The sequence below is a fragment of the Bradyrhizobium sp. P3_C3 genome, assembly GCF_056402655.1.
Genome location: NZ_JBFUGY010000019.1, coordinates 57,672 through 115,342, shown reverse-complemented (window position 1 = coordinate 115,342; position 57,671 = coordinate 57,672). Strand labels below are relative to the sequence as shown.

49 protein-coding genes (2 of these 49 cut by a window edge) are annotated in these 57,671 nt (G+C 64.2%); 22 read left to right on the top strand and 27 right to left on the bottom strand.

The window, feature by feature from the left end; genetic code table 11:
* Together AC1DW2_RS22390 and AC1DW2_RS22385 are read right to left on the bottom strand one after the other, a co-directional pair.
* Window positions 1–423, bottom strand: the 5' portion of a protein-coding gene (locus tag AC1DW2_RS22390) for a VOC family protein (protein WP_063981878.1). 279 nt of this gene lie to the left of the window's left edge; 423 of the gene's 702 nt are visible here — the first part of the coding sequence; it begins with the start codon at window positions 421–423; its stop codon lies off the left edge, out of view.
* A gap of 33 nt (window positions 424–456) precedes the next feature.
* Window positions 457–1,125, bottom strand: coding sequence for a sensor histidine kinase (locus AC1DW2_RS22385; RefSeq protein ID WP_063981877.1), 669 nt, complete (start codon window positions 1,123–1,125; stop codon window positions 457–459).
* A gap of 326 nt (window positions 1,126–1,451) precedes the next feature.
* Between AC1DW2_RS22385 and AC1DW2_RS22380 the strand changes: the two genes are divergently transcribed.
* The 6 genes from AC1DW2_RS22380 to AC1DW2_RS22355 all read left to right on the top strand — a co-directional run bounded on the left by AC1DW2_RS22380 (window position 1,452) and on the right by AC1DW2_RS22355 (window position 9,119).
* Window positions 1,452–4,295 (top strand): ATP-binding protein, encoded by a 2,844-nt coding sequence (locus tag AC1DW2_RS22380; protein ID WP_063981876.1) that lies wholly within the window; start codon window positions 1,452–1,454, stop codon window positions 4,293–4,295.
* 118 nt (window positions 4,296–4,413) lie between these two features.
* On the top strand, window positions 4,414–5,121 hold the full coding sequence (locus tag AC1DW2_RS22375; RefSeq protein ID WP_063981875.1) for a hypothetical protein: 708 nt from the start codon (window positions 4,414–4,416) through the stop codon (window positions 5,119–5,121).
* Window positions 5,122–5,318: 197 nt separating this feature from the next.
* The gene (locus AC1DW2_RS22370; protein WP_063981874.1) at window positions 5,319–6,017 is read left to right on the top strand and encodes a type 1 glutamine amidotransferase domain-containing protein; all 699 of its coding nucleotides are present in this window, start codon (window positions 5,319–5,321) and stop codon (window positions 6,015–6,017) included.
* Between the two features lie 238 nt (window positions 6,018–6,255).
* Window positions 6,256–7,212, top strand: coding sequence for an alpha/beta fold hydrolase (locus tag AC1DW2_RS22365; protein WP_063981873.1), 957 nt, complete (start codon window positions 6,256–6,258; stop codon window positions 7,210–7,212).
* Between the two features lie 38 nt (window positions 7,213–7,250).
* Window positions 7,251–8,294 (top strand): alpha/beta fold hydrolase, encoded by a 1,044-nt coding sequence (locus AC1DW2_RS22360; protein ID WP_063981872.1) that lies wholly within the window; start codon window positions 7,251–7,253, stop codon window positions 8,292–8,294.
* A 105-nt stretch (window positions 8,295–8,399) separates the two neighbouring features.
* A complete protein-coding gene (locus tag AC1DW2_RS22355; RefSeq protein ID WP_477007164.1) occupies window positions 8,400–9,119 on the top strand; it encodes a hypothetical protein in 720 nt (239 codons plus the stop codon).
* A 6-nt stretch (window positions 9,120–9,125) separates the two neighbouring features.
* On the opposite strand, the gene AC1DW2_RS22350 is transcribed toward AC1DW2_RS22355, so the two are convergent.
* Window positions 9,126–12,005 (bottom strand): ATP-binding protein, encoded by a 2,880-nt coding sequence (locus AC1DW2_RS22350; RefSeq protein WP_166100626.1) that lies wholly within the window; start codon window positions 12,003–12,005, stop codon window positions 9,126–9,128.
* Between the two features lie 348 nt (window positions 12,006–12,353).
* Here AC1DW2_RS22350 and AC1DW2_RS22345 point away from each other — a divergent pair, with 348 nt between their 5' ends.
* Window positions 12,354–13,331, top strand: coding sequence for an AraC family transcriptional regulator (locus AC1DW2_RS22345; RefSeq protein WP_063981869.1), 978 nt, complete (start codon window positions 12,354–12,356; stop codon window positions 13,329–13,331).
* A gap of 391 nt (window positions 13,332–13,722) precedes the next feature.
* Here AC1DW2_RS22345 and AC1DW2_RS22340 read toward each other — a convergent pair whose 3' ends face one another.
* Window positions 13,723–16,044 (bottom strand): molybdopterin guanine dinucleotide-containing S/N-oxide reductase, encoded by a 2,322-nt coding sequence (locus AC1DW2_RS22340; RefSeq protein WP_063986190.1) that lies wholly within the window; start codon window positions 16,042–16,044, stop codon window positions 13,723–13,725.
* Window positions 16,045–16,352: 308 nt separating this feature from the next.
* Here AC1DW2_RS22340 and AC1DW2_RS22335 point away from each other — a divergent pair, with 308 nt between their 5' ends.
* The gene (locus AC1DW2_RS22335; protein ID WP_038958155.1) at window positions 16,353–16,700 is read left to right on the top strand and encodes a RidA family protein; all 348 of its coding nucleotides are present in this window, start codon (window positions 16,353–16,355) and stop codon (window positions 16,698–16,700) included.
* 17 nt (window positions 16,701–16,717) lie between these two features.
* Here the strand turns inward: AC1DW2_RS22335 and AC1DW2_RS22330 are convergent, their stop codons facing one another.
* The 6 genes from AC1DW2_RS22330 to AC1DW2_RS22305 form a co-directional block, all read right to left on the bottom strand.
* Window positions 16,718–17,182: a lipid-binding SYLF domain-containing protein gene (locus tag AC1DW2_RS22330; RefSeq protein ID WP_063981868.1), complete on the bottom strand. Its 465-nt coding sequence runs from the start codon at window positions 17,180–17,182 to the stop codon at window positions 16,718–16,720.
* Window positions 17,166–18,086: a DUF2950 domain-containing protein gene (locus AC1DW2_RS22325; protein WP_063981867.1), complete on the bottom strand. Its 921-nt coding sequence runs from the start codon at window positions 18,084–18,086 to the stop codon at window positions 17,166–17,168. Before AC1DW2_RS22325 ends, AC1DW2_RS22330 begins: the two co-directional genes overlap by 17 nt.
* Window positions 18,083–19,813 carry a DUF3300 domain-containing protein gene (locus AC1DW2_RS22320; RefSeq protein ID WP_063986189.1) on the bottom strand — a complete coding sequence of 577 codons (1,731 nt, stop codon included), beginning with the start codon at window positions 19,811–19,813 and terminating at the stop codon, window positions 18,083–18,085. The genes AC1DW2_RS22325 and AC1DW2_RS22320 overlap by 4 nt, the downstream gene beginning before the upstream one ends.
* A gap of 141 nt (window positions 19,814–19,954) precedes the next feature.
* Entirely contained in the window at window positions 19,955–21,844 is a 1,890-nt protein-coding gene (locus tag AC1DW2_RS22315; RefSeq protein WP_085402453.1) for a sensor histidine kinase, read from the bottom strand.
* 143 nt (window positions 21,845–21,987) lie between these two features.
* Window positions 21,988–23,220, bottom strand: a complete 1,233-nt coding sequence (locus AC1DW2_RS22310) for an HlyD family secretion protein (RefSeq protein ID WP_063981865.1) — start codon at window positions 23,218–23,220, stop codon at window positions 21,988–21,990.
* Window positions 23,213–23,623 carry a hypothetical protein gene (locus tag AC1DW2_RS22305; protein WP_063981864.1) on the bottom strand — a complete coding sequence of 137 codons (411 nt, stop codon included), beginning with the start codon at window positions 23,621–23,623 and terminating at the stop codon, window positions 23,213–23,215. Before AC1DW2_RS22305 ends, AC1DW2_RS22310 begins: the two co-directional genes overlap by 8 nt.
* A 174-nt stretch (window positions 23,624–23,797) precedes the next feature.
* On the opposite strand from AC1DW2_RS22305, the gene AC1DW2_RS22300 reads away from it, so the two are divergent.
* Both AC1DW2_RS22300 and ppk2 read left to right on the top strand, forming a co-directional pair.
* Window positions 23,798–24,250: a hypothetical protein gene (locus tag AC1DW2_RS22300; RefSeq protein WP_028149181.1), complete on the top strand. Its 453-nt coding sequence runs from the start codon at window positions 23,798–23,800 to the stop codon at window positions 24,248–24,250.
* Between the two features lie 2 nt (window positions 24,251–24,252).
* Window positions 24,253–25,053: a polyphosphate kinase 2 gene (ppk2, locus tag AC1DW2_RS22295; protein ID WP_085402452.1), complete on the top strand. Its 801-nt coding sequence runs from the start codon at window positions 24,253–24,255 to the stop codon at window positions 25,051–25,053.
* A 55-nt stretch (window positions 25,054–25,108) separates the two neighbouring features.
* Here ppk2 and AC1DW2_RS22290 read toward each other — a convergent pair whose 3' ends face one another.
* The 5 genes from AC1DW2_RS22290 to AC1DW2_RS22270 form a co-directional block, all read right to left on the bottom strand.
* Window positions 25,109–25,543 carry a hypothetical protein gene (locus AC1DW2_RS22290; RefSeq protein WP_063981862.1) on the bottom strand — a complete coding sequence of 145 codons (435 nt, stop codon included), beginning with the start codon at window positions 25,541–25,543 and terminating at the stop codon, window positions 25,109–25,111.
* 35 nt (window positions 25,544–25,578) lie between these two features.
* Window positions 25,579–27,276: an aspartate:alanine exchanger family transporter gene (locus AC1DW2_RS22285; RefSeq protein ID WP_063981861.1), complete on the bottom strand. Its 1,698-nt coding sequence runs from the start codon at window positions 27,274–27,276 to the stop codon at window positions 25,579–25,581.
* Window positions 27,277–27,288: 12 nt separating this feature from the next.
* Complete coding sequence (locus AC1DW2_RS22280; protein ID WP_063981860.1) at window positions 27,289–30,042, bottom strand: beta-eliminating lyase-related protein; 2,754 nt, start codon at window positions 30,040–30,042, stop codon at window positions 27,289–27,291.
* Window positions 30,043–30,224: 182 nt separating this feature from the next.
* A complete protein-coding gene (locus AC1DW2_RS22275; RefSeq protein WP_063981859.1) occupies window positions 30,225–31,922 on the bottom strand; it encodes a SulP family inorganic anion transporter in 1,698 nt (565 codons plus the stop codon).
* Window positions 31,919–32,593 carry a YoaK family protein gene (locus AC1DW2_RS22270; protein ID WP_063981858.1) on the bottom strand — a complete coding sequence of 225 codons (675 nt, stop codon included), beginning with the start codon at window positions 32,591–32,593 and terminating at the stop codon, window positions 31,919–31,921. Before AC1DW2_RS22270 ends, AC1DW2_RS22275 begins: the two co-directional genes overlap by 4 nt.
* 134 nt (window positions 32,594–32,727) lie before the next feature.
* On the opposite strand from AC1DW2_RS22270, the gene AC1DW2_RS22265 reads away from it, so the two are divergent.
* The 3 genes from AC1DW2_RS22265 to AC1DW2_RS22255 are packed head-to-tail and all read left to right on the top strand — an operon-like array spanning window position 32,728 to window position 35,922.
* Window positions 32,728–34,416 carry an aspartate:alanine exchanger family transporter gene (locus AC1DW2_RS22265; RefSeq protein ID WP_063981857.1) on the top strand — a complete coding sequence of 563 codons (1,689 nt, stop codon included), beginning with the start codon at window positions 32,728–32,730 and terminating at the stop codon, window positions 34,414–34,416.
* 11 nt (window positions 34,417–34,427) lie between these two features.
* Entirely contained in the window at window positions 34,428–35,315 is an 888-nt protein-coding gene (locus tag AC1DW2_RS22260) for an alpha/beta hydrolase family protein (RefSeq protein WP_436855603.1), read from the top strand.
* A gap of 22 nt (window positions 35,316–35,337) precedes the next feature.
* Window positions 35,338–35,922, top strand: a complete 585-nt coding sequence (locus AC1DW2_RS22255; protein ID WP_063981855.1) for an invasion associated locus B family protein — start codon at window positions 35,338–35,340, stop codon at window positions 35,920–35,922.
* A gap of 14 nt (window positions 35,923–35,936) precedes the next feature.
* On the opposite strand, the gene AC1DW2_RS22250 is transcribed toward AC1DW2_RS22255, so the two are convergent.
* Entirely contained in the window at window positions 35,937–36,305 is a 369-nt protein-coding gene (locus tag AC1DW2_RS22250) for a response regulator transcription factor (protein ID WP_063981854.1), read from the bottom strand.
* Between the two features lie 183 nt (window positions 36,306–36,488).
* Window positions 36,489–37,112: a response regulator transcription factor gene (locus tag AC1DW2_RS22245; RefSeq protein WP_063981853.1), complete on the bottom strand. Its 624-nt coding sequence runs from the start codon at window positions 37,110–37,112 to the stop codon at window positions 36,489–36,491.
* Window positions 37,113–37,333: 221 nt separating this feature from the next.
* On the opposite strand from AC1DW2_RS22245, the gene AC1DW2_RS22240 reads away from it, so the two are divergent.
* Window positions 37,334–38,017: a helix-turn-helix domain-containing protein gene (locus AC1DW2_RS22240; RefSeq protein ID WP_063981852.1), complete on the top strand. Its 684-nt coding sequence runs from the start codon at window positions 37,334–37,336 to the stop codon at window positions 38,015–38,017.
* Between the two features lie 195 nt (window positions 38,018–38,212).
* On the opposite strand, the gene AC1DW2_RS22235 is transcribed toward AC1DW2_RS22240, so the two are convergent.
* The 6 genes from AC1DW2_RS22235 to AC1DW2_RS22210 all read right to left on the bottom strand — a co-directional run bounded on the left by AC1DW2_RS22235 (window position 38,213) and on the right by AC1DW2_RS22210 (window position 44,699).
* Window positions 38,213–38,656: a potassium channel family protein gene (locus AC1DW2_RS22235; RefSeq protein WP_063981851.1), complete on the bottom strand. Its 444-nt coding sequence runs from the start codon at window positions 38,654–38,656 to the stop codon at window positions 38,213–38,215.
* Window positions 38,657–38,696: 40 nt separating this feature from the next.
* Window positions 38,697–39,809, bottom strand: a complete 1,113-nt coding sequence (locus AC1DW2_RS22230) for an acetate kinase (protein WP_354102852.1) — start codon at window positions 39,807–39,809, stop codon at window positions 38,697–38,699.
* A gap of 170 nt (window positions 39,810–39,979) precedes the next feature.
* Entirely contained in the window at window positions 39,980–41,068 is a 1,089-nt protein-coding gene (locus tag AC1DW2_RS22225; RefSeq protein ID WP_063981849.1) for an AI-2E family transporter, read from the bottom strand.
* Window positions 41,069–41,319: 251 nt separating this feature from the next.
* Window positions 41,320–42,192, bottom strand: coding sequence for an ABC transporter permease (locus AC1DW2_RS22220; protein ID WP_063981848.1), 873 nt, complete (start codon window positions 42,190–42,192; stop codon window positions 41,320–41,322).
* Window positions 42,189–43,130: an ABC transporter permease gene (locus tag AC1DW2_RS22215; RefSeq protein WP_028149199.1), complete on the bottom strand. Its 942-nt coding sequence runs from the start codon at window positions 43,128–43,130 to the stop codon at window positions 42,189–42,191. The genes AC1DW2_RS22220 and AC1DW2_RS22215 overlap by 4 nt, the downstream gene beginning before the upstream one ends.
* A 57-nt stretch (window positions 43,131–43,187) precedes the next feature.
* Window positions 43,188–44,699, bottom strand: a complete 1,512-nt coding sequence (locus tag AC1DW2_RS22210; RefSeq protein WP_063981847.1) for an ABC transporter substrate-binding protein — start codon at window positions 44,697–44,699, stop codon at window positions 43,188–43,190.
* Between the two features lie 231 nt (window positions 44,700–44,930).
* On the opposite strand from AC1DW2_RS22210, the gene AC1DW2_RS22205 reads away from it, so the two are divergent.
* From AC1DW2_RS22205 to AC1DW2_RS22185, 5 genes are read left to right on the top strand one after another with little or no spacing between them, the layout of a single operon-like run.
* Window positions 44,931–46,139 (top strand): ROK family transcriptional regulator, encoded by a 1,209-nt coding sequence (locus AC1DW2_RS22205; protein ID WP_063981846.1) that lies wholly within the window; start codon window positions 44,931–44,933, stop codon window positions 46,137–46,139.
* Window positions 46,136–46,912 (top strand): glucosamine-6-phosphate deaminase, encoded by a 777-nt coding sequence (gene nagB, locus AC1DW2_RS22200; protein WP_063981845.1) that lies wholly within the window; start codon window positions 46,136–46,138, stop codon window positions 46,910–46,912. Before AC1DW2_RS22205 ends, nagB begins: the two co-directional genes overlap by 4 nt.
* Window positions 46,909–48,504 carry a gamma-glutamyltransferase gene (gene ggt / locus AC1DW2_RS22195; RefSeq protein ID WP_283017297.1) on the top strand — a complete coding sequence of 532 codons (1,596 nt, stop codon included), beginning with the start codon at window positions 46,909–46,911 and terminating at the stop codon, window positions 48,502–48,504. The genes nagB and ggt overlap by 4 nt, the downstream gene beginning before the upstream one ends.
* A 36-nt stretch (window positions 48,505–48,540) precedes the next feature.
* The gene (locus tag AC1DW2_RS22190; RefSeq protein ID WP_231142813.1) at window positions 48,541–50,166 is read left to right on the top strand and encodes a dipeptide ABC transporter ATP-binding protein; all 1,626 of its coding nucleotides are present in this window, start codon (window positions 48,541–48,543) and stop codon (window positions 50,164–50,166) included.
* Between the two features lie 33 nt (window positions 50,167–50,199).
* Window positions 50,200–51,429 carry a Gfo/Idh/MocA family protein gene (locus AC1DW2_RS22185; protein WP_477007163.1) on the top strand — a complete coding sequence of 410 codons (1,230 nt, stop codon included), beginning with the start codon at window positions 50,200–50,202 and terminating at the stop codon, window positions 51,427–51,429.
* A gap of 92 nt (window positions 51,430–51,521) precedes the next feature.
* Here AC1DW2_RS22185 and AC1DW2_RS22180 read toward each other — a convergent pair whose 3' ends face one another.
* The 4 genes from AC1DW2_RS22180 to madL form a co-directional block, all read right to left on the bottom strand.
* Entirely contained in the window at window positions 51,522–52,670 is a 1,149-nt protein-coding gene (locus tag AC1DW2_RS22180; protein ID WP_283017298.1) for an ABC transporter substrate-binding protein, read from the bottom strand.
* Window positions 52,671–53,136: 466 nt separating this feature from the next.
* On the bottom strand, window positions 53,137–53,823 hold the full coding sequence (locus AC1DW2_RS22175) for a GntR family transcriptional regulator (RefSeq protein ID WP_085402438.1): 687 nt from the start codon (window positions 53,821–53,823) through the stop codon (window positions 53,137–53,139).
* Window positions 53,824–54,588: a malonate transporter subunit MadM gene (gene madM, locus AC1DW2_RS22170; RefSeq protein WP_063981840.1), complete on the bottom strand. Its 765-nt coding sequence runs from the start codon at window positions 54,586–54,588 to the stop codon at window positions 53,824–53,826.
* Window positions 54,585–55,025, bottom strand: coding sequence for a malonate transporter subunit MadL (madL, locus tag AC1DW2_RS22165; protein WP_028149209.1), 441 nt, complete (start codon window positions 55,023–55,025; stop codon window positions 54,585–54,587). Before madL ends, madM begins: the two co-directional genes overlap by 4 nt.
* Window positions 55,026–55,218: 193 nt before the next feature.
* Between madL and mdcA the strand changes: the two genes are divergently transcribed.
* The 3 genes in view from mdcA to AC1DW2_RS22150 are tightly spaced (at most 10 nt apart) and all read left to right on the top strand, a layout consistent with a single transcriptional unit that may run on beyond the window.
* Complete coding sequence (gene mdcA / locus AC1DW2_RS22160) at window positions 55,219–56,865, top strand: malonate decarboxylase subunit alpha (RefSeq protein ID WP_477007162.1); 1,647 nt, start codon at window positions 55,219–55,221, stop codon at window positions 56,863–56,865.
* A gap of 10 nt (window positions 56,866–56,875) precedes the next feature.
* On the top strand, window positions 56,876–57,193 hold the full coding sequence (gene mdcC / locus AC1DW2_RS22155) for a malonate decarboxylase acyl carrier protein (protein ID WP_071911406.1): 318 nt from the start codon (window positions 56,876–56,878) through the stop codon (window positions 57,191–57,193).
* Window positions 57,190–57,671: the 5' portion of a biotin-independent malonate decarboxylase subunit beta gene (locus AC1DW2_RS22150; protein WP_283017300.1), read on the top strand. 433 nt of this gene lie beyond the right edge of the window; only the first 482 of its 915 coding nucleotides appear in the window; the start codon lies at window positions 57,190–57,192; the stop codon falls past the right edge of the window. Before mdcC ends, AC1DW2_RS22150 begins: the two co-directional genes overlap by 4 nt.

The window sequence follows — 57,671 nt, the reverse complement described above, 5'->3', positions numbered from 1 at the left end:
ACCGCTGACCCGGACGCTGCCGAACAGATACGGCTCGTCCGGACCGGCGTGAACGTCGCCCGCACCATGGAATGGTGCGCTCACCGCGATGCCACGGTCGAGCAGATCCTGTCGCGCCGCCGCCAGATCGGAGACGATCAGGTACAGCCCGCGCGCCGAACCGGGCGCTGCCGGTGTGACGTTCTTGCCGAAGATCACCGAACAGGCCGAACCCGGCGGCGTGAACTGGATCACGCGCCATTCGTCACCTGAGGCAAAATCGGCGTCCAATCGCCAGCCGAGGCGCGTGTAGAACGCCTTGGCGCGGTCGACATCCGACACGGGGATGACGACGATCTCGAGCTTCAGATCAACGCCACGCGATGTCGAAGACGTGTTCGGAGACCTCGCCGCGGCGTCGCGGTCGATTTCGGTGCCGGCCATGTCGAACTCCCTGAGTTGAAATTGAAGCGAGCTTCAAGCGGCAGTGGGCATCACGATCGTCACGCGTGTGCCGCCCTGGTTCGCCTCGCCCTGCAACCGCGCGTCGATACTGCGTGCGAGCCCTTCAAGGATGCGGCTGCCGGTGCCCTGAAGCGGACCGGTCGCGCCGATGCCGTTGTCAGCCACCGTGCAGAGCCAGGCGCCGTCGCGGTTGGCCATTTCGATCCGGATCAGCGCATCGTTCCTGTTCGGGAAGGCATGTTTGGCGGCATTCGTGACCAGCTCCGTCAGCATCAACGCCAGCCGATGACACTGCGATGCCGGCAGCGCCCCGCTCTCGATCGCTGCCTCGCAGCGGATGCCGGCCGGTTCCAGCACTGCCTCGGAGAGCGCCTCGCACAGGTTTTCGAAGAAGGCCTCGACGGAGACGGCGGTCAGACTGTCGCTGTCGGACAAAAGCTGATAGAGCCTGCCGAACGCGACGATGCGCTGCTCGAACCGGTCCACCGCGCCCGACATATCCCTGGTACCCGGCCGCGAGAAGTCGCGGCGGACTGACGCACCCAGCAGCGTCAGCGTGTTCTTCATCCGATGGTGGGATTCCCGCAGCACCAGTTCCCAGTCACGCGACTGATCATCAAGGCTGGCAATGTGCTGAGAACGAACGAAATGGTCGCTCGTCTCCAAGCCGATAGCGGACATGATAGCCTCCCCGTTGGATCTAGGACCTAATTCGAAGCGTATACTGGATGCACCGCGCGCGTTTTGCTCGTTAGACGTTGCAAGATTTTGTTATGATCGGCGGCACAAGTTGGCGGCCAGACCGTCCTCTCGACGGTCAAGCACGCTGACGGGTCGTCCCGATCGCTTCCCAAGCCGCTCGCGTTTAAGCGAAATTTGTCACGCATCATCCCGGTGCGGCCGAATGACTTGCCGCGCGATTTCGCCACTTTCGACCAGTTTACTCATAACCTCGTTCTGCTAGATCAGGATGCGGACAACAGCCCCTTCACTGGATTCATTGGCGCGTGGTGGACACTAACGACCAGGATGCGGCGATTTCCTTCGGGCCATTCCGGCTGTACGCAAGGTCGCGCCTGCTCGAGAAGGACGGCGCTCCGCTTCACCTCGGCGGCCGCGCACTCGACATCCTCATTTTTCTCGTCGAGCGCGCCGGCGAGGTCATCGACAAGCGTGAGTTGATCAAGCGCGTCTGGGCCGACGTGACGGTCGATGAAGGCAGCCTGCGCTTCCACATCACGACGCTACGCAAGGCCTTGGGGGATGCCGGTGAAGGCTCCCGCTATGTCGTCAATGTGCCCGGCCGTGGCTATTGCTTCGCGGGCCCGCTGGTCCGGTCCGAATCGCCGGAGACGCGGACAAGCCCGGCCGTCCCGTCGCCTCACATACTCCCGCCGCCGCTTGCCAGGATGATCGGACGAGACGACGCGGTCGAGCGGATTTCCACCGAGCTTGCGCAGCATCGCTTCGTGACAATTGTCGGCCCCGGCGGGATTGGCAAGACTTCCGTCGCGCTCGCCGTCGCGCATCGCGAACTCCAGGCCTTCGACGGTCAGGTCAACTTCGTTGATTTCGGCGCGCTGACGGATGCCAGGCTCGTTCCAAGCACCATCGCCGCCACGCTCGGCCTGACCGTCAATTCCGAGGACCCGATGCCGGGCCTGCTGACGGTGCTGCGCAACCGTCGGATGCTGCTGATCTTCGACAGCTGTGAGCACATCATCGACGAGCTCGCGCCCTTGGCCGAGCACATCGTCCAGGAGGCGCCCGAGCTGCACATTCTCGCCACCAGCCGCGAATCCTTTCGCACCGAAGGCGAACGCGTCCACCGGTTGTTTCCGCTGGACTGCCCGCCCCAGCGCGACGGGCTCGGCATCGCCGAGATCCTTGCCTATCCCGCAAGCCAGCTCTTCGTGGAACGCATTGCCGAGAGCCTGGGCGAATTCGAACTGAGCGAGGAGGATGCACCGCTTGTCGCCGAGATCTGCCGGCGACTGGACGGCATCGCGCTCGCGATCGAGCTCGCCGCCGGACGCGTGAACGCCTATGGCATTGCCGGAACCGCCTCGCTGCTCGACAGCCGCTTCGCGCTGCTGTGGCGGGGACGCCGTACCGCGATCCCGCGGCACCAGACCCTGAGCGCGGCGCTCGCCTGGAGCTATGATCTGTTGCCGGCGGCCGAAAGCGCGACGCTGCGCGGTTTGTCGGTGTTCGTCGGGCCATTCACGATGGAGGCCGCGCTCGCCGTTGCGTCCAGCCAGGGCATCAGCGAGCCCGAGGCGGTCGAGGCGATCTCGAACCTGCTCTCCAAATCGCTGATCGCAACCTCACCTGCGGAGCGGCGGCTGCGCTATCGTCTGCTCGACACCACCCGCGCCTTCGCCGGCGCGAAGCTCGTCGAGAACGGCGAAGCGCCCCGTGTCGCGCGCGCTCACGCCGAATATTTCCGCGACTTCCTGCGCGACATCGCGCTCAAATCCACGGGCATGCAGACCGCGGGCGGCTTCCTTCCCTATGCCGACCATTTGCCCAATGTCAGGGCCGCGCTGGCCTGGAGCTTTTCGGATAACGCCGACCGGACGATCGGCGTGGATCTGGCGGCTTCGGCGGCCCAGTTTTTCCTCGAACTGACATTGCTGACGGAGTGCTATCGCTGGACGAAGCAGGCGCTTGTCTCTCTCGATACGAATTCGATCGACCGCCGCCAGGAGATGACGTTGCAGGCCGCGCTCGGCGTCTCCGTGATGTTCACGCAGGGCAATACCGAAGCGGTCCGGTCGGCGTTCACACGAAGTCTTCAGCTTGCGCGGGATCTCGAGGATCTGCACTGGCAGCTCTGGCTGCTGCGCGGATTGCACATCTACCTGACCAGGGTCGGGGATTTTCACGGCGCGCTCGGCACCGGCGAGCAGGGCGAGAGCGTTGCGCGCAAGCTGAATGATCCGGCCGCCGCGCTGAACGTGGAATGGATGCTGGGCGTCGCGCACCATCTGATCGGCAATCAGGACAAGGCCGTGCAGTTCTGCGAGAGCGCGATGGTGCACAATCCCGGCTCGCAGCGGCTGAACATCGGGCACCTCGGTTATGACGACCGCATCGTCGCGCTGGTCGCGCTGGCGCGCGGGCTCTGGCTCACCGGCCGGCCCGATCGCGCGATCGAGGCGGCGAGATACACCGTTCGCGAGGCGGAACTGCTCGAACAACCCCTCACCCTCGGCATCTCCCTGATCTGGACGATCTACGTGTTCCTCTGGGTCGGCGACTGGGCCAATGCCGAAATCCTGATCGAGCGGCTGATCGACCATTCGGCGCGGCACTTCCTTGGTCCCTATCACGCCGTCGGCATCGGCCAGAAGGGCGAGCTCATGCTTCGCCGCGGCGACATCGCCGGCGGGATCGAGCATCTTCGCCGCAGCCAGGCCACGCTGTACGCGACGCGGCACCGGATCATGACGACGGTGTTTGCGACGGCGCTGGCGGAGGGCCTCGTCGCGGAGAACCAGCCGGACGAGGCCTTGCGCACGATCAATGAGGCCATTGCGCAGATTCCAGATCATGGCGAATCCTTCGACATGCCGGAGATGCTCCGGGTCAAGGGCGACATCCTCGTCCGGTCGGGAAACACCGCCGAGGCCGAGAGTTGCCTCCGGAAATCGCTCGATCTGTCGCGCCGGCAGTGCGCGCTCGGCTGGGAGCTGCGGGGGGCGATCAGCCTCGGCCGGGTCTGGCGCCAGGCCGGACAGGCGGGCGAAGCACGCGCTCTGCTCGCCCCGCTCGTCGCGCGATACCAGGAAGGCCTCCAGACCCGCGATCTCGTGGCCGCCAGGGAGCTCCTGAGCGCGCTGAATTGACAGTATCTTCAACAGGATACCGTCCAAGCACCTGCTCGCAAGTCCTAACAACTTCTAACACGCCAAGCCGCATCCGCCCCGCCATGGTGGTGGCACTTCACGGTGGATATGGCGGGATATGGCGCTTCTTGACGATGTAATTGATGCCAGCGGCGGTATGGCCCGCTGGAATAGCTTGACCCGATTCACGCTCCACCTTTCCGTCGGCGGCTCGTTGTTCTCCAGCGCCGGACATGCCAGCGAATTCAAGGACGTGACGGCGGAGGGCTCGACCCGCGCCCAGTCGGTCCGCTTCACCGGCATCACCGGGGGTGAACACTCCGGCTGCTTTCAGCCCGACGCAATCACGATCGAGAGCCTCGAGGGTGAGGTCCTGCGCACGTGGGATAACCCGAGCCCTGCATTTCCCGAGACCGGCTCTCCTGGGCTCGCGGACGAACTGCACCTCGTCTTCTTCTGCGGCGTAGCGATCTGGAATTATCTGACCAACCCATTTCTGCTCGCCCATCCCGACGTCGTCACGGAGGAGCTTCCGCCGTGGCGCGAAAACGCTGACACGTGGCGGCGGCTGCGCGCGCAGTTCCCGCCGAACCTGATCACGCTCGCGCCCGAGCAGATCTTCTACTTCGACGAGAACGCCCTGCAACGGCGGACGGATCACGATCTGTTCGGAAACAAGGTCGCACATTATTCCTGGGCCCATGACAGCTTCGGCGGCATCGTCGTGCCGACATTGCGGCGTGTGCAGACGCTGCGGCCTGATGGAAGCGTGATCGCCAGGCCCGTGCTGATGGACGTCGAGATCTTCGACGCCGTGTTCGAATAGCGGTGGCGACGCGCGAGAGCGGGAACCGTTCACTGCTCTCAACGCCTAACAATACATAACGAGCTAACACGCGGCCTTGGGTGCAACATTGGGCTCACGAGCAACGAACAAGTGTTGTGCTCGAACGAGACCGAGGCCGGCGCACCTCCACCACGAGGGAATGCGTCATTGCAGCGAACGCACTCAAGGAGATCGTCATGAAGATTCTTATGGTTATCACCTCCCACGACCAGCTCGGCAACACCGGACGCAAGACCGGGTTCTGGCTCGAGGAGCTCGCCGCCCCCTACTACGTTTTCAAGGATTCCGGCGCGGAGATCACGCTGGCTTCGCCCAAGGGCGGTCGGCCGCCACTCGATCCCAAGAGCAACGAGCCCGAGTTCCGCACTGACCTGACGCTGCGCTTCGAGGCGGACGCTGCCGCTGAAGCCCAGCTCGACAAGACGGTGCGCCTCGACAGCGTCAAGCAGGAAGACTTCGACACGCTGTTCTATCCCGGCGGTCACGGCCCGATGTGGGACCTCGCCGAAGACAAGGACTCGGTCAAGCTGATCGAATCCTTCCTCGCCGCCGGCAAGACCATCGCGGTGGTGTGTCACTCGACCGGTGCGCTGCGCCACGTCAAGACCCCCGATGGCAAGCCTTTGGTCGAGGGCAAGGAAGTGACCGGCTTCACCAACGGCGAGGAAGATGACGTGGGCCTGACCAATGTCGTGCCGTTCCTCGTGGAGGACGAGATGTTGAAGCTCGGCGCGGTCTTCTCGAAAACGGCGAACTGGGGCGTACACGTCGTCAGCGCGGGCCAGCTCATCACGGGACAGAATCCGCACTCCTCCGGCCCGGCCGCGCAGACGCTGCTCGCCGCCCTGGCCAAGAAGGCGAAGTCGGCCGCGTAAGTCAGGCTCGCATCGGAGCGGTGCTCATCAATGAGCACCGCCCCGGCACTGACCGGACACATCGAGGACGATGACGAAAGCTTTACGCCGGAGCTTACGAATGTGATCCGGCGATCGGAAGCTGCTGCGCACAACAGCGATCAAGGTGGGAGCGTGCCGCTCAATCCCGTCAGAGCGGTTGCCGGCGCATGACGCGCCGGCACGTCTCGACGTGACACGCCCACATCGGAGCGATGACATGAATATTCCAGCCACCCTCGCCCTCGCAGCCGCCCTCGCCTGCACCACCGTGCAGGCCTCGGCACAGGATCTGCGGTCGAGCCGACGCTCGATCAGCTATCACACGATCGATATCGGGGGTCTCAATATCTTCTACCGCGAGGCCGGGTCCGCCGACGCGCCGACCGTGCTGCTGCTCCATGGTTTCCCATCCTCGTCGCGGATGTGGGAGCCTCTGCTGCCGCTGCTCGCCGACAAATATCACCTGATCGCGCCTGATTATCCCGGCTTCGGCAACAGCAGCGCGCCGCCACCGTCCGACTTCACCTACACTTTTGACAACATCGCCGGCGTGATGGGCGAGCTGACGAACAAGCTCGGCCTGACCAACTACGTGCTGTTCATGCAGGACTATGGCGGTCCGGTCGGCTTCCGCATGGCGCTGGCGCATCCCGAGCGCGTTCGCGCCATCATGATCCAGAATGCCGTTTCGCATGAACAAGGACTGAGCCCGCTCTGGGAAGCGCGTCGCAAATACTGGGCTGATCCGGCGCATGAGCTCGAGGCGCTCAAGGCCAACTTCACATCCTTGGCCGCGACGCGCCAGCGGCACCTCGGCTCCAGCCCGCACCCCGAGCGCTACGACCCCGATAGCTGGACCGACGAATACGCGTTCCTGACGCGTCCCGGCGCGGCCGAGATCCAGACTACGCTGTTCCTGGATTACCGGACCAACGTCGCCTCCTATCCGAAATGGCAGGCGTGGCTGCGCAAGACGCGGCCGCCGACGCTGGTGGTCTGGGGCAAATACGATCCCTCCTTCACCGTCGCCGGCGCGTCGGCCTATCGCGACGATGTGCCGGATGCGGCGGTCCACATTCTCGAAGCCGGCCATTTCGCGCTCGACGAGGCGACCGACGAGATCGCCACGCTGATCCGCGACTTCCTTGCGCGTCTGGACGGGCACAAGGGCTGACGGCGACTTGCACAATGCACCGACCACAGGAGGCACACATGCCCGACAACATCAACCACGAACGACGTCGTTTCGTCGGCAGGGCTGCGATGGCGCTCGCCGCGACCCAGCTTGCGCTGAGCACGACGGCTACGGCGAAGCCGGCGAAGTCCGCCACCATCGTCAAGCCCGGCGCCAACACCGCGTTCGCGTCCCTGAAACAGATCGACGCCGGCCTCCTCAATGTCGGCTATGCCGAGGCGGGTCTCGCGGATGGCCCGCCCGTGATCCTGCTGCATGGCTGGCCCTATGACATCTACGCCTTCGTCGATGTCGCACCGCTGCTCGCCGCGGCCGGCCGCCGCGTGATCGTGCCTTACCTGCGCGGCTACGGCAGCACGCGTTTCCTCTCCGACTCGACGATGCGGAACGGGCAGCCGGCGGCGATCGCGGCCGACATCGTCGCCCTGATGGACGCGCTCGGAATCGACAAGGCGACGATTGCCGGCTTCGACTGGGGTGCGCGCACCGCCAACATCATCGCTGCGCTCTGGCCAGAGCGGGTCAAGGCGATGGTCTCGGTGAGCGGCTACCTGATCGGGAGCCAGCAGGCCGGCAAGATGCCGCTGCCGCCGAAGGCCGAGCTGCAATGGTGGTACCAGTTCTATTTCGCGACCGAGCGCGGCCGCGAGGGCTACGACAAGTACCGCCACGACTTCTCGAAGCTGATCTGGCAGCTCGCTTCGCCCCAATGGCATTTCGACGATTCCACTTTCGACCGTAGCGCGAAGGCGTTCGACAATCCGGACCATGTGGCGATCGTAATCCACAATTATCGCTGGCGACTGGGCCTCGCCGAAGGCGAAGCGAAATACGCCGACGACGAGGCGAAATTGGCGCAGGCGCCCGTGATCGCAGTGCCTACGATCACCTTGGAGGGTGACGCCAACGGCGCGCCGCATCCGGAGCCGTCCGCATACGCGAAGAAATTCTCCGGGCGCTATTCGCACCGGACCATCAAGGGCGGTATCGGCCATAATCTGCCGCAAGAAGCGCCGAAGGCCTTTGCCGACGCGGTGCTGGACGTCATGGCCGAAGCCTAGGCGCCGGACCTGCCAACGGCACTTAACAACGCTTAACGGGCGATCGTCTGCGCACGGAGGTATCTCTATTGGGGCGACACCACCGATGCGAGAGGAAACGGCCGGATGATTCCGCTGCTGGCGAATGCGATCGAGGCCCATGGCGGGCTCGATCGATGGAATGCCCACGAGCGACTCACCGCCACGATCGTGACGGGCGGCGACCTCTGGATATTGAAGGGCGTCGATCAGGACCAGGCGCCGCGCACGATGCGGATCGAGCTGCGTCGTGAGCGGGCTTCCATGGAGCCGTTCGGCAAGCCCGGCCAGCGCACCGACTTCAGCCCGGAGCGGATCGCCATCGTGGCTGCGGACGGCCGCATCGTCGCGGAGCGCAACAATCCGCGCGCCGCCTTCGCGCGGCACGATATGCGCACGCATTGGGATCCGCTGCATCGCGCCTATTTCAACGGCTATGCGCTCTGGACTTACATGACTGCGCCGTTCCTGCTGGCGGCGGACGGGTTCGAGGTCCGGGAGATCGCGCCGTGGCGCGAGGGCGCGGAGGTCTGGCGCGGATTGCGGGCGACCTTCCCGGCCGTGATCGCAAGCCACAGCGCCGAGCAGGATTTCTATTTTGGCCCCGACATGCTCATCCGCCGGCATGATTACCGGGTCGAGATCGCCGGCAATTTTCCGGCAGCTCAGTACGTGTCCGATCCCGTCACCGTCGACGGATTCAAGCTCCCGACCCGCCGGCGCATCTATCTGCGCGGCGACGATCTGATGYCGCTGCGTGATGAGCTGATGGTGTCGATCGATCTCGCGAATTTCCGGTTCGACTGAGCCTTGTCAGGCAGATGCCTCGTCCAGCACGAGCCGCGCTGCCTTCAAATCCGCCGTCTCGAATCCTTCCGAGAACCGCGCATAGGTCGCGGCGAGATCGTCGAGCGGATTCTTGACGCCCTGCCGAAGCCGAAGCGCCGCAAGCGACATCTCCGTCCGCAATCGCCAGGACAGCGCGCCCTGCTGCTCCGCCAGCGCGAGCGATGCGGCGAAGCCCGCTTCGGCGGCACCGAGATCACCGGTCCGCGCCTCGAGGTCGCCGCGCCGGCGCAGGAGCTCGGGCATGTCAAAACCTCCGCCGCCCTGCTCGACGCGAGCGATCGTCTCCTGCAGGACCTGCAGCCCTTCCGTCAACCGTCCCAGCGCCGCCAGTCCTTGCGACAGATCCGCGGCGAACGCGGATGCGTAGAGCTCGTAGCGATCCGCATGCAGGCGCAGCAGCGCGCTCCGCAGCAGATCGACACCGCCGGCCAGCTCGCCGCGGGCGATCATGGTCTGCGCGCGAAAGCCGGTCGCGACGGCTTCGTACGGCGCGAGCCCGTGCAAATTCGCATGGGTCGCGAGGCGTCCCGTCATCGTCTCGACGGCGGCCCAGTCACCGACCCAGCCGAACACCGAGGATGACCAGCACAGCGCGATGCAATGCATCAGCACATCGCGCGGCGCGGCGGCGCCGACGAGCGGGCGGACGCAATCGAGTGCGCGGTCGGGAAAGCCGCGCAGCCACAGCACCCGCGCGAGCGGAATCTGCGGCGTGCGCGAATAGGCGAAATGCCCGGGCTCCGTCCCGCGCAGCGCGGCGTCGTCGCGCACGCCTTCGTCGAGATGGGCCTGCGCCTCGGCCTGGTCGCCGGCGAGATGATACGACACGCCGAGAAGCGCCTTGCTGCCTGCGATCCCCGCGGTATCGCCGATCTGGCGGGCGATGCGCTCGGCCTGGAGTGCGGTCGGCACGAGGTGCCTGTAGTCGCCCGTGCGGCGATAGAACATGTTCAGCCGCGACAGCAGCCTGAACGCATTGGCGTGATCGTCGAGCGCTTCCGCGATCTCCAGCCCGCGCACGAGTGCGGCCTCGGCCTGCTCGCTGTTGCGCTCCGTGAACATGAAGGCGTGGCCAAGCGTCGACTGCAGCTCGAGCTCCCATTTGCCGCCCTGGTTGGCATCGTCGAGCATCGCGAGCGCGCGGCCCGACCAGATGCGCGCCTCGTTCAGCAGGTTGAGCTCGACGAACAGCCTTGCGGCGCTGCCGGCGAGCGGCACGCGCAAGGCGGCACCGTCGTGGTTGGCAAAACTCCATTCCAACGCCGCACGGGCATCTGCGAGCAGGCTCGCGCGCGCCTGCAGGCGCGAAGCCGGGTCGCCGCCCTGCTCCGCCATGCCGGCTTCGAGCGTGCGCTGAACATAGGCCGTGTGACGGCGCGCGATCGCCGCCGCTTCGCCCGCGTCGACCAGCTTCTGCATGGCATAGGCGCGCGTGGCATCCAGCAGGCGATAGCGCCGCGATGCGCCATCGGGCTGCGCCGACACCAGCGACTTGGCCACGAGCTGCTCCAGCGCATCGACGACGCGATCGGCCGCGGCACCCTCATCCGCGGCGACTGCGATCGCCCCCTTGAGCGTGAAGGGGCCGGCGAAGATGGCGAGTCGCTGAAGCACTGTGCGTTCGCTCTCGCCGATCAGGCCAAAGCTCCAGTCGAGCGTCGCGCCGAGCGTCTGCTGCCGTGGCGGCGCCGTTCGCCGTCCGCGCCATTCGAGCTTGAGCCTGGAGTCGAGCAGCGCGGCCATCTCCCGCAATCCGTAGACGCCGACGCGCACGGCGGCGAGTTCGATCGCGAGCGCGATGCCGTCGAGCTTGCCGCAGATCTCGGCCAGGACCTCGGCATCCTCGTCCGTGATATCGCCGCGATGGCCTGCGGCCGCGGCACGATCGATGAACAGCTGCGCGGCCGGATAATCCAGCACTTCGCCGGCGCTGAGGCGCGCCCCTTGCGGCGGGCCGGCCAGCGGAACGAGCTCGAAGATCTGCTCGCCTTCCACCAGCAGCGACTCGCGGCTGGTGGCGAGAATGGCGATGCCCGGCGCCTCGCGATAGATGTTTTCGGCCAGACACGCGACCTCGTCGATGACGTGCTCGCAACTGTCGAGGATGAGAAGCTGCCGCCGTCCGCGCAGAAAATTGACGATGCTGCCTGAGGGATCATCATGATGAACGACGAGACCCAGAGCGGCGGCAACCGTGCTCGCGACCAGCGTGGCGTCCTTCAGTGGGCCGAATTCGAGGAAATGAACGTGCCCCTCGAACGCCTGCCACATGTCATGCGCGAGCGCGGTCGCAACCGTGGTCTTGCCGATGCCGCCCGGTCCTCGCAGCGTGACGAAGCGGTCGCTCAGCAGACGCGCCGACAACTCGGGCAGCACGTCGTCCCGACCGATCATCCGGTCCAGCCGGTGTGGCAAGGCTGCAGGCGGCGCCGTTCTTTCAGGTGCACGCGGCGCGAGTGCCGGAGCGGCGTTGCGCTCGCCACGTTGCACGGGCGCGACGAAGCAATAGCCGCGGCTCGGGACGTTGGTGATGTAGCGGGCCCCGTCCTTGCCGTCGCCAAGCACCTTGCGCAGCTCCGCGACATGGACGCGCAGGCTGATTTCCTCGACCGCGAGGCCGGACCACGCGTAGCTCAGAATCTCGTTCTTCGGCACCACTTCGCCGGCACGGCTGAGGAGCAGACGCAGAATGTCCATCGCGCGGCTGCCGAGCTTGACCGGCGCTCCGTCCCTCTCGAGCAACCGCGACCGCAGCGAAAACGGTCCGAACGAGACTGCGTCGAAATCAAGGCTCGCCCCGGCGCCATTGCCGGGCGAGCCATGTCCTGCCGGGGGTTCGGTCACTTCTGACTCATCTTGACGGCCATTTCATTCAAATGCGCGGCGACTATACCCGCCGTCGATGCGCGGTCCAGCAAGGCGCCGAGCCGGCCTCATACCGGCACATCGATCGCAGCGCGATGTTCTGCAATGTCCTCACACCGCACCGATCTGCGCAAATAATTGAAAAGCTGGACAAAATCAAACGTCCTGCGGCGGGCTGTCACACTTCATGTGCTCGCACAAAATCTAACACCTCCTAATCATCACTAACGGGCTTCTTGCCTGGCTCACGCCTATCCTCTGATCGTGGAAAGCACTGAGAGTTGGCTGATCGCTGCAAGCGGCGACGAGGCCAGGAGAGGACGAGCGATGTTCAATGACTTGCAAGCAGCGCATGCCTGGATCGAATTTCCCGCCAGCCGGTGTGATCGCGAGGCTTCGCACGGGATGCGTGCAATCGCGCAGGAAAGCGGATGGCGCAAGATCGATCGCGGCCTGGACGCGGACATCACGATTTCGCGATGGGAAGACTCGCGGGCCATCTCGTCGCACGAAGCGACGACGCCGGCGGACCGCTATTTCGTCGCCATCGCGCTGAAGACCGCTCGGGTAAAGCTGACGCGGGACCGTCAGATCATCTTCGACGGCACCATGCCCGCGGGCACGCTGTACGTCAGTGCGCCATCGAAGCTTCTCGGCGTGCAATTCCATTCGCCCTGCGCTTTCCTGCACTTCCACATCTCCACCGATCATTTTTCGGCGGCGCGGCCGGCGACCGAGGGCCTCAACGACCTCGTCCTGCTGCGCGACCCGCTCGCAGCCGAGCTCGCCAAGGCACTGACCGAGCATGGCGATACCGCGGACCAGCAATTCGCGCGCTGCATCGGCGAGACCCTTGCGATGCATCTGACCCGGCTCGAGCTGCCACGCTCAAAAGTCAATGCCTTGCCGAAATGGCGGCTACGGCGCGTCGAGCAATATATCGCCGATCACTTTGATCGCTGCATCAGTCTGTCTGAGCTCGCCAATGTCGCGGGCCTCTCGAGGATGCATTTCGCGGCACAGTTCCGCGCCGCGACCGGCTACCGTCCGCGCGAATATCTGCTCAATCATCGCGTCGAGCATGCGAAGACCTTGCTCACGACGACCGAGCGGCCGCTGGCGGAGATCGCGCTTGCCGTCGGCTTCAGCACCCAGGCGCATTTTTCGACCGTGTTCAAGCGCATCAGCGGCGAGTCACCGGCACGCTGGCGTCTGGCCAGCAGGGCTGTGCTGCCTGCTACGGAGGCGCTTCCGCGGCGGCGCCCTGCCGCGGACATGGACTGGATGGTCGGCGCAGCCGCGTAGTTCGTGCGGCGGCAGGCGAATTGGAATCGAGGTATCTGAAATCAAGGGACTTGGAATCAAGCGACTTGAGATCAAGGCACTTGGCATCACGCCATCTGCAGTTCGACCGGTTTGCGATTTCTTTGGCGTGAGTGCCCTGCCACTCACGCCGGCTCGAGCCCTTTTCCTCCCGGGCCTGCGAGCCACTCGGGGCCGTCCCTCCGCCCACACAGGACGGCCCCTTTTCTTTCTGCCTCTCGTGTCCTGGACGCGCTACGGCACGGGCACGAGAGCGCAGTATGACTCACACTCCCTCCACGTCGTCGTTGCGAGCGCATTTCGCGTAGACCGGATAGAGCGCAGCGTAGTCCGGCGCCTTCGCACTACGGCCGCAGCAATCCCGGCGACGCGCCTATACCGGATCGAACGCGCGGATCGGCGGCAGATTGCCGGTGAACTTCTCCACCTCGACCGTCGTGAGCTGGCCGGTGCAGCCCTGCGCGAAGGACGAGGTGCCGATGTCGCGGGTGAGCACGTTGGGATTGCCGTGAACGCAGAGCGGCGCTTCGTCCTCGGGGTCCATCGGGTCGTACCACGCGCCGGTCGGAAGCTGCACGACGCCGGCCGCGATGCCGTCGGTGACGTGGACGGCGGCGAGACAGGCGCCGCGCTCGTTGAACAGCCGGATGATGTCGCCGTCCTTGATTCCGCGTGCATCGGCATCGCGTGGATTCATGCGCGCCACCTCGCGGCCGCGATGCTTCGCGCCCAGCGAATGGCCGCCGAAGTCGAGCTGGCTGTGCAGGCGCGTCACCGGCTGGTTGGCGACGAGGAAGCACGGCGCGCCGGGTTTCGGCATGTCGGTCTTGTCGAGCCAGACCGGATGGCCGGGACAATCGGCATCGCCGTGCGCGGCGATCTTGGCTGAATAGATCTCGATGCGCCCGCTCGGCGTCGGCAGAGGATGTTTGGCCGGATCCTCGCGAAAGCTGCGCAGCCGGCCGCCGTCGTCGGGCTGTTGCGGCACGACCAGGCTGCCGCGCCGCCAGAATTCGTCGAAATCAGGCGCCTCGAGGCCACGAGCTTGAAGCGAGGCGCGAGTCGGCTCGTACAGATGTTCGAGCCACTGCCGCGACGTGCGCCCTTCGGTGAAAGGTTCGCGCGCACCCAGGCGCTCGGCGAGATCGGCAAAGATGTCGTAATCGTCACGCGCAAGGCCGAAGGGCTCGGCGATCTGGTGCATCGCGACCATCAGGGGATCGTTGGTCGAATAACCGATGTCCTCGCGCTCCAGCGTCATGGTCGAGGGCAGCACGATGTCCGCGTGCCGCGCCGTCGCGGTCCAGGCGAGCTCGTGCACGACGAACGTATCGAGCTGCGCAAAAGCCTTGCGCAAGCGGTTGATGTCCTGATGGTGATGGAAGGGATTGCCGCCGGCCCAGTAGACGAGGCGGATGTCCGGATAGGTACGCGTCTCGCCATTGTAGCGATAGGTCGTGCCGGGACTGAGCAGCATGTCGGCGATGCGCGCGACCGGAATGAAATCGCGCACGCCGTTGCGGCCCTGCCCCAGCGTCGGTCCCGGCACGTCGTTGACGCGGCGGCCATAATAGCCGATCGCGCCGAGCGAATAAGCATAACCGCCACCGGGCAGGCCGATCTGGCCGAGCGCTGCAGCGAGCACCATGCCCATCCACACCGGCTGCTCGCCATGCTCGGCGCGCTGGAGCGAATGCGAAACGGTGATCAGTGCACGCTTTCCGGCGGCGCGGCGCGCGAGCTCGCGTATCGCGTCCGCATCGACGCCGCAAATCGCGGCGGCCCATTCGGCATGCTTGGCCTGCCCGTCGCTCTCGCCATTGAGATAGCGCAGGAACACGGGCCAGCCTTCGGTGTAGCGATCGAGGAAGGCCTGGTCGTGCAGACCTTCGCTCACAAGTGTGTGGACGATGCCGAGCATCAGGGCGGTGTCGGTGCCGGGCAGGCACGTCATCCATTCGGCGCCGGCCTCGACGGGAAGATCGTCGCGCAGCGGGCTGACCAGGATGAACGCGCAGCCGCGCCGGCGCGCGGCTTCCATGGCGCCGCGCTCGACATGCTTGCTGATCGAGCCGCCGGCCACCATGGAGTTCTTCAGCGCCATGCCGCCGAACGCCAGCACGATGTCGGTGTTCTCGGCAATCTGCTCCCAGGTGACGTTGCGCTTGGTGATGTCCTCGTAGCCGGCAAGGATCTGCGGCAGCAGCACCGAGGATGCGCCCGAAGAGTAAGTGTTCACCGAGCGCACATAGCCGCCCATTGCGATGTTGAGGAAGCGATGCACCTGGCTCTGGGCGTGATGGAAGCGGCCCGCGCTCGACCAGCCGTAGGAGCCGCCGAACACGGCGCCCGGGCCGCGCGTATCGCGGATGCGGCCGAGTTCGTCGCCGAGCAGATCGAGCGCCTTCTCCCAACTGACGGAGACGAACTCATCGCGGCCGCGGCGATCGTCCGGGCCAGGTCCGCGCTCGAGCCAGCCGCGGCGGATCGCCGGCTGGGCGATGCGCGCCTGATGCCGCAGCGCGCCGGGGAAATTGCCGATGATGCCGTTCGGATCGGGGTCGCCCGCATAGGCCCTGACCTCGAGCCCGGCTTCGCTCTGACGCGCGGAAAACACGCCCCAATGCGAGGTGTGGGGCTTGAAGCCGTCAGACAGGTCGAGGCCGGGGTCGGGAAAGCCAATCGTATCGTCCATCGTCTGATCCTTGTTCCGGTACGGCACGGACCCAGCCGCTGCCGCGTCGATTCCGGTGGCAGTATACCGATCCGCATCATGATGTCGTCGGGATCAGGGCCGTCGGAAACGCCGGGCTCCCGCGCGCAAGTGCAGCTGGGTGACCGTCCGACCGCACGACAAGCGGCGATTCTTAAGCCAATTTATTCTTTATTTTCAATATCTTGTTGGACGACCTTCGAGACGCCCCGGTCGCGAAATCTCTTCAAACGACATCGACATGGAAATGTGCGATATGCCGCCCATCCCCACAGCAGCATCGGTTCATCATGATCCAGCGCGTCTTGCCCTACGAAGGACTCCTCCACGAAGTGGTCGAGCATAATGGCGTGCTCTACATCGGCGGGATCGTCCCCGAGGACACCAGCCTCGATATGTCGGGCCAGGCCAACGACGTCCTCGGGCAGCTGGCGCGCCTGTTGACGACGCTCGGCTCCGATCTCGCCAACGTCTTGCAGGTGACCATCTTCATGACCAACCTGAAGGAGAAGGCGGAGTTCAATGCGGCCTGGAAGGCGCACTTTGCGGAAGCTCACCTGCCGGCGCGCGCTGCGATCGGCGTGGCCGATCTCGGTCCAGGCGTCAAACTCGAGATGACGGCCATCGCGGCCCGGTAACCCCAGGCTCGAGGCGCTCACTTCCAGGCGATCGTGATCGCGCTGATGTTGGAGGCGAGCTCAAGTCCGGCCTTCGGGCCTTGCAGCACGATCGTCACGCCCTTTTCGTTGCGCAGATGGGCGCCGTTGACGCCGCCGACGAGTGCGAAGCCGCCGCCGACGGAGCTATAGGTGCCGACGAAGTCGCCGACATCGCGGATGCCTGATGCCCGGCCATCAAATCTGCCGACGGTCGCACCGGCCGTGATGCCGACGCTCAAGCCGGAGACCTTGAAGGGATAATTCCGACCGCGGTAGTTCAGCACGCCACTGCCGGTGCCGCCTCCGACCAGCAGGCCAGCCTTGACGAACCTCACCTGGACATGGCCGCTCGCTTGCGCGAACGACGGCGTGGCCGGCATCGCGAGCAGGAGGAGCGCGAGCGCGGCAAGGCCGATTGCGGTCGCGCGCCGCATGCGTTCCGGTTTATGGCTTCGCGGCATCGACCTTCTTCCAGGTCTGGTCGGGATCGAACAGCGTGGTGCGCTCGGCGATGACAGCCGTGCGGTTGCCGAGATCCTTCTGGTAGACGGTGCCGGCATGATTGACGAGAAACGTCATCACGCCGGAATTGCCGTATTCGGCGGGCCAAGCGATCAGTCCGAAGCCCCCGATCATCTTGCCCTTGACGACGTAGTTGAGCGCGCCACCGGCCGCGTCGGAACCCTGGCCTTTCAGTATTCGGAAGTAGTAGCCGTGATAAGGCGCGGGTGCCTCGCCTGTGCCTTGCTTGTAGCCTTCGGCCGAGGCCTCCGCGACCAGCGCGCCGAGCGGGCTCGGATCACTGTCGTCACGCCAGAACAGGCCGTCCTTCTTGCCGGGCGTGGAAAGGAAGCGTTGCGCGTAGACACCAGCGCCCTCGCCGCGATCCGTGTCGGCGTATTCATTCTGGGCATCGACATAGGCAAGCGCGGTCTGGATCGCGTCGAGCTCGTTGCGGCCGATGCGGCGGCGAAGCACCTCGATCCGCCCCTCGTCGGTGTCGAACGCCCAGCCTGTCTTGGTGTTGAGCAGCGGAATCGGAAACGGGAAATCGTCCGGCCCCAGTATCAAGGTCGCGGTCTTGTTGCCCTCCGCCTTGATGCCGTGCTTGGCGTCGTACATCGACGTGAAGCGCTGACGGATGTCGTTGTCGGCGACCTCGTCACCGGACGAGACGATATCCTCGGCGGCCCTGCCGAGCACCTTCAAAATGTCGCCCGGCCCGCTTTTGACTGCGGCCGCGAGCGCGGCGGCCGCATCCTCCGGTGTCTTGTAGGATTGCTGCGCCTGTGCCGCCGAGCCAAGCATGGCGAGCGCCACCACGCCCGGCAGGATCGCGCGATGGAGCGATTTCAGGCCGATCATGGCGTCACCTCCGCAGGGATCTTCGCGCCGTCGGCGAGCCAATCGCGGTAGGTGCGGAATGTCAGGCCAAGCTTGTCATAATAGACGCGCAGATAACCATCGCTGCCGCGCGTCACGGCGTCAGGCATCACCTTCTCCACCTCCTGCGCCATCACGCCGACATAGGCCTTGTCGCTGCCGATGTAGCTGAAGCGATAATAGCCGAGGCCGTTAGAGAGATGGCCGAGCAGGACGATGTCATGCTTCAGCGCGATGTCGGAGCGCCGCCCACCGCCGCCACCGCCGCGGCCTCCTCCTCCGCCTCCACCACCACGGAAGCCACCACCACCACCACCACCATGCATGGCCATTCCGCCACCGCCGCCGCGCCCGGCAAAGCTTCCGCCGCCACCGCCGCGCGGCATGCTCGCCATGCTGGAGCGTCCGCGCGCCGATGCTGCGGCCGCCGCCCGGCCCGACGAGACGTTCATCGCACCGCCGCGATTGCCGCCACCGCCTCGATTGGCGGCAGCGCCGCCGCCGGCTCGATTCGCAGCCTTTGCACGATCGCCGCCGCCCTTACCCACATTCTTGCCTGCATTCTTGGCGCGATCTCCACCACCCTTGGCACGATCTCCCGCGCCAGCACGATCGCCGCCGCCGGGCCGGTCGCCGCGATTGCCGGCACGATCACCGCGATCACCAGCACGATCTCCTGCACGGTCACCCGGACCGCCACGATCACCGGCACGGTCGCCGGCGCGATCTCCAGCCCGGTCTCCCGCACCTTGGCTCGGGCGCAGCACCTGGTTGCCGTCCCGGCCGCGGAAATCCATCCGGTCCGACGCGCCCGCCCTCACATTGTTGTTGCCGAAACGCTGCTGGACGTTGGTGTTGTTATAGCGCACGCCGCCGCGATGCGCCGGATTGTGCTGCCAGCCGTTGGCGATGTTGGTGGTGCGATGATTGACGTAGACGTTGCGGTTGCCCCAGTTGCAGCCGCCGCCCCAGTAACTGCCCCAGCGCCCGATCGCCCAGGCCGTGCCAAAGGCAATGCCGGCCGCAACCACGCCGGCGCCGATATAGGACGGATATCCCCAGTAATACGGCGGATACTCCGCATAGGGCCAGGTGCCGTAGACCGTCGCCGGATCGTAATAGGGCACGTACATCTCGGCGGGATCGGCCTGCTGGATGACGACAACCTGCTTGCCTTCCTGGCTCTGAACGCTGACCTTCTGCTGTTTGGTCGTGACCAGCTTCTTGTTGTCATAGGCCTTGTTGCGCAGGCGCTGGATCGCGTCCATCACGTCGGGCTGCTGGGCGAGAAAGGCATCGCCGAGTTTCTGGGTCCATTCGAGCTTGTCGCTCATCATCGACAACACATCGGGGGTGCTGGCGAGCGCCTTGACGCTGTCGTCCCAGGCCTGCTTGTCGACCTCGGCCTTCAGCGCCTCGCCCTTCAGCGTCTTGCGCTCCTTCAGCCAGCGATCGGCCTGCACCACTTCCAGCGGATAGGTCGATGCCGCCAGGACATTGGCCAGCAGCTCGTCGGGATAGAGCGCGATCGGCGCCACCAGCGCCTCGAGCTGCTCGGGTTTCAGGAGTTCGGCGCTCGGCGGAGGCGGACTTGCGGGCTGTGCCTGCGTGCTCGGCGCCGCCGGCTTGTCAGCCGTCTGCGCGGTTGCGGTGATCGGCATCGTCAGCATCAACGCAAGCGCCATCAGGATCTTGCCGCAGCGAAACATGCCATCCTCCATCGAACTTTCCGGCCACCAAGATCGGGCCGCGGCATGGGCGTTTATTGATCAAGATCAACGAAGGCCTGCTTGGCCGCCTTGTTGAGGCGCGAGAGCAATGCCGCGCCGCCGGATCGCTAAACGTCTGCGCTAGTGGATGATCGGGAGCCTGATCGTGAACAGCGCGCCGCCCGACGGCTGGTTCTCGGCGGCTATGGTGCCGTGATGGGCCTCGACGATGGTCTTGACGATTGCGAGCCCCATACCCATGCCCTGAGGCTTGGTCGTGAAGAATGGATTGAAGATGTTCGCGAGGTCGCCGACCGCAATGCCCGAACCGGTGTCGGCGATCCGGATCTCGGCGTGGCCCCCGGCGCGCCCGGTCGATACGCCGACCTCGCGCTTCTTCATGTCCGCGTCGGAGACCGCATCCAACGCATTGATGATCAGGTTGAGAACGACCTGCTGCAGCTGCACGGGGTCGCCCTTGACGTGCAGCTCCGCAGCGGCTGGCGCGTAAGCCAGCGTGATCCGGCGCCCGTCGGCGAGCGCCGTCACCAGGCCGATTGCTTCCCGTACCGTGTCGTTCAGTTCGGTGTCCTTGATTTCAAACGGCCGCTTCCTCAGGACGCTTCGAAGCCTGCGGATGACCTCGGACGCCCGCTGATCGTCGCGCCTGATGTCGGCCAGAATCTGGCGGATCTCGTTGATGTCGGGTGAAGTGGCTTTGAGCATAAGCTCCGCCGTCTCGGCATTGGTCAGAATGGAGCCGAGCGGCTGGTTCAGCTCGTGGGCAATCGACGTCGTCAACTCGCCGACGGCCGAGTACCGATTGGCGTGGGCGAGTTCGGTCAGGCGTTGTCGCGACTCGATCTCGGCCAACTGGCGGCGATGGCGCTCGCTCAGAAGTCCGCCGATGAAGCCGGCCTGTATCAAAATCACGGCCGCGATCAGCAGCATCTGCCAATGATAGCGATCCCAGAGGGCCGGCTCACGAAACAGGATTTCGCTGCCCGGCGGCAGACTGCTCTCGCCGATCCCCCAGCGCTGCAACTCCCGCCAATCATATTTCGGCGGCCCGAATCCGATCGGCTCGTATTTGATGCGGGCCGGCTTCTCGCCGCCGAGGATCCGGATCGCGGCACTGACGGTCTTCGAACTGGTTTCGGCGATGGAGTGCATGGGCCCGCCGACGCTGGCGTCGCCGAAGAAAGGTTCCTGATACGAGAAGATCGGCGCGTTCGCGACAGCATGCAGCCTGTGCAGGGCGATATCGCCCTCGTGGACAATGCCGCCGGCATCGACCAACATCAGCCCCCAGAACAGCGCGGAATGAGGCGGAAGCACCGATGCGCGCTTCAGGATCTCCTCAAACGGCAGGTCGGAGTACCAGACGAGGTCGAGCCGGCCTTCCAGCGGTTTCAACTCCCGCTTCACCTCGTCGATCCAGAATTTCTCGAGGGGCGAGGCACCGACCACAACGGCGACCGTTTTGATATCGGGCAAGAGCTTGAGAATGTTCTCGAAGGCCGCCACGAAATCATTGCGGACGGACACGACCACGTCATTGTCGGTGAGGTCCAGGCGGTTCACCAGCCGTTGTTCGACCACGGTCAGCACCGTCGGCGTTTCCGGGAAGAGCTTCGCACGGTATCTCTGCACGAACCGCGCCGCAGGTGCGCCGATGCTCAGCACGATATCGGGCGGCCTGCCCTGGTAGAGCGAACCGAGATAATCGACGAAAGGCGCTTCGGGGCCTGGACTGTTGAAACGGGCGGTGAGCAGCGTGTGCTCCTGGACGTCGAGCGGCCAGGGCGATTGCCGCTCGAGCTCGGCCTTGATGCTCCGCGCATATTCACTCCAGGGGCGAAACTCGCGGCCGAAGGAATGCAGGATCAGCACGCGCTTTGGCTCGCTGCGCGCAGCCGAGCCGGGCTCAGCGGCTCGCGCGGGCCCAGACAGCATGCACGCGGCGAGCAACAGGCCTAGACCCAACAGCGTGGTCGCAACCAGCCACTGCTTGACCGACGCCCTGATCATGCGCCCGCTCCCCTCCGCCTCGGCCGCGCTCCGGCGCCTCCGGACCACAATTCTAGCGAGAACTGGGCCGCTTCGACAGTGCCGAGGACGCAGTCAAGCTGCACGCAGGACGGTCCATTCGCGAAACAATCCGACCTGGGACCTCAGTGCCCGCTCAGCACCAGCGTCTTGATCGGCAGCAGCAGCGCCTGGATGCGCAGCAGCAGCGCATGCACCAGCCCGACGCCGTCGACGACATGCAAGACAATGGCCCGGCCGGTGCTGGTCTCCTTCGCCGAGATCTCCTCGTGATTGCTGGTGTAGGCGTTGACGATGCAGCTGCTGCCCGGCGTCACGCCGTCAAGGCCGCCTTTGTAGAGCGGCTCCATGAATGCCAGGATCGTACCGGGCCGCACGACATTCTGCGCCTCAACGAGTAGCTCTCCGCTGCGGAACTGTCCGGCCGCGATGTAGTCTTGCACATTGGTGATGACCATCGGAATGATAACCCACGGCCTCGATATGCAGGTTGCTTCCGCCACCATGCCGACCTGCAAGACCTGAGCCTCGATCTGGCCAAAGCCCGCCTGCAGACTCTGCCGGCCGGCGCCCGCCGGAACCAGCACACCCGCCGGCCGCAACAGCTGATTGACCACGTCGCCGGCGCGGACCAGGAATTGCTCCACACGCCCGTCAACGCCGGCGCGGACAAAAGTCTTGTCCAGATCCACCTGCGCCTCGGCTAGCGTCGCTTCGGCGCTGGCCTTTTCGGCCGGCAAGAGCGTTGAAACGCGCAAGGCTGCCGACTGCCTCGAAGCCGTGGCGGAGTCGACCCCAGCCTGCCGCTGATCGACGAGCACCTGCAGCTTTTCGATGTCGCGCTGCGGCACGATGCCGGGATTGCGACGCTGCAACTCGGATTTGACGTCCAGTTCATCCTTGGCCTGCTGAAGGTTGGCCTTGGCTTCCTGGATCTGCGCTTCGGCCTTGACCACGTCGGATTCCGCGCTCGTCAGCGACGCATCGACTTCAGCGATCTTGCGTTTGGCGGTTTCCAGAGCCGCGCGTTGCTTCGAACTATCCAGCGTGAACAGTACGTCGCCCTTCTTCACCGCCTGGCTGTAGCCGACATTGACTTCCGCGACCCGGCCGGAGCCCTCGGGCAGGATCGGCACCGTACGGTAATACAGCGTCGCCGAGGTCGTTGACGGGTGAAAGTAGAAGATCATGGTGATGAGCGACACCGTGAGCATCAGGCAGCCGGTGATGCCCCATCGCAGCTCGTACCAGATGGAAAAGAACGTGATCTCCTTGCCGAAGCGCTTGCCCTGCGCATAGCGGCGGTAGAGATAGTCGGGCAGGATGGTCAGAAGGGAGCAGAACATGAGCTCAAACATGGCTGCGCTCCTTCTCCTTGGGGACTGACTTCTCTGCCGGTGGGGGGCTCGGTTGCTCGGGTTCGCGCCCGTCGCCCGGAGCGGCGTCAGCGATCCTCTCGACGGAGCCGGCAATGCTGCGCAGCGGCGTGCCGAAATCGGGCAGGTCGATCATCGCGAGCAGCAGGCCGGCCACCCAGAAAATGTGCAAGTGCGTAAAGAGCGAGATGATGCCCAGCACCGCCACGATCTCGAATTGCAGCTTCTGCGACTTGTGCGCCATGCGCTCAGGCAGGCTGTGCAGCTTCCAATAGAGCGTGCCCACCCAGAGCACGGTGCCGATCAGGAAGATCCCCATCACCACCATCAGCGGGTCCACCCCGCTTCCCGGCGCGAGATAGAACGGCAGATGATGCGGGGCCATCGGATGAAGTTGCTCGCTCAACGTTCTCTCCTCGACAGGCGCGTTTCCACTTGAATGCGTCGAATGCAGTGTCGGTATCGGGTGGCGCAATTGCTTGATTTGGATCAACGGGCCTGGAACGGCCCCACCTAGCCTCGCCTGAAAGTTGACGTGCAACAACAGGAGCCGCCTGCCATGCCCGGCATCGATGATCTCATCCCCAGTGCCACGCAGATCCGCAAGGAAGCAGCCCTCAAGGAGGCAGCGAAGGCCGACGAATATGCGCGCCTTGCCGCCGCCGCCGAAGCCGAGAAACACGCCCTCATTGAACGCCTCAGCAAGCCTTCTGGCAAGACCGAGGACGAGAAGATCAAGCTCGCCTCGACGATCATCCAGCGTGCGGTGCGGAACGGCTTGACCGAGGTTCAGGTCTATCGCTTCCCCAACACGCTGTGCACCGACAAGGGCCGCGCTATCAATCAGATGGAAGCGGGCTGGGAGAACACCCTGACCGGAATTCCGAAGGAAATCTTCCAGCTCTGGAGCGATTACCTGAAACCGCGCGGCTATCGCATCGCGTATCAGATCATCGATTTTCCAGGCGGTGTTCCCGGCGACATCGGCGTGACCATTTCCTGGGGTGATTGAGCATGGCCAATGACGCGCCCGTGGAGCGGATGAAGCGGAAGGACTATGAGAAGGAGCTCGAAAAACTCCAGGTCGAGTTGTGTCACCTTCAGGAATGGGTCAGAGCCCAGAAACTGAAGGTGATCATCATCTTCGAGGGGCGCGACGCGGCCGGCAAGGGCGGGACCATCAAGGCGCTGACCGAAAAGGTGAGCCCGCGCGTGTTCCGTGTCTGCGCCCTGCCCGCGCCCTCCGACCGGCAGAAATCCCAGCTGTTCCTGCAGCGCTATATCGAGCAATTCCCGGCCGGCGGTGAGATCGTGATTTTCGACCGCAGCTGGTACAACCGCGCCGGCGTTGAATACGTCATGGGCTTCTGCTCGCCGACCGAACACAAGCGCTTCCTGGAATTGTGTCCGCTGGTCGAGAAATTCGCCGTGGACGCCGGCATCGTCCTGATCAAGCTCTGGCTCGAGGTCGGGATGGAGGAGCAGGAGCTCCGCTTCAAGGCGCGTATCGAGGATCCGCTGCGGCAGTGGAAGCTGAGCCCGATGGACACCGAGTCGTTCGGGCGCTGGTACGATTACTCGCGCGCGCGTGACATGATGTTCGAGGCGACCGACACGAAGCATGCACCGTGGCGACTGATCCGCTCCGACGACAAGCGGCGAGCGCGGCTCAACGTTATCTCGCACATCCTGAGAACTATCCCTTACAAGGAAGTCAAGCGGGAGAAGGTCAAGCTTCCGCCACGGTCCCACAAGGGACGTTACAACGACCAGGCAAGCCTGCGCGGCCTGAAGTTCGTCGAGGAACGCTACTGAAACGCGAAACGGGCTGCGATGACGCAGCCCGTTTAGCTTGAGCGCCCTCCCGGGCCTATTTCAGCCGGATCGTGACGCCGCCAACCGCAGCCGATACTTCCGCGCCGACCTTCGGCCCGCTGAGCTGGAGGATGACGCCATTGCCGTTCTGCAACTGAACGGCTCCGGCGCCCGCGGCAACCGCGCCGCCCGCGCCGCCCGCCGCGTAGGAGCCTTCGATCGACTCCGGCCCCCTCAGATTGAGTGCGCGCCCGACGAGCTTGGTGGTCGAGGCGCCGATCGTGAAACCGACGCTCATGCCTGAGACGGTGAAGGGATATTTCTTGCCCCGGTACAGCAGAACGCCCTCGCCGCCACCGACGCCGACGATGAACCCGCCCTTGGTGAAGACCACGGCAACCTGGCCGGTGTCGGCACGCGATGACGTACTGAAACCGGCGACGCCCGCGAGCGAGACGGCCAAGGCGGCATAGATGGCGACTTTTCTCATGTCTCACGTTCTCCTCTTGTTATGACGTCGAGCTATTAGGCCAGGATCATCGCAAAGTAACCGAACACGGTGAGCAGGATGCCCGACACCGCGTAGCCGACCGGAAATCCGATCCAGGGCACGGAGCTCTGGATCTCCACCGCGGCCTCGCGGCACGGGCCGGAGTGCGACCGCGCACCGGCAACGCCGCCCATCAGCACGGCCGGGTTGATCTTGAAGACGTGATAGCCGATCGCCCAGACGATGAACGGCGGGATCGTGCAGGCGATGAAGCCGGCGACGAAGATCTTCAAGGCAACGGCACCGGTAAGCTGCGCCAGCAATCCGGCACCGGCATTGACACCGACGATGGCGACGAAGACCACGAGACCGAGGTCCTCCAGCACGTTGCGCGCCGCGTTCGGCGTATTGCCGAAGAAGCGCAGCCGCGAGACCAGCGACGACACGATCACGCCCGACAGCAACAGACCGCCGGCATTGCCGAGACCGATCTTGGCACCGAAGGCCGGAAATTCGATCATGCCAATCAAGAAACCGAGGATCATGCCCGCGGCCAGCGTCAGCAGGTCGGTCGACGTATTGGTCCGCGCGATGCGTCCCCACATCTCGCCGAGTTCGTTGACGGCCGACTTGAGGCCGACTACCGAGACGATGTCCATCCGCTGCAGCTCGGTCTTGAGACCGGCGGCAAGTGGTACACCACCACGCTCGACCTTGGTGACCTGCAACTGGCCGGCGATCGCCGTGTCGCGGAAGGATTCAAAGGTGCGTCCGACCATCTCCTTGTTGGTGACGAGGATGTCGGCCTGATCCATGGGAATGCCCAGCGCCGTGGTGTCGGCAACCTCGGGGCCGATCAGGCCCATCTTGTCGGTGAGATGCTCCGTCGAGCCGCCGAGCGCGACGACGTCGCCCTTCTGCAGCACGAACGCAGGATCGGCTCCCTGCGGCTCGCCGCCGCGCGCCACGTTGACGATCCGGTACTCCGGATGGATCGAGCGGAATTTGGCGATGCTCATGCCGACCTGCGTCGGATTTTCCAGCCGATAGGCACGCAGACCGAACTGCCGATAACCGGTCAGGCCGCCGCCCTCGAGATCCTTGACGCCAAACTCCTTCTCGTACTGCCTGGCCGCCGCCTTGGCATCGACGCCCCACCACCGCGGCAGGTACTTGCAGATCAGGATGATGCCGACGGTACCCCAGATGTAGGTGATGCCGTAGGACAGCGCGATCATGCCCGACGCATCCTCGGGCTTCATGCCTTCAGGAAGCTTGACGACGCCCGAGGTGATCGCCTGCTCGGCCGAGCCGATTGCGGCCGACATGGTCTGCGACCCCGCCAGCATGCCGCCAGCCGCGCCGATCGGAAGCGCGAAGAGTCTTGAACAGATGACGACGAGCGCCAGACCAAGGACGCTGGACACCAGCGCCAAGATGCAGAACTTGAGGCCATCGCCCTTCAGGCTGTTGATGAAGGACGGCCCCACGCGCAGGCCGACGCCGTACATGAAGAGGTAATAGAACAAGCTCTTTGCAAAGTTGTTGAGCTCGAGCTTCACGCCGTAGGTCGAGGCCCACACCGCCAGCCCGGCGCCGACCACGATGGCGCCGGCGACCATGCCGAGGCCGTAGCCCTTGATGCTGGCCCGGCCGATCCAGACGGCGAGGCCAACGACGAAGAACAGCAGCAGAAACGGGTTCTGCTGCAAGAACGTGAAAAAGCCTTGCATGACCGTCCCCTGTTATGATGCGGCCTTCAGCTTCGGCGTGGCGCCCGGCTTGGGCCGGCCGATCTTCGCCAAGGCTTCGGTGCGTACGAGCTTCAAGCCTTCCTTGGCGTCGTAGCCGTGGATTTCCTTCACATCGAGCTTGCGCATGAAGTCGATGGTTTCCTGGGTGATGACCTGGCCCGGCACCATGATCGGGAAGCCCGGCGGATACGGGATCACGAAACTGGCCGAGACGAGATCGGGGCCGGCCTTCAGGCGGCGGTCGATCTCGGGATCGCCGAGCCGGATATATTCGCATCCGGCTGCGTCATAGGCCGAGTAGAAGCCGCTGCGGATATCGCCCTCGTTGGTCTTGGTGCCGGCATCGCCGCGGAAACTATCGTGGAAATGCGAGAAGTTCGGCAGGTCGGGCACGTCGGTCATCAGGCTCTTGACCCGCGCCTCGAATGTCTTCTTCGCATTGGCGCCACCCTGGACAAGTCCGCGGTCGACCTCGCCCGCGATCTCGGCCAGCACCCTCACCAGATGCGCGACGTCGCTGCGGGTGTTGTTGATGTTGGACTGGAACAACACCGAGTTGCGCGAGGTCTTGTTGATCTGGATGTTGTACTCGTTCGCCAGGATGCCCTTGAACTGCGTGCCGTCGTAACCGGCGGTGCCGCACACCAGCGTCATCCGGGTCGGATCGAGGCAGAACTCGTCGTCGTCCAGACTCTTCAGGATGTTCGCCCAGTTCGTGCCGGCCGCGAGATAGTCGGTGAAGCCGCTCTGGCGGTATTGCGCGGGTACCATCGCGTCCGCACCAAGGATGCGGAAATATTTCGAGATCAGGGGATTGTTGTTGACCGCATTACGGATAGCGAACGCGATCTCCATCGCATTGGCCACGAGACCATAGCCCTCGAGCTCCATCTGGCGCCGCGACACGTCGAGGCTCGCGATGAGCTGCTGGTTCGGGCTGGTCGATGCGTGCGTGAACACCGCCTCCTTGAACTGCTGCTCGACCGTATGGAATTCGACGTCCTTGACCGACAGCATCGAGCCCTGCCGGATCGCCGACATCGACTTGTGGGTCGAGTTGGTCTGGTAGACGCGCAGGCGGATCTGACGCGGATCGGGAATCAGCCGGGCGTTGAGCAGCACCTCGTTCGACGGGTTCTTGCCGAGCTCGGCCTGCTGCTTCTCGTAGGCCGTGACCGATTTCGGGTCGTGCATCCAGGCCTCGATCTCATTGGCGGCGCCCATCGCGGTGCGCCGCCGCAGGTAAGGCGAGAAGCGCGCAAAGCCGAACCAGGCTTCGTCCCAGAGGAAGATCAGGTCGGGCTTGATCGCGAGGCATTCCTCCATCACCCGGCGGGTGTTGTAGATGTGACCGTCGAAAGTGCAGTTGGTCAGGTCGAGCATCTTGACGCGGTCGAGCCGGCCATCCGCCTTCGCATTCAGCAGGGCCTGCTTGACGGTCTTCAGCGGCACCGCGCCATACATCGAATATGCCGTCATCGGGAACGCTTCGACATAGATCGGCTGGGCGCCGGCCAGCACCATGCCGTAATGGTGCGACTTGTGGCAGTTGCGATCGACGATCGCGATGTCGCCGGGCGCGAGCAGCGCCTGCACCGCCATCTTGTTCGAGGTCGAGGTACCGTTGGTCACGAAGAACACGCGATCCGCGCCAAGCGCGCGCGCCGCCTTGTCCTGCGCTCTCTTGATGGTTCCGGTCGGCTCCAGCAGGCTGTCGAGGCCGCCGGTGGTCGCGCTGCTCTCGGCCAGGAACAGGTTCAAGCCGTAGAATTCGCCCATGTCGCGAATCCAGTCCGACTTGAAAACCGATTTGCCGCGCGCGATCGGCAGCGCATGGAACGTCCCGATCGGACGCTGCGCATATTTCTTGAGATTGTCGAAGAACGGCGTGTCGAAGCGGTCCTGGATGCCTTCGAGGATCGAGAGATGCAGCTCGAGCAGATCTTCGATGGAATAGAAGATGCGGCGAACGACGTTTGCTTCCGGATTTCCGGCCATCTCCTCCACGTCGCGGTTGGACATGAGATAAAGGTCGAGCTCGGGACGGACCCGCTTGACGATTTGGGCCAGCCGGAGCGCTGACGCGTCGGACTCGTCATTCAGTCCCGCCGATGCCGTCAACGTGCGGAGCACCGGGGCATCGTGCCGCGAGCGCAGGGTGAAGCCTTCGTTGATGACGACGGCTGCGATGTTGGGGTTCAGCATCGTGGCGCAGAAGGCGTCTTCGAGGCTGCCGACGATGACCGGCTCATAGACGAACTGATCGACCGGACGCCGCAGCTTGCGCCATTCGTTGGCGAGCGCGAGCCATTTGGCGGACGAGAGGCCGGTGACGATCAGGGTTTCGAAGTAGGGGCGACGCGCGGTGTGCTGCCCGAACATCTGCGGCACCAGATCGGAGGCGTCGCCATTGTCCTCATCATTCACATTCCAGTCGCCGGTATGCTGGCGGAAGGACCTCGTCGTCAGGGCCTGTGTCAGCCGCGTCGCGAGGGCGAGCGACGTTGCCGCATCGCCAGTGGCGGCTGCTTCCCGCAGGGCCCCCATCAGTTGCAGACCGGGATAGCCGTGAAACTCTTCCGTCACAGACAGATCGGCCAGCGCGGCATCGTATTTTGCACGATCGCCGCCGCGGGCCCACACCTTTGCCGCTTCCACCAGATCGCGCCAGTCGTCCGCCCGTCCACCGGGGCCAGACAGGAACTGATCGATGCGCTTCTGCGCGGGCTTGGCGTCTTTGGACATGTTTCACTCCCGATCCATATCAAGCCGTAGGGCATGAGTGATGCCGGATCGTGAGTGCAGCGCCGCTTGCTCTATTGATCCAAGTCAACGGTCGCGCGATATGCCGGGGCGGGGAGCACGGCCGTGACGCCTCTTCGCAACGCAATAGGCCGTCGCCGACCGATTGGAGGGCAGCGGAGAGATCAGACCGTTCCTCGGGCATCGTTGGGCTGGGCATCGCCAAGAACGCTGTCCAGCGACCGCAGCCAGTCGCCGCTGTCAGTCTTCTCCGCCAGTCCCTCCGCCCGCAACAGATCGCGCAGCTGCGCATGCGCACCGACGATGCAGAAGGCGACATGCCGGGAGGCGAGCTCATCGTAAAGGTCGCGCAACATGCCCGCGCCGGCCAGATCGATGTAAGGCGATGCGGAGAGGTCGCAAATCACCAGCCTGATATCGACCGATCTCAGCAAGGCATCCAGCACCGACTCCAGGATCGTTTCGGCGTTGATGTAAAGCAACGAAGCTTCGGGTCGAAAGGCGATGACGCCGACGAGCGGCTCGACACCCTCGTGCCTCGCGTTGTCGGAGTAGCGGCCGGTCCCGGGCAGCCGTCCGAGGAACGCGACATTCGGACGTGAGGCGCGTGCCAGCAGCAGGACGATCGACGCGATGGCCGCGAGCAGGACGCCTTGCAGGATCCCAAGGAGCAGCACGGACACGAGCGCAATCGCCGCCGCATAGAAATCGAACCGGCTGACGCGCCACATCCGCAACAGCGCGCGGATGTCCACCAGCCTGTAGACGGCCGCAAAAACGATAGCCGCCAGCACGGCCTTGGGCAGATTCGTCAACAACCCCGTGAAGAACAGCAGGCACAGTGCGAGCGTCGCCGAGCAGATCACCAGCGCCAGGGGGGTGCGCGCGCCCGCATTGTCGTTGACGGCGGATTGCGACAGGCCGCCGGCGACGGGATAGCCGTGGCCGAATGCGGCGACGAGATTCGCTGCCCCCAGGCCCAAAAACTCCTGCCGGACATCAAGGGCATAGCCATGCTTGGCGGCAAAGCTGCGGGCCGCAGACACACCTTCAATATAGGCCAGCAGCACGCATCCCGCGGCCAGCGGAAAGAGTTCGTCGGGCTCAAGCAGACCAAACCTGGGTATTCCGATCGCCGGCAACCCTTCGGGGATCGTCCCGGTGACCGGCACCCCGAGGGACGCAAGGCCAAGCAGCGTCGCAAACACGATCGACAGCGCCATGATCGTGAGTCCGACCGGCTTTCCCGGCAGACGCCGTTCTCCGAGCAGCAGGAGCACCAGCGCGATCGCCCCGATCGCCAGAACGAGCGGCTTCGTGTCGCCGAGCTGACCACTGAGCTTGATGGCGCGATCGAAGAAATTGTGACCGCCTCCGGCGACGCCGAACAGGCTCGGCAATTGGCTCATGATGATGGTGAGCCCGGCGCCGGCCTTGAAACCGACCAATATGCTGTCGCTGACCAGGCGAACGAGAATGCTGAGCTTGAACAGCCAGGAGATCAGGCACAACAGCGCCACCGCGCAGGCGGCAAGGCTCGCGATCTCGGCATATTTCGCCGCGTCTCCGCCGGCCAGCGCCCCGACTGTGGCCGCAATCATCAGCGAGATCGCGGAGGTCGGACCGACCGCAAGCTGGCGCGACGACCCGAGCAGCGCGTAGCCGATCCCACCAAGCATATAGCCATAGATGCCGATCTGCGGCGGCAATCCGGCCAGCGTCGCGTAGGCGAGCGACACCGGAATGGCGTAGGCCGCGAGCGTGATGCCGGCGATGGCATCCGGACGCAGCCAGGCGCTGCGATAGTCCGCAAGCCAGGTCGCGGGCGGAAAGAATCGCGATATCGGCCCGAACGTGTTCATGTGCGGGCCTCGGCGCGGTTTGCTTCGCAGCCCAGCAGCACGATCAGGAGAGCGATCACGGGGACACCAAGCGCCAGATTTGGAATCTGCTTGGTCGCGAAGGCGCCGACGGCGGCTCCAAAGCCGAAAGTGCCGCATAGTGCGGCAAAAATGCCGGGGCGCCGAAACGAACCGCCTCCTGAGACTGCGGCGAACACGCTCTCAATCGCGTGCCGCATGTTGCCGGTAATCATCACCGAGCTGTAGGCCACACCTTCGACCTTGGTGAAGACCGCGGTCTGCATGGCGGCGACGAACGAGATGCCCAGCGTGCCGGCGAGGTCCGGCAGGCGATTGTGCAAGATGCCGATGGCAATCAGCAGCAGTATTTCGATCAACGTGCTGATGGCGCTGGCACGGTCTCCGGTCGCCCGGCGAAGCCACGCTGCGACCACGATACCGACCGCGAATGCGAGGATCGGCGGGACAAAATGCAGCGCTTCCGGCCAGTTGCCGATCGAACCATAGACCCAAAGCAGAACCAGATTGGCCGTCTGCGCGTTGGCCATCACGCCGTGGATGATCCAGGTGTAGGCATCGAGATAGCCGCCGGCGAAGGCGAGCAACAACGCAATTTGCACCGTCTCGTCGCGGCGTATCGACGAAGCAGCGGCGATATCCATCGTGCTCATGTCCGAAACATCGGCTCTCCTAACTCCTGCATGGGTCCATAGGCGACAGCTTGCCTTGGGGAGGATTGATCTGGATCAAGCGTCGCCTGGTTCCACGAACCAGATTCGGCGGAAATTGCTGGAGGGCATGCGCCATGGGCACCGTTAGGTGGATCATCTCCACGGCTCCGGAGATCTTCCTGCTGCTCGCCATTGCGATTGGTACGGTGCTTGGTCGCGTCAAGATTCGCGGCTTCTCGATCGGAACGACGGCCTGTATCCTGGTCGTCGCCGTGCTCATCGGCCAGCTCGGGACCTTTACGTTCCCCTCGCTGCTGCGCGTGATTCTGTTCAGTCTGTTCGTGTTCACGATCGGCTACCGGTCCGGCCCAGAGTTCTTCGCGTCCCTCAGCATCCGCACTCTGGCGCAGGTCGTCATGGCGCTCGTGCTCGGCGGCACGGGTCTGATCCTCGTCCTGATATTCGCCTTCACGTTCAAGCTCGATCCGGGCACGGCCTCGGGACTTGCCGCCGGTGGGCTGACACAATCCTCCATCATCGGCACCGCCTCTGGCGCGCTGGCGCAACTCGGCCTGCCCAACGACGCCTTTAAGCAGCAGGAGGCGAACATCGCCGCCGGCTACGCCGTCACTTACGTCCTCGGCTACATCCTCACACTCCTGTACGTGCCGTTTGTCGCGCCGAAGCTGATGGGGGTCGATTTGAAGGAGGAGGCGGCGAAACTGGAGGCGGAGCTTTCCGGCGGCAATCCGCCACAGAACGAAAATCTCCATTATCGGAAATTCCAAGCGCGCGCCTATCGGGTCTCGACCGCCGCGGGACGCACGGTCAAATATATCGAAGAGGAAATCGGCAGCCGCACTGTCGTCGAGCGAATAGTGCGGGATGGAGCCGACGTTGAGCCGCGCCTCGACACCATTCTCGAATCGGGCGACGACATCGTCATTGCCGGGCGAACGGCGTCCCTCGTCGCTGCAAAGCCGGTCATCGGCAAGGAGATCGATGCCGACGAGATTCTGAAGGCTATTCCGGGCAACGTGATCAACGTCCTCGTCGACAGCCGCGATCTCCATGGCCGGTCGATCAAGGAGATCGCCGAACGCGTCGGCAACGACGCACGCGGCGTCTATCTCCGCACGCTGACCCGGATGAGCCGCGAGGTCCCCCTGGGCCCGGATACCCGCGTCTATGTGGGCGACGTCATGACGCTCGTCGGCAGCACCCGCAACATCGAGCGCGCCGCCACGAAAGTCGGACAGATCTTGCGCTCCGGCGACCGCGCCGACATCGCTTTTCTCGCAACCGGTATCGCGGCGGGCCTGCTCGCAGGCCTCATCAGCTTCAAGGTCGGCGGTATTCCGCTGACCCTGGGCGGCGGCGGCGGCGCGCTGATCACGGGCCTCGTCTGCGGCTGGCTACGGTCGCGCCGGCCGACTATCGGCGCTTTGCCGCCCGCCGCGCAGCAGACGCTGAGCGATCTCGGGCTCGGCGGCTTCATCGCCGCCATCGGTCTCGGCAACGGAGCCGCGGCCTGGACTGCGATCCAGGCCCACGGGGTGTTGCTGGTCGGAATGGGCCTGGTCGTCACGCTGGTGCCGCTGATCGTCGCGACGCTGTTTGCGCGCTATGTGGTGCACATGAATCCGGTCATCACCTGCGGTGCGCTGGCGGGCGCCATGACCGTCGATGCTGCGGTGACCGGAGCCTGCGACGTCGCCGAGAGCCAGACGCCGGTGCTCGGCGTCGCCGTGCCCTACGCCGTCGGCAATGTCGTCCTGACCGTACTCGGCCCGATTATCGTGGCCCTCACCTACACCGGCTGACGGAGGCGACGATGCGCAGGCAATTGGCCGCAATCATCCGACCGTTCGTGATGGCTCTACTTACCCTCGCCGCCTTCGTCCTGCCGGTGCGCGCCGAGGACAATGTCCGCATCCAGGAGGAGATCTGGGCGCTGCCGCTGCCGCTTCCGATGTTCGCCTATGTGGTGCGGCCCGTCGGCGACGGCCCCTTCCCGCTCGCGATCATGAACCACGGCGTGTCGCTCAAGCCGGTCGATCGCGGCTTCTTTCCGCTGGTGGAATTCCGCGATGCAGCGAAGTGGTTCGCCAAACGCGGCTATTTCGTCGTGGCGCCGGTCGGCACCGGATATGGCGCAGCCGCCATCGACATTCCCGAGCGCGCGCTCTATGGGCCATTCTTTTCCAAGGTCGGAAAGTGCACGAACCCCAACTTCCATGATGCGGGCCTCGCAGTCGCCAAGGTCGATCTCTGGATCATCGACTACATGGCCGCCGAGAGACGCATCATTCCAAAGGACGTGATCGTGGTCGGCCAGTCCGCCGGAGGCTGGGCTTCCATCGCCTTGTCCAGTGTGAACCCACCACAGGTGAAGGCCATCATCACCTTCGCCGCCGGCCGCGGCGGGCGGGTCGGCGGCAAGCCGAACAACAATTGTGCACCCGACAAGCTGGTCGAGGCGACCGCGGATTTCGGCAGCACGTCGCGGGTGCCGATGCTGTGGATCTACATCGAGAACGACACGTTTTTCGGCCCCGACCTGTCGAAGCGCATGCATGAGGCCTTCACCGCGGCCGGCGGCAGGGCCGAGTATCATCTGATGCCGCCCTTCGGCGGCGAGGGCCATTTCTTCATCGGCTCGCCGGACGCGATCCCGCTGTGGTCGCCGCTAGTGGCGAACTTCCTCGACCCGCAGAAATAAAATTCAGGTTCGGAGGCACATCATGCCAAGTCCCCGCAATTGTCTCTCCGGCCTGCTGGTCGTCGCGGTCGCCGGAAGCGCGACATGTGCCGGCATCGCCGCGCCTAAATCCGCGCAGGCCGATAAACCCGCCGAGGTCGCGACGCGCGGCCAACGCGAGGCAAAGGACATCGTCTACGGAGACTGGCAGAAGCTCTGCTTCAAGGCAGGCGGTGCGCCGACGTTGTGCCGGACCTCAATCACCGGCAAGTTTCCAACCGGCCAGACGGCCGTGCGCGTGGACCTGATCGAGCGCGAAGGCACTCCCTCGGCACGGCTGCAACTCTTCGTGCCCGTCGGCATGTACCTGCAACAGCCGGCGAAGCTGACCGTCGACCAGGGCAGCCCCCTCCGCATCCCTTACAGCTGGTGCCTGACCAACGCCTGCATTGCGGCCGACGTCGCGCCTCCCGCGATCATCAAGGAGATGGAGTCAGGGAAGACACTTGCCCTCGAGGTCGTCGATTCAAACCTTCTGGCATTGACGACCTCGGTGCCGCTGGCGCAGTTCGCGTCCGTCCACAAGGGCGCACCGGCCAGGACGCTGGAGCAATATGTCGACGAATGAGCGGCCATGCTGCGTTACGCAGCCGACGCACGCGCCACCGACTCGATCAGGGACTGCGCCGTAAATGGCTTGACCAGATAGGCAATGCATCCGGACGCGACCGCCGCCGCGCGGTTCGCCGAGCTGTCATTTCCGGTGATGTAGATCACCGGTGCGGTGACACCCTCCTCGGCCAGTTGCCGGCGCAGGTCGATGCCGGACCTTCCGTTCAGGTCGATATCGAGAACGATGCAGATCGCCTTGTCGAAGCTGCCGTGATGGAGCAAGGCTCCAGCAGAGTCGAAGAGCGTCGCGGCAAAGCCATGCTCGCGGAGCAGTCTGTTCACGCTGGTCCGGATGGACGGATCGTCATCGACGACAAAAACAGAGTCACGCTCTGGCAAGGAAGTGCCCCTTCGAGACGAATGACTGATCACGGCGGCGCCGGCGCCATATTCGCCTGGTCTACTTGCGTGTCAGGCAAAGCGCCGCATTCGCCGCCGTGCATGGCAGCACCGCACCAACGAATTTCATATTGTCTCTTGGGGAAGTCACACCGCGGGAACTGTGCCGTGACGACAAATCAGCTAATCGTCGCTCGTATCGAGCATTCCAAGCCGTTCCGCGATCGAAACGAGCTCCGCCAGCGAACGAACCTGCATCTTCTCCATCACCTGGTGGCGGTGCGCCTTCACGGTGCGCTCGGTGGTTCCAAGCTCATGCGCGATCTGCTTGTTGATCCTGCCGCGGACGATGAGATCGAACACCTGACGCTCGCGATGCGTCAATGCGGCGAGGTGAATGCGGAAGGTCTCGAGCCTTCCGCGATGCGCCTGCGCGGTGTGCTGGCGCACCATCGCGCGCTCAATCGCAGCGATCAACTGCTCGGAGGATACCGGCTTGGTCAGGAAATCCTCCGCGCCGGCCTTGATGGCCTGCACCGTGGTTGGCGTGTCGGCGTGTCCGGTCAGGAATATGATTGGCAGCGTCGAGCCCGACGCGACCAAGCGGGTCTGCAAGTCGGGGCCGCTCAGCCCCGGTATCCACACGTCGAGCAGGATGCATCCCGGTTGTGCGTCATCAGGCGACGCATCCAGCAAATCCTGCGCCGATGCGTAGGTCGCAACGTCGTAGCCCGCGAGCTTCAACCGGCGCGCGATCGCCGTCCGGAAGGAATCGTCGTCGTCCACCACGTGAACAAGGCCGGGCACGCATCACCTCTTGCTGAATTCCGACAGCTTCTCAATCCGCGCAACAACCTCCCAACAGGCGTCCACGCTGTCCCTTGGTACAATGAACCTTGGGACAATGGATGAGAATGCCGCCTTAGTCGTAAATCAACTTCGACGGGAGTGGGACGGCGCGGCGCATTCCCAGCGGCGAGAGTTTTCGTCCGACAGACCAATTCGGCGATGAGCTGAGGAGTTGGCCTATGTTCGTTCGCATTGCAGCGGATTCGACGCCGCGTCCCAACTCCCTTCGTGACCTCGGCATGACCAGCGATTCAAATGCGCTCGTCAGTTTAAGCCAATTTACCTATAAAAAGGGCAGCGAAATCTACGGGGAGAGAGAGCCCGCCGAATATGTCTATCAGGTGACGTCCGGTGCGGTGCGAAGCTACAAGCTGCTGTCGGACGGCCGCAGGCAGATTGGCGCCTTTCACCTCGCCGGCGACATTTTTGGCCTGGAGAACGGCAACGAGCACCGCTTCACCACGGAAGCGATCGTCGACACCACGGTGCGCCTGGTCAGACGGCAAAGCCTCGAAATGGTGGCCGAAAGCGATGCGATGGTCGCCAGAAACCTGCTCAGCATGACCACGAACAACCTCCAGCATGCGGAGGACCACATGCTGTTGCTGGGACGCAAGACCTCGCTGGAGCGGGTCGCAGCGTTCCTGCTCGAGATGGACGGGCGGTTGACGGCGTCCGGCGTCATGGCGCTGCCGATGTCGCGGCGCGATATCGCCGATTACCTCGGCCTGACGCTGGAGACGGTATCCCGCGCGCTGTCACGGCTCCATGAGCTCGGCGCCCTCGGCTTCGTCGGCAACACCCAGCGTCAGATCGTGCTGCTGGATCGGCACCAGCTTGCAAGCCTCGACCTGCAGCCTTGAGCGGGCCGACACCGGCGAATGGCACAAACTGCACATCACACCGGTACCGTCCGATGCTAGCCTCTTCCGATGTGGAACGAGACCGCATTTCGGATCGCAGTCGTTTTGTTCGGGACGCTGCCGGTGGCGTTCACGGCCATGATCCTTTTCCTGGGGTGAGCTCGGCTCTGGCCGAGGCCTCCATCGGTATCAGGATCATTTAAGGCCAGGCGCCTGGGTTACGCCGAGGTGCTCGAGAGTCTTGCGCAAGACCTCGAACAGGATGGCGGCCGACCAGCCGAACAGCAGGACACCATTCATAGCCGTCAACGGGCCGATGAGGCGCCATTCGCGCACCGGCGTGATATCGCCGTAGCCGAGCGTGGTGTAGTTGACGAAGGCGAAATAGAGCGCATCACTGCCCGGTGCGGCGGCCTGAACGACTTCATACATCAGAGCCCACACCAGAACCTCCAGCGTATGCGCGACCTGCAACACCACGGCTGTCGCGACCATGACACCCATCAGATGCGCTCTTGGTCTCCTGGTTTGCCGCAAGCCCGCGCCGCGGGCGATCCCGACGGCGACGATGGTCACCAGCGCATGGATTCCGATATTGATCACGCTGACCAGCGTACCGACGAGGAATTGAAGAAGCATCGAGCGCCGCCAATCCTTTTCAGCTTTCCGGGAAGCTGCCTCAACGTGGCGACGGCCCGTTCAACAAGAGCGCCAACGTGTGCCGCGCGATGGTCAATTCATCGTCGGACGGGAGCACGTAGAGAGGGATACGACTATCGCGGCGCGAGATCAGCCGTGCGTTATGGGCGTTGGCCTTAACATCCAGTATAGCACCGAGCCAGCTCAGCCTTTCGGCGATGCGCGCGCGGATCGCGGTCGAGCCTTGGCCGATCGCGCCGGTGAAAACAAAGGCGTCAAGCCCCTCCAGCGCGGCCGCGAGCAGGCCGGCGTTGAGGCCGGCGCAGTAGGCGAGGTGCTCGACGGCCTGTTCTGCTCGCAGAAAACGAGCCGCCGCACCGTCGTCACCCGGATTGGTGAACAGAAATGCGTCGCCGGGATCGATTTCACCTGCGGAATGGTCCGACGGCGATGCGCCAAAGGCATAGAATCCATTCGTGCTTTCGACGCTGCGGCCTTCCTTCAGCGCGCACATCGAGCTGGTGTCATCGAGGCACGCAACGATCACGCGGCGCGCGGCAATCTCGGGGGCCTCAAGCGTCAGAGCTCGTGCGATCGACTCGTAGCAAAGACCGTGAGCCCCGTAACGCCTTACGTCACCTGCGCAGAGTTGATGCGCAATAGGATAGCTGCCGTTCTCCACGACCTTGCCAAGATGGAATGCAGTATCGAAGCAGGCGACTTGCGGTAGCGCCGGATGATTGGCCTGCATGATACGGATTGGCGCAAGATTATACGGTTGAAGCAGCGGCGCGAGTGCAATCAGCCGCTCCAGACGCGCCATCACGACATCATCGATCAGGGCCGGTCGGGCGTCATCCGGTCCTCCCTGAGCGACGCGATGTCCCACGGCCAGCGGCTGGATTCCCAATTCGTCCCGCAGCCAGCTATCGACAACCGCGCATGCCGCCGGGATGTCATCGACGTCGTCGTTCTGATAGGTGCGGTGCGCCAACGGATCGCCGTTCGCTCTGCTCGCCCTGAGGCGCGGATGGCGGCCGAGCCCGTCAAGCCGTCCCTTGATTTGCCGTTCCAGCCTCCCCTCGCCTCGTACGGAGAAGAGCTGGAAGTTCACGCTTCCTGCATTCGCATCGATGGCAAGGATCGCATCCATGGCGGTCAGTCGACAGCCGTCATCGCCGGGGACGTTTGCCCGAATGCGCAATCCCGCTGCGACGTTTGATGGGCCATCGACATGCCTGAGGTCAGATCTGCCTACGCCCAATCAGGGCGCATCGGGAGTCGAGAGGATTGACTTAGGTCAAAGGTGATGCGTGTGGAGATTCAGGTCTCTTCCGGCCTTTTCGGCGCAGCGGCGCGGTCGTTCCGGATCCAGGCCGCCGCGAGTTCCCAGGCGACCGACAGGATGATCGGCCCGATGAAGAGGCCGATGATTCCGTGCGCGAGCGTTCCGCCGATCACCCCGATCAGGATCACGATCGTCGGCGTGGTCAGGCCGCGCCCCATGACGATGGGTTTCAGGATGTTGTCGAGGATGCCGACGGCGCCGAGGAAGACGGTCAGGAGCACCGCGGTGGTCACGTCCTTGTCCATCCAGATCCAGACGACCACGGGGAAGAGAACGAGGAAGGGGCCGATCTGCACGATCGACAGCAACAGGACGAGGAATGCCAGCAGGCCGGCACTCGGGGCGCCTGCGAGCTTGAAGCCGATGCCGGCCAACAGCGACTGCACGATTGCGACACCGATGATGCCCTGCGACACCGCGCGGATGGTCGCGCCGGCGAGCTCCAGAAAATGCTCGCTCTGCTCCGGTACGACCCGGAACAGGAAGCCGCGCACCGCGTCGACGAGCTGCGGACCGTAGGGAAAGAGGAAGCCGGCGACGAATACCGACAGCAGGAACTGGAGCGTGCCGACACCGGCATCACCGGCGAGCGACAGCATGATCCCGGCAAGCGGTTTCAGATACGGCATCACCTCGCTCAGCGCCGCGCGAATATTGCTGTTGGCCTGGGTCCAGAGATCGTAGAGCTGGGTGCCGATCAGCGGCCAGCTCTTGATCTGTTCGGGCGCCTCCGTAAGCGTGAGATCGCCGCTGCTGATCTGGCCCGCGAGATCCTTGATCCCGTCGACTGCGCTCATGCCGAGCCAGGCCGCAGGACCAATGACGATGCCCAGCGTAACCAGCGTGAGAATGGACGCGGCGGTGCGCGGGCGGCCCCCGAGGCGCTTGGCAAGCCAGCCGAAGACTGGATAGAACGCCACCGCGAGCACCGCACTCCAGGCCAGGATTGGCACGAAGGGGCGGATGATGAGGAAAGTCCACAGGATCAGCAGCGCCAGCAATCCGAGCCGGATCACGAGCTGGATGACTCCGTCGATAGACCGATGCTGGCGAAGAGTGTTCAAGGCCTGTGTCCGGGCAGCGCTCCTGCTGGAAGCCTAGCGGCCCCTATCCCGCGGCGGGCTTGATACAGATCAATGGCGCGCCCAATGCTCGCGCCAATACACGCTAGTCTACGACGAGCACGTCATCGACCTGTGTCATCGGATCTGCGCGCTGCAGCGCTCGGACAAGACAGGCTTTGGTCTGCCGCCTGAAATCAAACAGCCCTAGGCCACGCCGCGGAGTCCCTCAGCGGAACAGGCTCGCCTTCCACCTAGTGCCTGGGATTGAGGGCATCATTCAGGCCGTCACCCATCAGGTTGAAGCCGATGACGAGCGCAATGATCGCGAGCCCCGGCCAGAAGGCCATCCATGGCGCCTCGCCGAGAAATTGCCTGGCAACGTCAAGCATGGCGCCCCATGACGGGGCCGGGGGAAGCTGGCCAAGCCCCAGAAAGGCCAGGCTCGCCTCGGCGAGAACTGCAATCGCCATGGTCAGCGTCGCCTGCACAATCGTGGGGGCAAGCACGTTCGGCAGCACCTGTCCGGTCAGGATGGCGAGATGGCCGAGGCCCTGGGACCGGGCCGCGGCGATGTAATCCTCGGTGCAGACAACCAGCGTCTCGGCACGCGCGACACGAACGAACACCGGCACGGCGGAAATGCCGATGGCAATCATCGCATTTTGCAGGCTGGGGCCCAGGAACGCGGCGAGCGCAATCGCCAGCACCAGAAAGGGGCAAGCGAGCAGCGCATCGGCGAAGCGCGAGATCACCATGTCGGTGAGGCCGCCGAAATAGCCGGCCATGAGACCAAACGGAAGGCCGATCAGCACCGCGACCGTCACGGAGACGATGCCGGCGGAAAGCGAGGCTTGCGTGCCGAAGATCACGCGCGACAGCACGTCCCGACCGAGATCGTCGGTGCCGAACCAATGTGCCGCACCGGGTGCCGCGCGAATCGCCATCCAGTCCGGCGAGTTTGGATCGTACGGCGCAATCCACGAGGCAAACACCGCCAGCACGACGAAGAACAGGATGATCGTGGCCCCGATGACGGCGGATGGTTCGCGCAACAGGCGACGAATTTCCGAAGGAGCGGCGGCGCGTGCCTGACTTGCGACCGGCACCGTCTCAATCGAGCTCATGACCTGAGCCTCGGATTGAGCAGCACATAGGCCACGTCGGCAATCAGGCTCATCAGAAGGAATACGGCTGCTGTGCAGAGCACGACCGCCTGAACCACGGCATAATCGCGGCTGAACACGCCGTCGACGACCATCTTGCCGAACCCCGGGATGGAAAAGACCTGCTCCGTCAACACCGCGCCGGCCAGCAGTTCGCCAAATTGCAGTGTGCCCAGCGTGACCACGGGAATCAGCGCGTTCGGCAGCGCATGACGCAGCACGATGGTGCTTTCGCGGACGCCCTTCGCGCGGGCGGTGCGCACGTAGTCCTGCTTCATCGCCTCGATCATCGCGCCGCGGACATGGCGCATCATGATCGCAGCGGTGCCCGTGCCGAGCACCAAAGCGGGCATCAGCATCGAAAGCAGGTTGCCTCCCACGCTCTCGGACGGCGGAACGAAACCTCCGGCCGGAAGCCAGCCGAGATTCACCGAGAACAGAAGGATCAGCATGATCCCCAGCCAGAAATGCGGGATCGACAGTCCGGCAAGCCCGAACAGACTGGCGCCGTAGTCGAAGGGCGTCCCGCGCCCCAGCGCCGCGAAGATCCCGATCGGCAACCCGACGAGCAGCGCGACCAGCATCGACAGCATCGCGAGCTCAGCGGTCACCGGCAATTTTTCCGCCAGCATGGTGCCGATCGGCAATCGGGTGCGTACCGACGTGCCGAAGTCACCGTGCACCAGGGCTTTCAGCCAGACGGCGTATTGCACCGGGATCGGATCATTGAAGCGATACTTCTGCCGAAGATATTCAACGACTTCGGGATTACGCTCTTCTCCGGCGAGCGCCAGCGCAGGATCGCCGGGCAGCAGTTTCTGCAAACCGAACACCATCATCGACACCAGCAACAGGGTCGGCAGCAGGACGGCAAGCCGGCGCAGAAGCAAGCTCTTCATCGGGGCAGACTGGTCCTCACCAGGGCGAGCGCATCGGCGGGCGCGAGGCGTTGCGCATCAATTCACAGGCCTGACACCGACCAGACGCAACAAACCGTCCGGCACCATGACGATGCCGCCGACCGATTTGCGGGCCGCAAAGAACCAGTTCGGGTGATGGAGGGGAATCGACGAGAGCGCCGTCAGGTAAATGTCCGTCGCTTTGGCGTAGAGTGCCTTGCGCTTGGCTTCGTCAGCCTCGCCCCGGGCCTGGTTCAGGATCGCATCGAGATCCTTGTTGCAGTACTTGTTGACGTTCTGGGAGCCCGCGCAACTGAAAAAGGCGACCAGCGTCGGGTCCGGGTCAGCGCGGCCGCTCCAGTTGCCGATATAGGCTTCGAAATTGCCGTTCATGTAGCGCTCGATGGCCGTGGTCGTTTCCATGGGCAGCAGCTTGACGTCGAAACCGGCCTCGCCCGCCATCGACTGTATGATCTGTGCGACCCGGGAATCGCCGGCCGTATTCTCGTACTGGATCTCGACCGGCACGCGAGTCATTCCGGCGGCGGCAATCATTGCCTTTGCCTTGGCAACATCGCGAGCCGGCGCCTTGCGCGCGCTATCGTAGAACGGAGATGACGGCGGGATCATCTGGTTATCCGCCAGGAACTCGCCGTTGAAGGCGACGCGGTTGATGACATTGCGATCGATCGCCAGCTCAAAGGCCTGACGCAGCGTCGCGTTCTTGCCGAGTGGCGTATCGGCCTTCGCGCCCGCGCCGACATTGAACATCAGATGCGAGACGGCAAGTCCCTGGCCGGAATGCAGGGCGAGGTTGGGATCGTCGCGTACGGTCTTGAGATCGGTCGGCGCGATACGCTCCGCGAGATCGAGATCGCCCGCCCGGACACGCGACAACCGCACGGTCGAGTCGGGAACGTAGTAGTAGACGACCTCGTCATAGCCGACTCGTGCAGCGTTCCAGTAGCCGGGATATTTCTTGACGCGAATGAGGTCGCGCGACTTGCGCTCGGCAAATTGATACGGACCGGCACAGACCGGCGCGGCTGCAAATTCCCCGGCTTTCTCCGTGGCGGCCTTGGGCGAGACCATCATGCCGGCACGATCGCTGAGATTGGCAAGCAGCGGCACGAACGGCTCCGACAGGTTGAACTTCACCTTGTCCGCGGCAAGCGCTTCGACGCTCGCGACCGGCGCCAGCTCGGCCTTGCGCTTGGAATCCGGCATGGACTTCATGCGCTCGATATTGAACTTGACTGCCGCTGCATCGAACGCGGTGCCATCGTGGAACGTGACGTTCTGGCGCAGCGTAAAGGTGATCGACTTGCCGTCCGCGGACCACTCCCATGCCTCCGCCAGCTGCGGCACGATCTTGAGGTCGGGGGAGATATCGACAAGCTTGTCGCACAGCGCCGCAAACACGAAGCGGCCGGAGTATGTGCCGCTGAGTGCCGGGTCGAGCGCATCGGGATCGTCCTGAATGCCGACCCGCAATGTCGCGGCACTCGCCGAGACCAGGCCCGATGCGATCATCAGAATTGCCGCCAACGCCGTGCCCGTCCGCTTCATACGGAATTCCTTTCGTCGCACGCCTATCCCAAGGCTTCCAAGGCTCTGCTGTTGAAGGTCAAGACAAGCACGACTGAACCTATTTGTAAACATCTCGAACAAATCACCCTAGGATATAGAACTAAATTACAATACATCGCTTTTGAAGGCGAAAAATCCTTGCACCACGCCCCTTGACGGCAGATCAGGCGACGTATTAGTTCGGCATATTGACTAATTGGATTGAGGCCCATGCCAGACGCCCCCTCATCGCCCGTTGCGCGACAGCAATCCGTGCGCCTTGTGGTTGAGCGCCTGCTGCGCGATCGCTCGGTATCGCGCGCCGAAATCGCCCGCAGCACGGGCCTGTCCAAGCAGACCATCTCCGAAGTGATGCGTGATCTCGAGCGCGACGGCTGGGTCCATGAGGACGGTCAGATTCAGGGCAGTGTGGGGAGAAGCGCCGTCACCTATGCGCTCCGGCCGGACGCCGCCTTCGTGTTGGGTATCGACCTTGGAGGCACGAAACTGCACGTCGCACTTGCCGATCTGCACGGTGAGATCGTCGCCGAGAGCATCGAACCGACATCCGGCGACGGCGGCGCTGCCGTGGTCGCACAGATCGATCGCATGAAGGATGCCCTGCTTCAGCGTGCGTCCGTATCGGCGCAACGCTTGCGCGGCGGCGTGATGGGAAGTCCGGGGATGGTCGACCCAGCGTCGGGCAGCATCGCCATCGCGCCCAATATCCCCGGACTGGATAGCCTGGACGTGAGGGCCGCGCTGCGCGAACGGCTCGGAATCGACGTCGCCATCGAAAATGACGTCAATCTCGCCGCAATCGGGGAGCATTGGCGCGGCAATAGCCGCAAGGCGCGCAGTTTCGCCTTCATCGCAGTCGGCACCGGCATTGGCATGGGCATCTTTTCGAACGGCTATCTCGTGCGCGGCGCACGCGGGGCGGCCGGCGAGATAGCCTACCTGCCGCTTGGGGGCGATCCCTACGATGCGCGCGGTCTTCGGTTCGGCACCCTGGAAACCGCGATCGGCAGCGCCGGCATTGTCGAACGCTATATCGCGCTCGGCGGCGCGCCCGGCAGTACCGTGCGCGATGTCTTCGATCGGCTCGCGGTCGAGGAGGCGGCGCGAGTGACGATCGACGAGATCGGCCGGATCCTCACGACCGCGATCCTGGCGGTGCACAGCATCCTCGATTCGGAAATCATCATCATGGGCGGCAGCATCGGCGCGCGGCCCGAGTTGAAGGTCCGGATCGATGAACATCTGGCACGCTGCATGCGCGAGCCTGTTCGTATCGAGCTCAGCGCGCTCGGCAATCGCGCCACGCTGATCGGCGCGATCGGCAGCGCGATCGACCTCGTGCATCGCTCGCTGTTTGGCATCGGCAAGGATGCGGGCCCACTGGCTCTTCCTTTCACGGCAGCAGATGTCGCGGCATGAGAGAGCAGGCGCCGAGAATCGAGATTGTCGGCAATGCCGCCGCCGTCGCGGAACGAGCAGCCGCGCTTGTCATCGCGCGGCTGCACGATCGACGGCCGGTTACCCTCGGTCTTGCGACCGGAGCGACAATGGCGCCGCTCTATGCCCGCCTTGTCGCCGCGACCCGCGCCGGCCTCATCTCATTCCGAACGGTGTCGAGTTTCAACCTCGATGAATATGTGGGCGTCGCCCCCCAATCGGCCGGAAGCTTCCATGCCTACATGCAGCAGCATTTGTTCGGGCATGTGGATATGGAAGCCGGTCGGGCAAAGATCCCCGATGGCACGGCCGACGACGTCGCCGCCGAGGCCGCGCGCTATGAGGCGCAGATTGCGGCTGCCGGGGGCATCGACCTCCTGCTCCTCGGCATCGGCGCCAACGGCCATATCGGCTTCAATGAGCCAGGTTCGGATTTCGCTTCACGTACCCGCGAGGTCAGACTCGATGAAGCAACCCGCATCGCGAATGCCATCAATTTTCCCGATCCGGCGTCGGTTCCCGAACGTGCGATCACAATGGGCATAGCAACAATCCTGGAGGCTCGGAGCATCCTCCTGATCGCCAAGGGGCCGGAGAAAGCAGCCGCACTCGCAGCCGCGATCGAGGGTCCGATCACAGCAGCTTGTCCTGCCTCGGCACTCCGCCTGCACGGCAACGTCGATATCCTTTGCGATGAACCGGCTGCCGCAGCCCTCGCCACGCGGCCCCACAACAACAATCGGAGAAGGGCATGAGCTGGGGACAGCGCGATTTCATGGTGCCGGGGCGCTCGCTGGCGGTGGGCGACCGGGGCATGGCCGCGACCTCTCATCCGGCCGTCACGCTCGCTGCGGTCGAGATCCTGCGCAGTGGCGGCAATGCGGTCGATGCCGCCATTGCCGCGATCGCCCTCCAGGGTGTCATTGATCCGCATATGACCGGCATCGGCGGCGACTGTTTTGCGATCTATGCTCCCGCCTCCGGCAAGCCCGTCGCTGTCAACGGCTCGGGCCGAGCGCCGGCGAAGGCCGAACTCGGCTGGTTTCGGCAACGCGGGCTGGCGTCGATCCCGGACGATTCACCCCATGCAGTCACAGTTCCGGGTGCGGTCGATGCCTGGTGCCGCCTCTCTGGCGACTATGGTTCAAAAGGCCTGGACGAGGTTCTGGCGCCGGCGATCCGCGCGGCCGAGACCGGCTTTGTGGTGACGCCCCGCGCCGCGCTGGATTGGGCACGCTACGCCGATCGCATCGAACGACATCGGACTGGCGTACCGGTCTATCTGCCCGGTGGCGCTGCGCCCGCCGTCGGTAGCAAGCTCAATCATCCCGCACTCGGCGCGACGCTGCGCCGGATCGCACGCGAGGGGCGCGCCGCGTTTTACGAAGGTGCCGTCGCCGAAGAAATCGTCGCGACATTGAAGGCGCTGGGCGGAATGATGCAGCTTGAAGATCTCGCAAGTGCCCGATCGGAGTACGTCGAGCCGATCAGCGCCGACTACCGCGATCATCAAATCCTGCAATGTCCGCCTAACGGACAGGGCGTCGCGGCGCTGCTGATCGCCCGCATCCTTGCCGGCTTCGACATGGCCAATCCGGCGCTCGGCGAGGCGGATCGCATTCACCTCCTTGCCGAGGCAACCAAGGCGGCCTACCGGCAGCGCGACGCGCTGGTAGCCGATCCGGAATTCCGTCCGCTCGATGTCGACTCGCTGCTCTCGGAGTCGTCAGTCGCGGCATTGCGCTCCTCCATCGACCGGAAGCGTGCCGGCGCATCAGCAGATTTTGACATGCCTGTTCATCGTGACACGGCTTACGTTGCGGTCGCCGACCGCGACGGCAACATGGTATCTTTCATCAATTCGCTTTTCTTCGCGTTCGGCAGCGGCATCTACGCTCCGCGCGCTGGCGTGCTATTACAGAACAGGGGTTCGGGATTCTCCCTTCTCGAAGGACATCCCAATGCGATTGCGCCGCGAAAACGTCCCTTTCACACCATCATTCCGGGTCTGCTGGCGAAGCATGGCAAGCCGATCATGGCCTTTGGCGTGATGGGTGGACAATACCAGGCGGCGGGACATGTGCAGATCCTGAGCGGCGTGCTCGACCGTGGGCTCGACATTCAGCAGTCCTCGGATGCGCCGCGCAGCTTTGCGTTTGATGGTACGCTGAGCCTCGAACCCACGATTCCCGGCTCCGTCGCCGACGAATTGATTGCGCGCGGTCACCGCGTGATCAGGGCGGACGAACCGCTCGGAGGCTGTCAGGCCGTGCACGTCGATCTTTCCAGGGGCGTCATTCTCGGCGCGTCGGACCATCGCAAGGACGGCATTGCACTGGCGGCGTGACCAGGATGAGAAAGACGTGATGTCGGATCGGGCAGCATGAGCGAGACAACGGAGGCGATCCTGTCGATCGAGCGGCTGACGCTGGCGCTGCCCGCCGGCGGGGATCGCGCCTCTGCCGTCGAGGACGTTTCGCTTGCCCTGTATCCGCGGCAAATCCTCTGCGTCGTCGGTGAATCCGGCTCCGGTAAATCGGTCTGCGCCTCTGCCGTAATGGGCCTGCTGCCCAGGGCTATTCGCCCGGTTGCAGGGGCCATACACTTTGAGGGACGCGATTTGCTGAACCTCCCCGCAGCAGAATGGCGGACGTTGCGCGGGCGACGCATTGCGATGATCTTCCAGGAACCGATGACAGCGCTCAATCCTGTGATCAGGATCGGCGACCAGATCATGGAAGCGTTCGAGGCGCACGGACAATTCACGCCAACTGAGCGGCAAACCCACTTGCGCGCCCTCCTCGAAGAGGTAGGCATGCGCGACCTCGAGCGGATCATCCATAGCTACCCGCATCAGTTGTCGGGTGGCCAGCGTCAGCGTGCCATGATCGCAATGGCCCTTGCGCTCGAACCATCGATCCTGGTCGCGGACGAACCAACCACGGCACTCGACGTCACGACACAGGCACAGATCCTTCGATTGATCCGGGACATTCAGCAGCGGCGCGGCATGGCGGTGCTGTTCATCACCCATGATTTCGGCGTCGTCGCCGACATCGCGGACCGCGTCGCGGTCATGGAGAAGGGTCGCGTCGTCGAACAGGGATCCGTGGAGGACGTGCTCGAACGCCCGCAGCATCCCTATACGCGCCGGCTGCTCGCCGCGGTGCCCGGCGGGACCCCGCCGGTCCGGGCCCGGGTCCAGGACGAACCGATCGCCTGCGCCGCGACCGGACTTGCGAAGATCTATCGTGGCAGCGACTGGTTCAGCTCGCAGACCGAGGTCGCAGCCGTAAAGAATGTGACCTTCGAAATCCGGCGCGGCGAGACGCTCGGCCTCGTCGGAGAGTCCGGCTCGGGCAAGAGCACGATCGGTCGGCTGGTGATGCGTCTCACCGACGCCGATGCGGGCGTGGTCCGTATCGGCGAACTCGATTTCTCCAAGGCTCGCGGTGCCCGCCTGCGGGCCGCCCGCAAGCATGTCCAAATGGTGTTCCAGGATCCCTTCGCCTCGCTCAATCCACGCCGCCGCGTCGGGCGAATTATCGCCGACGGGCCGATCGCGCACGGCGTCCCGCCGGCGCAGGCCTTCGCGCGTGCCGAGGAACTGCTGGCGCTCGTGGGTCTCGACCCGAGCGCCGCGCGACGCTTTCCGCATGAATTCTCCGGAGGGCAACGCCAGCGGATCGGAATTGCGCGCGCGCTGGCGCTCGACCCGGAGGTGCTGGTGGCCGACGAACCGGTGTCAGCGCTCGACGTCTCTGTCCAGGCGCAGGTGCTCACCTTGCTCGAGACATTGAAGGCGCGGCTGCGGCTGGCAGTGCTGTTCATCACCCACGATCTCAACGTCGCGGCCCAGGTCTGCGATAGGATCGCAGTGATGCGCCTCGGAGAAATCGTCGAGATCAGGCCGACGGTAGATCTGCTGGAACGGCCGGAGCATCCCTACACGCAGGCACTGCTGGCCGCGATCCCGGGCAGGCAACGCAGAACGTCCACGTCGGTCTGAACCACCACATTTTCATTGAAGGAGGTCTCTGACATGCAGAAGCTCACGGAACTTCCAATGCTGCGCATCGGCCTTGTCGGCAGCGGCTTCATTGCCGCGTTCCATCTGCAGTCCATGCTCGGCGTGCGCAACGTCAGCGTCGGCGGCGTCTACAGCCGTTCCGCCGAACGGCGGACGCGCATTGCCGACAAGGCGCGCAATCTTGGCCTTGGGCCGGCGCATGTGTTTGACAGCATCGAGGCGATGGCAATGTCCGGCGAGGTCGATGCGCTTTGGCTGCTGACGCCGAACGACAGCCGTCTCGACATCATGCGCGAGATCCACCGCGTGACCAAGGYCGGGGCTCCCCTGCGCGCCATTGCTTGCGAAAAGCCGCTCGCCCGCACGCTTGCCGAAGCACGGGAAATGCGCAGGCTCGTCGAAGATGCAGGCCTGCTTCACGGTTATCTGGAGAACCAGCTTTTCTCGACCGCGGTGATGCGCGGCAAGGACATCATCTGGCGCCGAGCCGTACCCGGAAGTGGACGCCCCTATCTCGCGCGTGCCGCCGAGGAGCATTCAGGACCGCACGAGCCATGGTTCTGGCAAGGCGACAAGCAAGGAGGGGGCGTGCTCTCCGACATGATGTGCCATTCAGTCGAGGTCGCACGCTTCATGCTGACCGCGCCCGGCGCAAAGCGCGACTCCTTACGGCTGGTCAGCGCCAGCGCCACGACGGCCAATCTCAAATGGACGCGCCCCCACTACGCTGCCGACCTCAAGAGGCGAATGGGTGTCGATTTCACCAAACGTCCGGTCGAAGATTTTGCGCGCGGGATACTTACGATGGAAGATACCGACGGGCATCAATTGATGATCGAGGCGACAACCTCATGGGCATATGTCGGTGCCGGCTTGCGCATCCAGCTTGAATTGCTTGGTCCCGAATATTCGATGGAGTTCTCCTCGCTCTCGACTGGCCTCAAGGTCTTCCTCTCCCGCGCGATCAGCGGATCAGAGGGCGAGGATCTCGTCGAGAAGCAGAATTCCGAGCAAGGTCTGATGCCGGTGGTCGAGGACGAAGCCGGCATCTACGGCTACACCGACGAGAACCGCCATATGGTGGAGGCATTCAGGCGAGGCATGAGTCCGGCAGAAACCTTCGATGACGGGGTCGGCGTCATGGAAATGCTTATGGGGCTCTATCGCTCCGCGGAGCTTGGCCGGACGATCCATTTCCCCGATCCCGAACTCGAACACTATGTTCCTCTCGTGGCTCGCTGACGGCATGAAGCCTTGTCCTTCAGGCCGAGGAGTCGAGATCACCGACGAGAAGCTCGGCTTCAACATCGTGTCTTCCCGAGGATGGCGCGCTGCTATTTCGCCAAGCGGAACTTCCCACCCTCGACCTTGATCAAAAAGGCTGAGCGTTCATCATAGCCGTTGTGGTCGGTCTTGCTCATGTTCGATAGCCCGTTGTTGAGATAGACGTTCTCCCCGCGCTCGAGTTCGTCCCGCAGAGCTGCACGAAACTCGGGCGTGCCCGGCTTCGTCGTCTTCAGCGCGTTCGGAGCAGCTTTCCCGATCAGCGCGACGACATCCCAGAGGTGAGCCGCGAACATATTGGGCTTCTGACCGTTCACCGCCTCATAGGCGGTCACGAACTGCTCCGTGGCGTGACGGAACGGATCTCCTGCCGGAAGATCGGCCGCAATGGTAAAGGCCTCACCGGCGAAAATAGCGCCTTCGACGGTCGCGCCTCCGAGCTTGATGAACTCCTCGCTGGCCACGCCATGCGTCTGAAAGATCTTTCCGGTGTATCCGCGCTCACGGAGCGCCTGTTGCGGCAGGACCGCCGGGGTACCAGCAGAAGCAATGAAGACGGCGTCAGGATTCGTCGACATCACCTTCAACGCCTGGCCGGTGACGCTGGTATCCGCACGCGCGTAGACTTCATGTGTGGTCACCGTCAGACCCAAGGTCGGCGCAAGGCGGCTCACCTCCTTATAGTAACCTTCGCCATACCCATCCGAAACACCGATAAATCCAAGCGCCTTCGCGCCGGATTTCGCGATGTATTTCAGAATGGCGCTCGCCATCAGGTCATCGTTGGGGACGACCTTGAAGGCCCAGGCCCGTTTGTCGTCCAGCGGCTGAACGATGGCGGTGGCGGCCGCAAGCGATAGCAGCGGCGTCTTCGACTCCAGCGCGACGTCGAGCATCGGCATGGTCACCGGCGTCAGAGAAGACCCGACCAGCACGTCGACCTTGTCCTGGATCACGAGCCGGCGCGCGTTCTGGATCCCTTTGGTGGAATCAGACTCGTCGTCCAGGATGATGTAGGTCACCTTCTCTCCGCCGATCTCTTTTGGCAGAGCTGCGACAGTCTTGAGCTGGGGTTGCCCCAACGCAGATCCCGGGCCGGTGGCCGAAATCACAATTCCGACTTTAATTTCCGCATGCGCCGCGTATCCATAAAGTACGCAGGCCACAACAAGACAAACTCGCGTAAAACCGATAGTCATGTAGCTCCTCCCTGTCCGCCCCGGTGCTTCGGCCAGTTGCATCGGACCCGCGGGGCAGCATCAAGGACCCGGAGGAGATCGTCCGATGTTCGAGCCCTGTCCCGGGGTTACGAGCAACCAGGCGAGCGACCCTAAGCGGATCGCAGGGCTGTGTCTGTCCCTATGCCTAGGGACAAGGACCCGCGTATCAAGCCAGGCGCTGGCCCAAGCCGCAGGAGTACGGTTCATTGCGTATGTTTTGCTTCGGACTATTGGCCTAACAGCTTCCTGATACCTGCCAAACCGGCACGCAGGAACGGATCTGAGTGGATGTAGAAATATTTGACGCCGCGCTCAAGCCAGCTCGGCGCGATGCGAGCGCGGCGCGCCTCGATCAGGCAGAATGGGGATGCGACCTTACCAATAGTCCATGCCTGCGGCCGCCGGATGCGGTCAAGCTATCGGCCCGATCGTGCGATCGGGCTACTCAGCCGAGGCGATCATCGATGTAGCGCCTGAGCGCGGACGCGGCATTCAGCATATGCGCACGCATTCGGCGGGCTGCGGTCTCTCCGTCACCTTCCGCGATCGCCTGCATGATGGCGTCATGCTCGTCGCGGGACTTGCGAATGCGATCGCCCTGCCGCAATTGGGTGCGGCGGAAGGCGCTGAGCCGCGAACGCACGTCCTGCGCCTGCTCGGCGAGAAATGAGTTGTGCGTTGCGCGGTAGATGCATTCGTGGAATTCGCGGTTGAACGCGTCATAGGCATCGACATCGTTGGCCTCGACCATCTTGAGCGAGGCGTCATGAAGCTCGATCAGATGGCTGCGCTCGAGCGGCGTCATGCGGTAGGTCGCGAGCCTGACGCACATGGCTTCCACCTCGGCGCTGGTCTCGAACATGTCCATGATGCGCTCCGGCGTCATGCGCGCAACGACGAGGCCGCGGCGGCCGCGCACCTCGACGAGGCCGCTGACCACGAGCTGGCGAAGCGCCTCCCGCACCGGCGTGCGGGAAGCTCCAAAACGATCGGCAAGCTGCTGCTCTTCCAGGGCCGAACCGGCGACGAGCGCACCTGAGGCAATCTCGTCCGTAAGCGCATTCCGGATGCGATCGGAGAGCAGCCCGCCATCGTCCTCCGCGTCGACCGCGACCTTCAATACTTCTGCCATTCAGCCTCCCGTGATCGCGCGCACCGCGAAGTAAAGGATCGAGGGCGCGACCAGGCATCCGAGCCCGGTGTGGAATGTCGCCGTCAGCGCACCGTAGGGCACCAGACGTCGGTCCGTCGCCGCCAACCCTCCAGACACGCCGCTGACCGTTCCCATCAAGCCGCCAAACACCATCGCGCTACGCGGATTGTTCAGGCCGATCATCTTCGCCACAAAGGGCGTGCCGATCATGACGATCACTGCCTTGAATACACCGGTCGCAATCGAGAGCGCAATAACCGGTGAGGATGCGCCGATCGCCGCACCCGTGACCGGGCCCACGATGTAGGTGACCGCACCGGCGCCGATCGTCGTCAACGATTCCGCGTCAGTGTAGCCAAACGCCGCGGCGACGAACACGCCGAGAATGAACGGCACCACCGTTCCCAGTCCGAGTGCGACCGCACCGATCACCCCGGCCTTGCGCGCATGGACGACATCGACCTCGAAGGCGGTGGCGACGATGGCGAAATCGCGCAGCATCGCTCCGCCCATCAGGCCGATCCCGGCCAGGGCCGGCAGGTCGGCCACGCCCTTCTCGCCGCCGGTGGAGATGCCTCCCCAAAAGGCCAGCGCAAGGCCCAGCATGATCGCAATCGCCGAGGCGTGAATGCGCCCGAAGGTGAGATATTTCGAGATCGCTCCGGAGATCCACATCAGGATTCCGACGACCGCGAACGCAGTGATCAGCGCATTGGCGGCGAGAATGTGAGACATCATGATCATCCGATCCTCCCGGACTTGAAGTGGGGCACAGGTGCAGCGAGCGCCTCGGCCTCTCGCGCCTCGATCTCGTCCATGGTCTCGACACGACCGCTGAACCGGCCGATCAGGGCCACCATCGCGAAACACACCGCGACCGCGCCGATCCCCGCAATGACGACGATCGGACCGCCTTTTGCCGCGGCGACCACATTCTGCTGCGCGGCCATGGCGACCACGATCGGAATGTAGAAGCTGCCCCAGAACTCGACGCCGGTCTTGAGCCCGTGGCTGAGTATGCCGTGCCGCACCAGCCAGAGCCGGGCCGCGATCAAGAACATCATGGCGATGCCCACGCCGCCGACATTGGCCTTCACGCCGAGGGCGACGCCGAGCAGGTCCCCCAGCAGGCCCCCTAAGAGGGTGCAGATCGCGAGCAGCGCTACGCCGGAAATGGTCACGGGCGCCTCCCCTCGGCGAGCAAGGCACGATCCCCAGGACGTGGACTATCTGCATGCATTCGCATCGCAAATTCCCTCCTGTGTATGCGAATATCCATCACTTATGGGTTAATGTATACATTAATTGACAAAGGTAGGCAATACGCATACATTGGGGCAATCGAAAGCCAACCCCGCATGCCAAGGAGCCGAAATGAGCGATTGGGGTATTCAAAAGGCCGCCCTGGCGGAGCGCCTGGCGGCCGGCGGCCAGCACGCGAAGGGCAAGATGGTGCCCATTGCCAACCTGCCTGCATTCCTGAGGGCGGTGATCCGGTCAGGGGACCGGGTGTGCCTGGAGGGCGATAATCAGAAGCAGGCCGACATCCTCGCCTCGGCGCTCGCGAACCTCGACCCCCAGGATGTCCATGACCTGCACATGGTGCAGTCGGGGGTGGTCCTGCCCGCCCACCTCGACATCTTCGACAAGGGAATCGCGCGGCGCCTCGACTTCTCCTATTCGGGCCCGCAATCGGCCCGCATCGCGCGCATGCTGTTCGGCCGCAGGATCGAGCTCGGGGCCGTGCACACATACCTCGAGCTGTTCGCCCGGTATTTCATCGATCTCACGCCGAACGTCGCACTCATCGCGGCGGTGAGCGCCGACAAGGACGGCAATCTCTATACGGGGCCGAACACCGAAGACACGCCGACGGTGGTCGAGGCGACGAGCTACAAGAACGGTCTCGTCGTGGCGCAGGTCACCGAAATCGTCGACAAGGTGCCGCGCGTCGATATTCCCGGCGACCTCGTGCATTTCGTGGTCGAGGCCGGCCGCCCCTTCTATGTCGAGCCGCTCTTCACCCGCGACCCGGCTGCGATCACCGAGACCCAGATCCTGACCGCAATGCTCGCGATCAAGGGCATCTACGCACCCTACGGCGTGCGCCGGCTCAACCATGGCATCGGCTTCAACACCGCCGCGATCGAGCTGCTGCTGCCGACTTATGGCGAGAGGCTCGGCCTCAAGGGCAAGATCTGCACCCATTTCGCGCTCAATCCGCATCCCACGATCATTCCGGCGATCGAATCCGGCTGGGTCGACCAGATCCACTGTTTCGGCTCGGAAGTCGGCATGGAGGATTACGTCGCGGCGCGTTCCGACGTCTTCTTCACCGGGCCCGACGGCTCGCTGCGATCGAACCGCGCCTTCTGCCAGACGGCGGGCCTCTATGCCTGCGACATGTTCATCGGATCGACGCTCCAGATCGACCTCGAGGGCCACAGCTCGACGGTGACGACCAGCCGCATCGCCGGCTTCGGCGGCGCGCCCAACATGGGCTCCGATCCGCGCGGCCGGCGCCACCCGAGCGAACCCTGGCTCAAGGCCGGCGCCGAAGCCGATCCCGACTCCAACGCGGCGCTGCGCCGCGGCCGCAAGCTGGTGGTGCAGATCGGCGAGACCTTCGGCGAGCGCAATGCGCCGCTGTTCGTCGAGCGGCTCGATGCGCTCGATCTGGCACGCGAGCTCAAGCTCGATCTCGCGCCGGTCATGGTCTACTCGGACGACGTCACCCACATCGTCACCGAGGAAGGCATCGCCAACCTCTTGATGTGCCGTAGCAAGGACGAGCGCGAGCAGGCGATCCGCGGCGTTGCCGGCTACACCGACATCGGACGCGCGCGTGATGCGAAGCTGGTCGAACAGCTCAGGCAGCGCGGCGTGATCCGGCGCCCCGAGGATCTCGGCATCGATCCGCTCGACGCCGACCGGCGCCTGCTGGCGGCCCGCTCGATCAAGGACCTCATGCTGGCCTCCGGCGGTCTCTACCGCCCGCCCAGCCGCTTCCGCAATTGGTGAGGAGTTTTGCATGGAAAAGCTCAGCTTCAGACTGACGGCCCCGAGATGCGCCGGCGGCACCCGCACCCAGGCGATCGTCGGCGTCGTCGCCTCCGGCAATCTCGAAGTCCTACTGGAACGCGTCTCGCCGGCAGATGTCTGCACCATCGACATCGCAACGGCCGCTCATGGCTTCGGCATGGTCTGGGACGCCGTGGTCCGCGACTTCGTCGCGCGCCGCTCTGCCGGGGGCTTACGCATCTCCATCAATGACGGCGGCGCGAGGCCTGACACAGTGGCGCTGCGCCTTGCGCAAGGCGTCCGCAAGATCGAGGAGCCGGAACGATGACAGCGACCACAGCCGACAATGCCTCGCTGAGCTGGTACGAGGCCAGCGCCCGCCAGCGCATCGACACGCTCGTCGACGCCGGCAGCTTTGCCGAACTCATTGGCCCCGAGCTGCGCGAGATGAGCCCGCATCTGGCAATCTTCGACCTGCCGGAACAGTTCGACGACGGCATCGTCGTCGGGCGCGGCCGCCTGGACGGCGCGCCCGTGCTCGTCGCGGCGCAGGAGGGACGCTTCATGGGCGGTGCCTTCGGCGAGGTCCATGGCGCCAAGCTCACGGGCCTCTTGGGCGCCGCGCGTGCGCTTCATCACGACGTACTGATCCTGTTCGACACCGGCGGCGTGCGGCTTCAGGAAGCCAATGCGGGCGAGCTCGCCATCGCCGAGATCATGCGCGAGATCATCGAGGCACGGCGCGCCGGCGTCAACGTCGTCGGGCTGATCGGCGGACGCGCCGGATGCTACGGCGGCGGTAGCCT

Excerpts from the sequence above, each read along its gene's own strand:
- AC1DW2_RS22385 (WP_063981877.1), bottom strand. The coding sequence starts at position 1,125 with ATGTCCGCTATCGGCTTGGAGACGAGCGACCATTTCGTTCGTTCTCAG.
- AC1DW2_RS22375 (WP_063981875.1), top strand. The coding sequence starts at position 4,414 with ATGGCGCTTCTTGACGATGTAATTGATGCCAGCGGCGGTATGGCCCGC.
- AC1DW2_RS22370 (WP_063981874.1), top strand. The coding sequence starts at position 5,319 with ATGAAGATTCTTATGGTTATCACCTCCCACGACCAGCTCGGCAACACC.
- AC1DW2_RS22365 (WP_063981873.1), top strand. The coding sequence starts at position 6,256 with ATGAATATTCCAGCCACCCTCGCCCTCGCAGCCGCCCTCGCCTGCACC.
- AC1DW2_RS22360 (WP_063981872.1), top strand. The coding sequence starts at position 7,251 with ATGCCCGACAACATCAACCACGAACGACGTCGTTTCGTCGGCAGGGCT.
- AC1DW2_RS22345 (WP_063981869.1), top strand. The coding sequence starts at position 12,354 with ATGTTCAATGACTTGCAAGCAGCGCATGCCTGGATCGAATTTCCCGCC.
- AC1DW2_RS22340 (WP_063986190.1), bottom strand. The coding sequence starts at position 16,044 with ATGGACGATACGATTGGCTTTCCCGACCCCGGCCTCGACCTGTCTGAC.
- AC1DW2_RS22335 (WP_038958155.1), top strand. The coding sequence starts at position 16,353 with ATGATCCAGCGCGTCTTGCCCTACGAAGGACTCCTCCACGAAGTGGTC.
- AC1DW2_RS22330 (WP_063981868.1), bottom strand. The coding sequence starts at position 17,182 with ATGCCGCGAAGCCATAAACCGGAACGCATGCGGCGCGCGACCGCAATC.
- AC1DW2_RS22325 (WP_063981867.1), bottom strand. The coding sequence starts at position 18,086 with ATGATCGGCCTGAAATCGCTCCATCGCGCGATCCTGCCGGGCGTGGTG.
- AC1DW2_RS22320 (WP_063986189.1), bottom strand. The coding sequence starts at position 19,813 with ATGTTTCGCTGCGGCAAGATCCTGATGGCGCTTGCGTTGATGCTGACG.
- AC1DW2_RS22315 (WP_085402453.1), bottom strand. The coding sequence starts at position 21,844 with ATGATCAGGGCGTCGGTCAAGCAGTGGCTGGTTGCGACCACGCTGTTG.
- AC1DW2_RS22310 (WP_063981865.1), bottom strand. The coding sequence starts at position 23,220 with ATGTTTGAGCTCATGTTCTGCTCCCTTCTGACCATCCTGCCCGACTAT.
- AC1DW2_RS22305 (WP_063981864.1), bottom strand. The coding sequence starts at position 23,623 with ATGGCCCCGCATCATCTGCCGTTCTATCTCGCGCCGGGAAGCGGGGTG.
- AC1DW2_RS22300 (WP_028149181.1), top strand. The coding sequence starts at position 23,798 with ATGCCCGGCATCGATGATCTCATCCCCAGTGCCACGCAGATCCGCAAG.
- ppk2 (WP_085402452.1), top strand. The coding sequence starts at position 24,253 with ATGGCCAATGACGCGCCCGTGGAGCGGATGAAGCGGAAGGACTATGAG.
- AC1DW2_RS22290 (WP_063981862.1), bottom strand. The coding sequence starts at position 25,543 with ATGAGAAAAGTCGCCATCTATGCCGCCTTGGCCGTCTCGCTCGCGGGC.
- AC1DW2_RS22285 (WP_063981861.1), bottom strand. The coding sequence starts at position 27,276 with ATGCAAGGCTTTTTCACGTTCTTGCAGCAGAACCCGTTTCTGCTGCTG.
- AC1DW2_RS22280 (WP_063981860.1), bottom strand. The coding sequence starts at position 30,042 with ATGTCCAAAGACGCCAAGCCCGCGCAGAAGCGCATCGATCAGTTCCTG.
- AC1DW2_RS22275 (WP_063981859.1), bottom strand. The coding sequence starts at position 31,922 with ATGAACACGTTCGGGCCGATATCGCGATTCTTTCCGCCCGCGACCTGG.
- AC1DW2_RS22270 (WP_063981858.1), bottom strand. The coding sequence starts at position 32,593 with ATGAGCACGATGGATATCGCCGCTGCTTCGTCGATACGCCGCGACGAG.
- AC1DW2_RS22265 (WP_063981857.1), top strand. The coding sequence starts at position 32,728 with ATGGGCACCGTTAGGTGGATCATCTCCACGGCTCCGGAGATCTTCCTG.
- AC1DW2_RS22260 (WP_436855603.1), top strand. The coding sequence starts at position 34,428 with ATGCGCAGGCAATTGGCCGCAATCATCCGACCGTTCGTGATGGCTCTA.
- AC1DW2_RS22255 (WP_063981855.1), top strand. The coding sequence starts at position 35,338 with ATGCCAAGTCCCCGCAATTGTCTCTCCGGCCTGCTGGTCGTCGCGGTC.
- AC1DW2_RS22240 (WP_063981852.1), top strand. The coding sequence starts at position 37,334 with ATGTTCGTTCGCATTGCAGCGGATTCGACGCCGCGTCCCAACTCCCTT.
- AC1DW2_RS22235 (WP_063981851.1), bottom strand. The coding sequence starts at position 38,656 with ATGCTTCTTCAATTCCTCGTCGGTACGCTGGTCAGCGTGATCAATATC.
- AC1DW2_RS22230 (WP_354102852.1), bottom strand. The coding sequence starts at position 39,809 with ATGGATGCGATCCTTGCCATCGATGCGAATGCAGGAAGCGTGAACTTC.
- AC1DW2_RS22220 (WP_063981848.1), bottom strand. The coding sequence starts at position 42,192 with ATGAGCTCGATTGAGACGGTGCCGGTCGCAAGTCAGGCACGCGCCGCC.
- AC1DW2_RS22215 (WP_028149199.1), bottom strand. The coding sequence starts at position 43,130 with ATGAAGAGCTTGCTTCTGCGCCGGCTTGCCGTCCTGCTGCCGACCCTG.
- AC1DW2_RS22210 (WP_063981847.1), bottom strand. The coding sequence starts at position 44,699 with ATGAAGCGGACGGGCACGGCGTTGGCGGCAATTCTGATGATCGCATCG.
- AC1DW2_RS22205 (WP_063981846.1), top strand. The coding sequence starts at position 44,931 with ATGCCAGACGCCCCCTCATCGCCCGTTGCGCGACAGCAATCCGTGCGC.
- nagB (WP_063981845.1), top strand. The coding sequence starts at position 46,136 with ATGAGAGAGCAGGCGCCGAGAATCGAGATTGTCGGCAATGCCGCCGCC.
- ggt (WP_283017297.1), top strand. The coding sequence starts at position 46,909 with ATGAGCTGGGGACAGCGCGATTTCATGGTGCCGGGGCGCTCGCTGGCG.
- AC1DW2_RS22190 (WP_231142813.1), top strand. The coding sequence starts at position 48,541 with ATGAGCGAGACAACGGAGGCGATCCTGTCGATCGAGCGGCTGACGCTG.
- AC1DW2_RS22180 (WP_283017298.1), bottom strand. The coding sequence starts at position 52,670 with ATGACTATCGGTTTTACGCGAGTTTGTCTTGTTGTGGCCTGCGTACTT.
- AC1DW2_RS22175 (WP_085402438.1), bottom strand. The coding sequence starts at position 53,823 with ATGGCAGAAGTATTGAAGGTCGCGGTCGACGCGGAGGACGATGGCGGG.
- madM (WP_063981840.1), bottom strand. The coding sequence starts at position 54,588 with ATGATCATGATGTCTCACATTCTCGCCGCCAATGCGCTGATCACTGCG.
- mdcA (WP_477007162.1), top strand. The coding sequence starts at position 55,219 with ATGAGCGATTGGGGTATTCAAAAGGCCGCCCTGGCGGAGCGCCTGGCG.
- mdcC (WP_071911406.1), top strand. The coding sequence starts at position 56,876 with ATGGAAAAGCTCAGCTTCAGACTGACGGCCCCGAGATGCGCCGGCGGC.